The 56,302-nt window shown below is 59.1% G+C and carries 53 protein-coding genes and 2 tRNA genes (1 of these 55 cut by a window edge); 29 read left to right on the top strand and 26 right to left on the bottom strand.

Going from position 1 to position 56,302, the window contains the following annotated elements; translation table 11 throughout:
* The 7 genes from ABLV75_RS09395 to ABLV75_RS09365 form a co-directional block, all read right to left on the bottom strand.
* Positions 1 to 628 carry the 5' portion of a manganese/iron ABC transporter ATP-binding protein gene (locus ABLV75_RS09395; protein ID WP_004104877.1) on the bottom strand. 194 nt of this gene lie to the left of the window's left edge, so 628 of the gene's 822 nt are visible here — the first part of the coding sequence; its start codon is at positions 626 to 628; the stop codon falls past the left edge of the window.
* Positions 625 to 1,542, bottom strand: coding sequence for a metal ABC transporter substrate-binding protein (locus ABLV75_RS09390; RefSeq protein ID WP_004104876.1), 918 nt, complete (start codon positions 1,540 to 1,542; stop codon positions 625 to 627). The genes ABLV75_RS09395 and ABLV75_RS09390 overlap by 4 nt, the downstream gene beginning before the upstream one ends.
* Before the next feature lie 177 nt (positions 1,543 to 1,719).
* Positions 1,720 to 2,682 carry a LacI family DNA-binding transcriptional regulator gene (locus tag ABLV75_RS09385; RefSeq protein WP_004104875.1) on the bottom strand — a complete coding sequence of 321 codons (963 nt, stop codon included), beginning with the start codon at positions 2,680 to 2,682 and terminating at the stop codon, positions 1,720 to 1,722.
* Positions 2,683 to 2,738: 56 nt separating this feature from the next.
* Positions 2,739 to 3,653: an ROK family protein gene (locus ABLV75_RS09380; RefSeq protein ID WP_004104874.1), complete on the bottom strand. Its 915-nt coding sequence runs from the start codon at positions 3,651 to 3,653 to the stop codon at positions 2,739 to 2,741.
* A gap of 245 nt (positions 3,654 to 3,898) precedes the next feature.
* Positions 3,899 to 4,213, bottom strand: coding sequence for a PTS lactose/cellobiose transporter subunit IIA (locus tag ABLV75_RS09375; RefSeq protein WP_004104873.1), 315 nt, complete (start codon positions 4,211 to 4,213; stop codon positions 3,899 to 3,901).
* Positions 4,214 to 4,236: 23 nt separating this feature from the next.
* Entirely contained in the window at positions 4,237 to 5,559 is a 1,323-nt protein-coding gene (locus tag ABLV75_RS09370; RefSeq protein WP_004104872.1) for a PTS cellobiose transporter subunit IIC, read from the bottom strand.
* A 9-nt stretch (positions 5,560 to 5,568) separates the two neighbouring features.
* Positions 5,569 to 5,883 (bottom strand): PTS sugar transporter subunit IIB, encoded by a 315-nt coding sequence (locus ABLV75_RS09365; RefSeq protein WP_004104871.1) that lies wholly within the window; start codon positions 5,881 to 5,883, stop codon positions 5,569 to 5,571.
* Between the two features lie 174 nt (positions 5,884 to 6,057).
* Between ABLV75_RS09365 and ABLV75_RS09360 the strand changes: the two genes are divergently transcribed.
* The 4 genes from ABLV75_RS09360 to ABLV75_RS09345 all read left to right on the top strand — a co-directional run bounded on the left by ABLV75_RS09360 (position 6,058) and on the right by ABLV75_RS09345 (position 12,553).
* Positions 6,058 to 7,329, top strand: a complete 1,272-nt coding sequence (locus ABLV75_RS09360; protein ID WP_016809474.1) for a PTS cellobiose transporter subunit IIC — start codon at positions 6,058 to 6,060, stop codon at positions 7,327 to 7,329.
* A gap of 223 nt (positions 7,330 to 7,552) precedes the next feature.
* Positions 7,553 to 8,890: a carbohydrate porin gene (locus ABLV75_RS09355; protein ID WP_004104869.1), complete on the top strand. Its 1,338-nt coding sequence runs from the start codon at positions 7,553 to 7,555 to the stop codon at positions 8,888 to 8,890.
* A gap of 15 nt (positions 8,891 to 8,905) precedes the next feature.
* Positions 8,906 to 11,098 (top strand): CBM35 domain-containing protein, encoded by a 2,193-nt coding sequence (locus tag ABLV75_RS09350; RefSeq protein WP_187145408.1) that lies wholly within the window; start codon positions 8,906 to 8,908, stop codon positions 11,096 to 11,098.
* Between the two features lie 54 nt (positions 11,099 to 11,152).
* Positions 11,153 to 12,553, top strand: coding sequence for a glycoside hydrolase family 1 protein (locus tag ABLV75_RS09345; RefSeq protein WP_004104867.1), 1,401 nt, complete (start codon positions 11,153 to 11,155; stop codon positions 12,551 to 12,553).
* A 223-nt stretch (positions 12,554 to 12,776) separates the two neighbouring features.
* Here the strand turns inward: ABLV75_RS09345 and ABLV75_RS09340 are convergent, their stop codons facing one another.
* The 7 genes from ABLV75_RS09340 to hypA all read right to left on the bottom strand — a co-directional run bounded on the left by ABLV75_RS09340 (position 12,777) and on the right by hypA (position 19,771).
* The gene (locus ABLV75_RS09340; protein WP_200795608.1) at positions 12,777 to 13,733 is read right to left on the bottom strand and encodes an alpha/beta hydrolase; all 957 of its coding nucleotides are present in this window, start codon (positions 13,731 to 13,733) and stop codon (positions 12,777 to 12,779) included.
* 117 nt (positions 13,734 to 13,850) lie between these two features.
* Entirely contained in the window at positions 13,851 to 15,923 is a 2,073-nt protein-coding gene (flhA, locus tag ABLV75_RS09335) for a formate hydrogenlyase transcriptional activator FlhA (RefSeq protein ID WP_004104864.1), read from the bottom strand.
* A 231-nt stretch (positions 15,924 to 16,154) separates the two neighbouring features.
* Positions 16,155 to 17,165 (bottom strand): hydrogenase expression/formation protein HypE, encoded by a 1,011-nt coding sequence (hypE, locus tag ABLV75_RS09330; RefSeq protein WP_004104863.1) that lies wholly within the window; start codon positions 17,163 to 17,165, stop codon positions 16,155 to 16,157.
* The gene (hypD, locus tag ABLV75_RS09325) at positions 17,162 to 18,283 is read right to left on the bottom strand and encodes a hydrogenase formation protein HypD (protein WP_004104862.1); all 1,122 of its coding nucleotides are present in this window, start codon (positions 18,281 to 18,283) and stop codon (positions 17,162 to 17,164) included. Before hypD ends, hypE begins: the two co-directional genes overlap by 4 nt.
* Positions 18,284 to 18,556, bottom strand: coding sequence for a HypC/HybG/HupF family hydrogenase formation chaperone (locus ABLV75_RS09320; RefSeq protein ID WP_004104861.1), 273 nt, complete (start codon positions 18,554 to 18,556; stop codon positions 18,284 to 18,286).
* Positions 18,547 to 19,419, bottom strand: coding sequence for a hydrogenase nickel incorporation protein HypB (hypB, locus tag ABLV75_RS09315; RefSeq protein WP_004104860.1), 873 nt, complete (start codon positions 19,417 to 19,419; stop codon positions 18,547 to 18,549). Before hypB ends, ABLV75_RS09320 begins: the two co-directional genes overlap by 10 nt.
* Positions 19,420 to 19,426: 7 nt before the next feature.
* Positions 19,427 to 19,771 (bottom strand): hydrogenase maturation nickel metallochaperone HypA, encoded by a 345-nt coding sequence (gene hypA, locus ABLV75_RS09310; protein WP_004104859.1) that lies wholly within the window; start codon positions 19,769 to 19,771, stop codon positions 19,427 to 19,429.
* Between the two features lie 208 nt (positions 19,772 to 19,979).
* Between hypA and hycA the strand changes: the two genes are divergently transcribed.
* From hycA to hycI, 9 genes are all read left to right on the top strand, one after another.
* Positions 19,980 to 20,429, top strand: coding sequence for a formate hydrogenlyase regulator HycA (gene hycA, locus ABLV75_RS09305; RefSeq protein ID WP_004104858.1), 450 nt, complete (start codon positions 19,980 to 19,982; stop codon positions 20,427 to 20,429).
* 82 nt (positions 20,430 to 20,511) lie between these two features.
* Positions 20,512 to 21,120, top strand: coding sequence for a 4Fe-4S dicluster domain-containing protein (locus ABLV75_RS09300; RefSeq protein ID WP_004104856.1), 609 nt, complete (start codon positions 20,512 to 20,514; stop codon positions 21,118 to 21,120).
* Entirely contained in the window at positions 21,117 to 22,943 is a 1,827-nt protein-coding gene (gene hycC, locus ABLV75_RS09295) for a formate hydrogenlyase subunit 3 (protein WP_004104854.1), read from the top strand. The genes ABLV75_RS09300 and hycC overlap by 4 nt, the downstream gene beginning before the upstream one ends.
* Positions 22,944 to 22,945: 2 nt before the next feature.
* Entirely contained in the window at positions 22,946 to 23,869 is a 924-nt protein-coding gene (locus ABLV75_RS09290) for a respiratory chain complex I subunit 1 family protein (RefSeq protein ID WP_004104852.1), read from the top strand.
* 17 nt (positions 23,870 to 23,886) lie between these two features.
* Entirely contained in the window at positions 23,887 to 25,596 is a 1,710-nt protein-coding gene (gene hycE, locus ABLV75_RS09285) for a formate hydrogenlyase subunit HycE (RefSeq protein WP_004104850.1), read from the top strand.
* Positions 25,597 to 25,605: 9 nt separating this feature from the next.
* A complete protein-coding gene (locus ABLV75_RS09280; protein WP_004104848.1) occupies positions 25,606 to 26,148 on the top strand; it encodes a formate hydrogenlyase complex iron-sulfur subunit in 543 nt (180 codons plus the stop codon).
* On the top strand, positions 26,148 to 26,915 hold the full coding sequence (locus ABLV75_RS09275; protein ID WP_004104846.1) for an NADH-quinone oxidoreductase subunit B family protein: 768 nt from the start codon (positions 26,148 to 26,150) through the stop codon (positions 26,913 to 26,915). Before ABLV75_RS09280 ends, ABLV75_RS09275 begins: the two co-directional genes overlap by 1 nt.
* Complete coding sequence (locus tag ABLV75_RS09270; protein WP_004104844.1) at positions 26,912 to 27,322, top strand: formate hydrogenlyase maturation HycH family protein; 411 nt, start codon at positions 26,912 to 26,914, stop codon at positions 27,320 to 27,322. The genes ABLV75_RS09275 and ABLV75_RS09270 overlap by 4 nt, the downstream gene beginning before the upstream one ends.
* Positions 27,315 to 27,800, top strand: a complete 486-nt coding sequence (gene hycI / locus ABLV75_RS09265; RefSeq protein WP_004104842.1) for a hydrogenase maturation peptidase HycI — start codon at positions 27,315 to 27,317, stop codon at positions 27,798 to 27,800. Before ABLV75_RS09270 ends, hycI begins: the two co-directional genes overlap by 8 nt.
* 325 nt (positions 27,801 to 28,125) lie before the next feature.
* On the opposite strand, the gene ABLV75_RS09260 is transcribed toward hycI, so the two are convergent.
* Complete coding sequence (locus tag ABLV75_RS09260; protein WP_004104839.1) at positions 28,126 to 29,550, bottom strand: 6-phospho-beta-glucosidase; 1,425 nt, start codon at positions 29,548 to 29,550, stop codon at positions 28,126 to 28,128.
* A 26-nt stretch (positions 29,551 to 29,576) separates the two neighbouring features.
* The gene (gene ascF / locus ABLV75_RS09255; protein ID WP_004104835.1) at positions 29,577 to 31,019 is read right to left on the bottom strand and encodes a PTS cellobiose/arbutin/salicin transporter subunit IIBC; all 1,443 of its coding nucleotides are present in this window, start codon (positions 31,017 to 31,019) and stop codon (positions 29,577 to 29,579) included.
* A 256-nt stretch (positions 31,020 to 31,275) separates the two neighbouring features.
* On the opposite strand from ascF, the gene ABLV75_RS09250 reads away from it, so the two are divergent.
* From ABLV75_RS09250 to ABLV75_RS09235, 4 genes are all read left to right on the top strand, one after another.
* Positions 31,276 to 32,289 (top strand): LacI family DNA-binding transcriptional regulator, encoded by a 1,014-nt coding sequence (locus ABLV75_RS09250; RefSeq protein WP_004104834.1) that lies wholly within the window; start codon positions 31,276 to 31,278, stop codon positions 32,287 to 32,289.
* A gap of 134 nt (positions 32,290 to 32,423) precedes the next feature.
* A complete protein-coding gene (hydN, locus tag ABLV75_RS09245; protein ID WP_004104833.1) occupies positions 32,424 to 32,951 on the top strand; it encodes an electron transport protein HydN in 528 nt (175 codons plus the stop codon).
* 12 nt (positions 32,952 to 32,963) lie between these two features.
* Positions 32,964 to 35,183 carry a carbamoyltransferase HypF gene (gene hypF / locus ABLV75_RS09240; RefSeq protein WP_004104832.1) on the top strand — a complete coding sequence of 740 codons (2,220 nt, stop codon included), beginning with the start codon at positions 32,964 to 32,966 and terminating at the stop codon, positions 35,181 to 35,183.
* Between the two features lie 11 nt (positions 35,184 to 35,194).
* On the top strand, positions 35,195 to 36,208 hold the full coding sequence (locus tag ABLV75_RS09235) for a HoxN/HupN/NixA family nickel/cobalt transporter (RefSeq protein ID WP_004104831.1): 1,014 nt from the start codon (positions 35,195 to 35,197) through the stop codon (positions 36,206 to 36,208).
* A gap of 230 nt (positions 36,209 to 36,438) precedes the next feature.
* On the opposite strand, the gene norW is transcribed toward ABLV75_RS09235, so the two are convergent.
* Together norW and norV are read right to left on the bottom strand one after the other, a co-directional pair.
* Positions 36,439 to 37,572 (bottom strand): NADH:flavorubredoxin reductase NorW, encoded by a 1,134-nt coding sequence (gene norW / locus ABLV75_RS09230; RefSeq protein WP_348854927.1) that lies wholly within the window; start codon positions 37,570 to 37,572, stop codon positions 36,439 to 36,441.
* The gene (gene norV / locus ABLV75_RS09225; RefSeq protein ID WP_004104829.1) at positions 37,569 to 39,014 is read right to left on the bottom strand and encodes an anaerobic nitric oxide reductase flavorubredoxin; all 1,446 of its coding nucleotides are present in this window, start codon (positions 39,012 to 39,014) and stop codon (positions 37,569 to 37,571) included. Before norV ends, norW begins: the two co-directional genes overlap by 4 nt.
* Positions 39,015 to 39,201: 187 nt before the next feature.
* Between norV and norR the strand changes: the two genes are divergently transcribed.
* Positions 39,202 to 40,746 (top strand): nitric oxide reductase transcriptional regulator NorR, encoded by a 1,545-nt coding sequence (gene norR / locus ABLV75_RS09220; RefSeq protein ID WP_004104828.1) that lies wholly within the window; start codon positions 39,202 to 39,204, stop codon positions 40,744 to 40,746.
* Here the strand turns inward: norR and gutQ are convergent.
* The 7 genes from gutQ to srlA all read right to left on the bottom strand — a co-directional run bounded on the left by gutQ (position 40,709) and on the right by srlA (position 45,713).
* Positions 40,709 to 41,674, bottom strand: coding sequence for an arabinose-5-phosphate isomerase GutQ (gene gutQ, locus ABLV75_RS09215; RefSeq protein ID WP_004104827.1), 966 nt, complete (start codon positions 41,672 to 41,674; stop codon positions 40,709 to 40,711). The two genes, norR and gutQ, sit on opposite strands and share 38 nt — an antisense overlap.
* Positions 41,667 to 42,440: a DNA-binding transcriptional repressor gene (locus ABLV75_RS09210; RefSeq protein WP_004104826.1), complete on the bottom strand. Its 774-nt coding sequence runs from the start codon at positions 42,438 to 42,440 to the stop codon at positions 41,667 to 41,669. The genes gutQ and ABLV75_RS09210 overlap by 8 nt, the downstream gene beginning before the upstream one ends.
* A gap of 68 nt (positions 42,441 to 42,508) precedes the next feature.
* Positions 42,509 to 42,868 (bottom strand): transcriptional regulator GutM, encoded by a 360-nt coding sequence (gutM, locus tag ABLV75_RS09205; RefSeq protein WP_004104825.1) that lies wholly within the window; start codon positions 42,866 to 42,868, stop codon positions 42,509 to 42,511.
* 134 nt (positions 42,869 to 43,002) lie between these two features.
* Positions 43,003 to 43,782 carry a sorbitol-6-phosphate dehydrogenase gene (srlD, locus tag ABLV75_RS09200; protein ID WP_004104822.1) on the bottom strand — a complete coding sequence of 260 codons (780 nt, stop codon included), beginning with the start codon at positions 43,780 to 43,782 and terminating at the stop codon, positions 43,003 to 43,005.
* A gap of 17 nt (positions 43,783 to 43,799) precedes the next feature.
* The gene (srlB, locus tag ABLV75_RS09195) at positions 43,800 to 44,162 is read right to left on the bottom strand and encodes a PTS glucitol/sorbitol transporter subunit IIA (protein WP_004104820.1); all 363 of its coding nucleotides are present in this window, start codon (positions 44,160 to 44,162) and stop codon (positions 43,800 to 43,802) included.
* A gap of 13 nt (positions 44,163 to 44,175) precedes the next feature.
* The gene (locus ABLV75_RS09190) at positions 44,176 to 45,153 is read right to left on the bottom strand and encodes a PTS glucitol/sorbitol transporter subunit IIB (RefSeq protein ID WP_004104819.1); all 978 of its coding nucleotides are present in this window, start codon (positions 45,151 to 45,153) and stop codon (positions 44,176 to 44,178) included.
* Positions 45,150 to 45,713 carry a PTS glucitol/sorbitol transporter subunit IIC gene (gene srlA, locus ABLV75_RS09185; RefSeq protein WP_004104818.1) on the bottom strand — a complete coding sequence of 188 codons (564 nt, stop codon included), beginning with the start codon at positions 45,711 to 45,713 and terminating at the stop codon, positions 45,150 to 45,152. The genes ABLV75_RS09190 and srlA overlap by 4 nt, the downstream gene beginning before the upstream one ends.
* Before the next feature lie 262 nt (positions 45,714 to 45,975).
* On the opposite strand from srlA, the gene mltB reads away from it, so the two are divergent.
* The 4 genes from mltB (at position 45,976) to ABLV75_RS09165 (ending at position 49,713) form a co-directional block, all read left to right on the top strand.
* Entirely contained in the window at positions 45,976 to 47,052 is a 1,077-nt protein-coding gene (gene mltB / locus ABLV75_RS09180; protein ID WP_004104816.1) for a lytic murein transglycosylase B, read from the top strand.
* A gap of 203 nt (positions 47,053 to 47,255) precedes the next feature.
* Positions 47,256 to 47,966 (top strand): ATP-binding cassette domain-containing protein, encoded by a 711-nt coding sequence (locus tag ABLV75_RS09175; protein ID WP_017145509.1) that lies wholly within the window; start codon positions 47,256 to 47,258, stop codon positions 47,964 to 47,966.
* Positions 47,963 to 48,826 (top strand): metal ABC transporter permease, encoded by an 864-nt coding sequence (locus ABLV75_RS09170; RefSeq protein WP_004104814.1) that lies wholly within the window; start codon positions 47,963 to 47,965, stop codon positions 48,824 to 48,826. Before ABLV75_RS09175 ends, ABLV75_RS09170 begins: the two co-directional genes overlap by 4 nt.
* Positions 48,827 to 48,831: 5 nt before the next feature.
* Positions 48,832 to 49,713, top strand: a complete 882-nt coding sequence (locus ABLV75_RS09165) for a metal ABC transporter substrate-binding protein (RefSeq protein ID WP_004104813.1) — start codon at positions 48,832 to 48,834, stop codon at positions 49,711 to 49,713.
* Between the two features lie 28 nt (positions 49,714 to 49,741).
* On the opposite strand, the gene ABLV75_RS09160 is transcribed toward ABLV75_RS09165, so the two are convergent.
* Positions 49,742 to 49,975, bottom strand: coding sequence for a hypothetical protein (locus ABLV75_RS09160; protein WP_004104812.1), 234 nt, complete (start codon positions 49,973 to 49,975; stop codon positions 49,742 to 49,744).
* A 203-nt stretch (positions 49,976 to 50,178) separates the two neighbouring features.
* Between ABLV75_RS09160 and pncC the strand changes: the two genes are divergently transcribed.
* The 7 genes from pncC (at position 50,179) to ABLV75_RS09125 (ending at position 56,065) form a co-directional block, all read left to right on the top strand.
* A complete protein-coding gene (gene pncC / locus ABLV75_RS09155) occupies positions 50,179 to 50,676 on the top strand; it encodes a nicotinamide-nucleotide amidase (RefSeq protein ID WP_016809455.1) in 498 nt (165 codons plus the stop codon).
* A gap of 80 nt (positions 50,677 to 50,756) precedes the next feature.
* On the top strand, positions 50,757 to 51,815 hold the full coding sequence (gene recA, locus ABLV75_RS09150; protein ID WP_004104808.1) for a recombinase RecA: 1,059 nt from the start codon (positions 50,757 to 50,759) through the stop codon (positions 51,813 to 51,815).
* Positions 51,816 to 51,885: 70 nt separating this feature from the next.
* Entirely contained in the window at positions 51,886 to 52,386 is a 501-nt protein-coding gene (gene recX / locus ABLV75_RS09145) for a recombination regulator RecX (protein ID WP_004104807.1), read from the top strand.
* Between the two features lie 130 nt (positions 52,387 to 52,516).
* Entirely contained in the window at positions 52,517 to 55,144 is a 2,628-nt protein-coding gene (gene alaS, locus ABLV75_RS09140) for an alanine--tRNA ligase (protein ID WP_004104805.1), read from the top strand.
* Between the two features lie 238 nt (positions 55,145 to 55,382).
* Positions 55,383 to 55,568 (top strand): carbon storage regulator CsrA, encoded by a 186-nt coding sequence (gene csrA, locus ABLV75_RS09135; protein WP_000906486.1) that lies wholly within the window; start codon positions 55,383 to 55,385, stop codon positions 55,566 to 55,568.
* Between the two features lie 323 nt (positions 55,569 to 55,891).
* Positions 55,892 to 55,984 (top strand) — tRNA-Ser (locus tag ABLV75_RS09130).
* Positions 55,985 to 55,988: 4 nt separating this feature from the next.
* Positions 55,989 to 56,065, top strand: a tRNA-Arg gene (locus ABLV75_RS09125).
* Positions 56,066 to 56,302 lie beyond the last annotated feature (237 nt).

The following is a 56,302-nucleotide window of genomic DNA, read 5'->3' as shown; positions in this document are numbered from 1 at the left end:
AGAATTCGCTTACCGAACCGAGGTTGTGAGTGGAAACCAGCATGGTGCAGCCTTCGTCGCGCAATTCCCGCAGCAGCTCGATGATGCGCGCTTCGGTCTGCACGTCGACGCCGGTGAAGGGTTCGTCCAGCAGGATGACTTTTCCCTGCTGAGCGATAGCGCGGGCCAGAAAGACGCGTTTTTTCTGGCCGCCGGAGAGTTCGCCGATCTGACGATGGCGGTACTCGCTCATGCCGACCCGCGCCAGGGCGGCGTCGACAATCTCATGGTCACGCGGTTTGGCCCGCCGTAGCCAGCCCATATGGCCGTAGCGCCCCATCATTACCACATCCTCCACCAGTACCGGGAAGGACCAGTCCACCTCTTCCGCCTGCGGAACGTAGGCGACGAGATTCTGCCGCAGAGCGCGATTAACCGGCTGACCGAGAATCGCAATATCGCCCTTTCCGACGCGCACAAAGCCCATCAGCGCTTTAAACAGCGTCGATTTTCCCGAGCCGTTCACGCCGACCAGCGCGGCGATAGAGCTGCGCGGGACGCAGAACGAGGCATCGCGCAGCGCGGTGTGGCCGTTGCGGTAGGTGACGCTGACGTTGTTGACCGCGAGGCCCGGCTGCTCATGGCTCATGCCTGTTTCCTTAGTCCGTCGTTGATGCCCTGGACGATGGTTTGGGTCGTAACGCGCAGCAGGTCGAGGTAGGTCGGCACCGGGCCATCGGCGGTACTCAGGGAGTCGACGTACAGGACGCCGCCATAGTGGGCGTCGGCTTCCCGGGCCACCTGACGCGCCGGTTTATCGGAAATGGTGCTTTCGCTAAAAATGGTCGGGATCCGCTCTTTCTTCATGGTGTCGATGGTTTTGCGCACCTGCTGCGGGGTACCCTGCTGGTCGGCGTTGATCGGCCACAGATAGCGCTCCTGCAGGCCGTTATCGCGGGCCAGGTAAGAAAACGCGCCCTCGCTGGTCACCAGCCAGCGCTTATCCTGCGGCAGCTTCGCCAGTTCCGCCTTCAGCGGCGCCATGGTCTGACGGATCTTCTCTTTGTAGGCTTCGGCGTTGTGGCGATAGGCGTTGGCGTTTGCAGGATCGTATTTCACCAGCGCGTCGCGAATATTATCGACATAGATCAGCGCGTTGTCCGCCGACATCCACGCGTGCGGGTTGGGTTTGCCGTTATACGGCCCTTCGCTGATGCCCATCGGCTGAATGCCGTTACTGACCACCACTTCCGGTACCCCGTTCAAGTGCTGATAGAAGCGCGCAAACCACAGTTCAAGATTCAGGCCGTTGGCGAGGATGAGCTGCGCGCCCTGCGCGCGTTTGATATCCCCGGGGGTCGGCTGATATTCATGGATCTCGGCCCCCGGTTTGGTGATGGAGCTGACGTCGGCGGCGTCGCCCGCGACGTTTTGCGCCATGTCGGCGATCACCGTGAAGGTGGTAATCACTTTAAATTTCTCTTTGGCCTGGACGGGGGCGACGGCCAGCAGCGCCAGAGTCGCGGCAAACATCAGATGCTTCAAAGGTGGCAGGTGCAGCATAAGGTCCCTCACAACGTTGCGGTTAATTAATCAGCATTTATAGCCATTGCTATGTTATATAGCATAAGCTATTTATAAATGAAAATAATTCTTATTTAGATATGAGGCGAATGATTAGCGTGGAAACCAGCGGTGCGTGCGGAAAAGGCCCGGCCAAAGGGAGGTCGGGCGCTAAAATCAGGAGAGATCGGCCACCGACTGGCGGGGGATCAGGCGGCCCGCCAGCGTGCGCCCTTCGGGAGAGAAGGCGGGGCGCTCGTCAATCAGGTTGCGGATACGCTGCAGGCAGTTCTCCATCAGCTGCTCCAGCGGCCAGGAGATACAGGTCAGCGGCGGATTCAGCAGCGAGGCGAGGGGAGAATCCTCCAGGCTCAGCAGCGAAACCTCCTGCGGTACGGCGATGTTGAATTCGCGCAGCAGGCGCATCGCTTCGGCGGCGTAGCGGTCGCGTTTCACGATAATCACCGAGTATTTGCTGAAGCTGTTGATCAGCGTCAGCAGCGCCTGTTCAACGTTGTCGTTGGCCGCCAGCATCAGCTGCCGGTTAAAAGGGATGGAGTAGTTTTGCAGGACGTTGCGATAGCCTTCGAGCATCTGGCGGCTGGCGTCATCGCTGTCGCTATCAATAAGCAGAGCGATATTGCGATGGCCTTTGCCGATCACGTAGCGGCAGGCGCTTTCGGTAGCAAAAGCGTAGTCATAGCCCTGATTATTGACCCCGGCAATGCTGAAACGGTCAAAAGAGATCACGTTGCGCGGCGCATCCGCCGGGACGGCGCCGAGTACCACTACCGCCACGCACTGACGCTGTAGATCATCGACGACCGCCGCCTGTTCCGCCGCATCCGTGACGTACTGAACAATCAGGTTCTTATTCAGCCCCTTCAGCGCTAATGAAAGCATCGGCAGCAGGCGCGCGCCGCTGCTTTCATCGTTTGCCGGGATCACCAGCCCCACGTGATTGGATGTTTGACTGGCGAGGTTTTGCGCGGCAAAGCTCGGGCGGTAGTTAAGTTCTTCTACCGCGCGCAGCACCGCTTCCCGGCTCTCTTCGCGCACGCCCCGGGTGCCGGTCAGCACGCGGGATACCGTCGCTCGGGAGACATTCGCTAATCTTGAAACATCATCAATGGTTGGCATGGCTTTTTCTGTCTGAATATTTTCGCCTAGCTTAGCATACCTGCTGAAAAAAGTGTCTACCGGCGGGGGCCTTCAGCAGCGGCCAGAACCGGCAGCCAGGCCGCGCCGCGCACGCCGCTGGCGTCGCCGAAGCGCGCCTTTTTGATCTGCGTTCGGCAGCTGTCGGAAAAGAGATACGGGACGATGGCCGACGGCAGCTGCTCGTAGATTTGCCCGACGTTGGAGAGCCCGCCGCCCAACACAATCACCTGCGGATCGAGGATATTGATTACCGAGGCCAGGCTGCGGGCGAAAGCGTCAATAAAATGCCGCCAGTGGGCCAGCGCCTGCGGTTCGCCGTTTTGCGCGGCGGCGATAATCGCTTCCGCAGGCGCCTGTTCGCCGTAGCGGCGGGCAAAGCCGGTGCCGGAAATAAAGCTTTCGATGCAGTTCTCTTTGCCACAGTAGCAGGGCTGCGCCGGACCGTCGCGCTCGGGGCAATAGCCCGGCAGAGGATTGTGTCCCCACTCGCCAACGATGGCGTTAGGCCCGCTGAGTAGCCGTTGGTTCACCGCGATGCCGCCGCCGCAGCCGGTACCGATAATAACGCCGAATACGGTCGTTGCCCCCGCGCCCGCGCCGTCCACCGCTTCAGAGAGGGTGAAGCAGTCGGCATCGTTCGCCATCCATACCGGTTGACCAAGTTCCCGCATCAGGTCATGACGCAGGTCGTGGCCGTTGAGCACCAGACAGTTACAGTTTTTAATCAGGCCGCTTTGCGGGTCGATAGCCCCCGGCAGGCCGATGCCGATAGTAAACGGCCGTTCGCTCCAGTCGCTGACGGTCGCAATCAGCCCGAGCAGCTGCTGCATAAACGCCTGATAGCTCTCTTTATGCGTCGGACGGCGCTGGCGATAGAAGCATTCGCCCGCCGCGTTGAGCAGGACGGCTTCCATTTTGGTGCCGCCAATGTCTAAACCCAGATGTAGCATAGTTATCCTTAATCGTGGTCGACGGTTTCCCGGGCCGCGACGTTATCCGCGATGCCAGCCGGTTTTCTCCGGGAGGGCGCTACGCGTGCAGTCCGGGTAGCCCGGCTAAGCGCAGCGCGAGCCGGGAAGTCAGCCAGGTGACATGAGCATTTACCGTTTTCCCGGGTTGCGGCGTCAACGCCTTACCCGGGCTACGTCATCCGCGATGCAGGCCGGTTTTCTTCTCTCCCCTGGAGAGGTGAGCCCTACGCGTGCAGCGGCCGCGAGCGGTAAATGGCGATCAGTTCGCCGATCAGCTCTTTCGCCAGAATCGAGGTCATCAGATGATCCTGAGCGTGAACCATCACCAGGGTCATTTTGGTTTTACCCTCGCCTTCGTCGGCTTCAATCAGCTGGGTCTGTACCCGATGCGCTTCGCGGGCAAAATGCGCCGCTTCTTTCATTTTTTCGTCGGCGGCGGCGAAGTCCCCCGCTTTAGCGCAGCTCAGCGCTTCGTAGCACAGGCTGCGCGACTGCCCGGCGTTGATGATAATACCCATCACCTGTTCTTCTAATTCCATGACAAACCTCTGAATAGTATGAATTATGCGGACTGCGGCGCGCCTTCAGCCTGGGCGGCGGCGTTAGCGTGCTCCTGCTCCAGCAGCTGTTTTTCGTAGGCTTTGAGGAACGGCAGATACATCACCATCGCCGTCGCCATACAAATCAGGCACATGATCACCGGGCTAAAGCTCCAGTTTGCCGCCCAGGAGGCGCCGATAGGGGCCGGCGTCGTCCACGGCGTCATCGACACCACGCGGCTGACCAGGTCCAGCTTCAGCGCAAAGTAGGCCAGGGTCGCGTTGACCATCGGCACCAGCACGAACGGCAGGAAGAACAGCGGGTTCATGATGATCGGCGCGCCGAACAGAATCGGTTCGTTGATGTTAAATACGCCCGGCACCACGCCCATCCGGCCAATCGTCCGCAGATGCACGGCCTTGCTGCGCAGCAGCATCAGCGCCAGCGGCAGGGTGGAGCCGACGCCGCCGATCAGCAGATAGTGATCCCAGAAGCCCTGGACATAGATATGTGGAATCGCGGTGCCTGCGGCCATCGCCGCCTGGTTGATCGACAGATTCGCCATCCAGAACGGATTCATAATCCCGGTGACGATCAGCGCCCCGTGAATGCCGGCAAACCACAGCACCTGGCACACCAGTACCGACAGCAGGATCGCCGGTAGGGTATCGGAAGCCGCCACCAGCGGTTTCACCAGCGACATGATCGCTTCCGGAATGATCATGCCCAGTTGCGCTTCGATAAACAGGTTCAGCGGATGCAGCGTCAGCACGATCGCCAGCACCGGGATCAGGATCTCGAACGAGCGCGCCACGCCCGCCGGAACTTCAGGCGGTAGACGGATCGTAATGTTGTGGCGTTTGAGAAAGGCGTACAGCTCGGTAGAGTAAATCGCCACCAGAATTGCGGTAAAGATCCCCTGGCCGGAGAAGTAGGCGGTAGAGATCTGGCCATCTTTCAGCGGCGCGGCCACCAGCAGAAACGACATCAGCGACAGCATCCCGGCGGTCAGCGAGTCCAGGTTATGGTGCTTCGCCAGGCTGGCGGCGATCCCGACGGCGATAAACAGCGTCATCACCCCCATGCTGAAGTTAAACGGCAGCATCAGCGCATCGCGATGATCGAGCGAAAATTGCAGCCAGGCGCGGGCAAAGCCCCACGTCGTATCCGGGGAGAACGGCGGGAAGATAAACACCAGCAAAAACGAGCCAACGATCATAAAGGGCAGGGCGGTAATGAAACCGTCGCGGATGGAGGTGACGTATTTTTGCTGGCCGATCGCCCCCGCCATAGGCGTGATCTTCTGTTCAATCACGGCGATCAGCTTCGCGTACAGAGAGCTCATGATCTTTCCTTAGTTTTTGTTATCGATAAGGGAAAGCGCGAAATCCAGCACGGCGCCACCTTTCTGCATGCCGTAATCCATCATGTTGATGGGTTCCACGCGGATCCCGTATTTATCAGCCTGTTTTTGCAGATCTTTCTGCATGTATTTCACCTGCGGCCCCAGCAGGACCACCTGGTAATGGCCGACCTGTTGATCGAACTCCGCGACGCCAAAGGCGTTGATCTCTACGGGCAACCCGCGCTGCTCGGCCTCGGCGATCATTTTTTTCACCAGCAGGCTGGTGGACATGCCCGCGGAACAGCACAACATTATCTTTTTCATATATCGCTCCTGATGAGTGGGATGCGCCGACTATAGTCACAACGGATATAAAACGGAAAGCGCTTTCCGTTTGTGGATTTATTTATTGTGACCACGATCACCTATGACGGGCTTTTACTTTACACAGGAGTGCGCGATCATCCTGGCGACTACTCTCTTCTGAAAGGCAGGATTATGAACATTCAGTTAATGAATGTTGCCGTCGATATCATCGAGCAGCGGCTGGCGCCGCTGGCCAACGTTCTGACGCGCAATAACCACATTACGGCGATGCGCGACAGCTTTGCGCTGGCGATGCCGTTTGTGATCGTCGGAAGCTTGCTGGTGCCGATTTTGTTTCCGCCCGTTTCCATCGACGGCGCATCGGCTTTTGGCCAGTTCTATTTCCAGCTGCGGCCTATTCTGCTGCCGACTTTTGAACTGACTATCGGGCTGGTGGCGCTGATTGTGGCCTTCGGCGCCAGCGCCAGTCTTGCCAAGCAGTACCGGCTACCGGAGCGGCTCTGCGGGCTGACCGGCTGCCTGGCGTTTTTGCTGTTTATCGGCTTTCGCGACAACGGCGCGACCAATATTTTTCTTGGCGGAATGGGGATTTTTACCGCGCTGATATCGAGTACTTACTCCATTGAAATTGTACGCTTTTTCTATAAGAAAGGCTGGTGCATCCGCCTGCCGGAAGAGGTACCGGTGATGACCCGTAACGGCTTTCAGCTACTGATTCCGCTGCTGGTGGTGATGCTCTCTATTAGCGTCATTAACGCGCTGCTGTTGCAAAGCACCGGGCGCATTTTACCGGAGCTGATTAGCGAAGCGGTACGGCCGCTGGTGGTGGCCTCCGATACCCTAACCGCGGTTTTAATATCGTTATTTATCTGCAACCTGCTTTGGTTTGTCGGTATTCACGGCGCGCTAATTATCACCGGGATTATGAACCCGTTCTGGATGACCTATCTGTTTGAAAACCAACAGGCGCTGGCCGCCGGTTCCGCCACGTTACCGCATATTTACCTGCAGGGATTCTGGGATTTCTACCTGCTAATCGGCGGTATCGGCTCGACGCTGCCGCTGGTTTTTATGGCGATGCGCAGCCGTTCCCGGCAGTTGAAAAGCGTCGGGAAAATTGGCCTGCTTCCCTCGCTGTTTAACATTAATGAGCCGATATTGTTCGGCTTTCCGATTATCATGAACCCGGTTTTTCTGCTGCCGTTTATTTTTGTGCCGCTGATAAATGCCTGTATCGCCTGGTATTTAACCCATTTGGGGATTCTCGACCGGGCGGTGGCGATGCTGCCGTGGTCGATGCCGGCGCCGCTCGGCGCGGCGTGGTCAGCCAACGGTAGCTGGAAAAACTTATGCATGTGCCTGTTCGCTATTTTTAACGCCTGGATGCTCTATCGCCCGTTCTTTAAGGTCTACGAACGCCAGCTTGCCGACGCTGAACGCTAAGCTTTTCGCCTGTCTGCCCCAGCCCGCCCTGCGCGGGCTTTTTTATTTCTGCCAGAATATGTGAACTCCATCACGAATATTTGCCTGCTATCGTTAAATTTGTGAACTCATCCGGCAATTACGGAAAGCGCTTTCCGTTTGTGGATGTACATTTCCTTTTTTGATCCGTAAATTTCCTCCCGTTCTCAGGCAGTGTTAATAAAAAAATAACCAAGGATAAAAAATGATCAGGCTAAATCATTCAATACCTCTGTCTTTACTTGCCCTTGCGGTGATGAGCGACTGCGCCAGCGCCGATCCGAAGTACGATTTTATGCTGCATGGCTATATCCGTTCAGGGATCCTTGCCAACGCCGACGGCAATCGCGCTGACTCCGTTGGCCTGATGCCGGACGGCAAGTGGCGTCTGGGCAACGAAGAAGATACCAAGATCGAACTGATCCCAACGGTGACGTTAACCTCGGACAGCGGCGTGGTGGCAAAAGTCCAGGCCAACATCACCCATCAGTCAAAATGTACCTCTGACTGGAACTGTCAGGACGACGACGGGCATGATGTGCAGTTCCGCGAAGGTTTTGCCGAACTGTCCAACCTCGACTTTGCCCCGGAGATGACCTTCTGGGCCGGTAAGCGCTACAGCAGCTCCAACACCTCCAGCCATCAGTTTGACTGGGAGTACATTCAGTACAACGGCACCGGCGGCGGCTTCGACAATATGGATCTTGGCTTCGCGCGCTTCGATGCCGGGGTTTACGCCTTCTCGCCGACGGACGAAACCAAAGCCTACCCGGTCGACAAAGGCGATCAGGGCTATCCGGATGATTACTCGCTCAACCTGTGGCTGAAAAAGATCGGCGGCACCGGCTTCGATCTTGAGCTGATTGGCCACCACATGAACCGCAACGAGAAGCACCCGACCTCGGCGGAAAAAGGCTACGGCGTGACCGGCGTTTACAACTTTGACGGCTTTTACGGCCTGACCGGCGGCTACTCTCGCGTGGTCTTCCAGTACGGACGCGGCCTGGCGGCGGGAGACTCGCTGGGTAAAAACGGCTGGGGCTGGGCAAACCTCGACGATACCCAATCCTGGCGCGTGGTGCTGGATAACATGGCCTCGCTCGGCGACTGGGAAATCTCCACGTTCGCCTACTATCAGAAAGACAAAAACTACCGCTGGTGGACGGAAGACGCCGAAGGCTGGGGGCGCACCAGCTGGGTGGCGGGGATTCGCCCGTATCAGCAGATCACCAAAAACTTCGCCATGCAGTACGAGCTGGGCTACGAATATCTCGACGATAAAAACTACAAAGGCGTGGACGGCAAGGGCAAAGGCGGCCTGACTAAAGTGACCATCGCGCCGACCCTGACCTTTGATTCCGGCTTCTGGACGCGCCCGCAGTTGCGCTTCTTCGTCACTTACGCGAAGTGGGATAAGGGGGTGTCCGACGCGCTGGACGGCAACTACGACTGGAGCACCAATACCCTTTCCGCCGGTAGCTACTCGCGCAGCGGCGATACCGACACGCTGAACTTCGGCGTGCAGGCCGAAGTCTGGTTCTGAGGAGAGATAACGATGATTAAGCCGGTGAAAAAACTGATGCTCGTCGCGCTGCTTTCGGCGCTGGGAAGCGCAGGCGCGATGGCCGCGGAGCAGTCGCACTTTGAACACTTTATTACCCGCGACGGCGCGACGTTAAAAGATGGCGACAAGGTGTTCCGCTTTGCGGGCATTCATGCGCCGGAGCTGCATCGTATTGAAGACGACGCGCGCGGCACCTGTAAAGCCGACTCGCGCGGCTGGGGGCAATACTTCCGCTGGCCGACGGCGGAGGAACAGGAAAACTGGATTAAAGCGCTGGTGCAAACCGGCGCCAGGGCGCAGCGGGTATACGTGCTCTCGGTGCAGCAGACGTTTGACGAGGCCTGCGGTCGCGAAACCCATATTCTGGCTCCGGAAACCGCCGACGACATGCCGCGTCTGAACGAAAAGGCGATGCGGGTGTACGACAACATGATCGCCGAGGCGGACAAACAGGGTCTGCGCCTGATTCTGCCGTTTATCGATCACTGGTGGTGGTGGGGCGGTCGCGAGCAGCTGGCGGCGTTCTACCACGAAAAGCCGGAGGATTTTTACCGTACCGATAGTAAAACCTTCAAGGCCTATCTGGACGTGATTCGTCAGGTTATCACCCGTACCAACAGCGTGACCGGGCGCCCTTACTATGACGAAAAAGCGATTATGGCCTGGGAGACCGGCAACGAGCTGGAAGACACCAACGCGGCGTTCCTTCAGCAGACCGCCGCATGGATCAAAAAGTGGGCGCCGCATCAGCTGGTGGTGGATGGCACCTATAAGAAAATTAATGCGTTTGCGCTTAACGATCCCCATGTCGATATCGTCAGCAACCACTACTACACCAATGCCGATAACAACCATCCCGATCAGGTGAAAAAAGACCTGACGGCGGCCGCGGGTAAGAAAGTTTATATGGTGGGCGAATTTGGCCTGCTGGATGCGCAGCAGCTTAACGCCATTATGCAGTCGATCGTCCATAGCGAAGTCAACGGCGCGCAGGCGGCGGGCGGTTTAATCTGGGGCTTCCGCGGTCATCGTCACGATGGCGGTTTCTACTGGCATAAAGAGTCCACCGGCCACTACAGCTACCATTTGCCGGGCTTTCCGGTCGACGGTAAAGCCAATCAGGAGATGGAGGTGGTCGACCTGGTGCGGACCGCCGCGGCGCAGATGAACGGGCAGGAGAAAGCGCCGCCGCTGCCGAAGCCGGATGCGCCGACGCTGCGGGCGACGGACTCACCGTTTGCGATCAACTGGCTGGGGGCGGCGGTAGGGCGCGCTTATGATGTCGAGCGCGCCGATTCGGCATCCGGACCGTGGAAGGTCGTGGGGCGCGATATTTCGGACGGAGTTAACGAGTGGAACCCGCAGACGATGGATCTGTTCCGCGATGACTATCGCAGTCTGCAACTGGGGAATACGTACTATTACCGCGTCATTGCTAAAAACGAGAGCGGCAGTTCATCGCCTTCGAACGTGATTAGCGTGAAGCACACCCAGGCGAATCAGGCGCCGGAAGTCACGCTGGTGGAAACGCTCACCACCAGCCAGGACCAGGGCGTGCAGCTCAGCGCGAGCTGGCGCGATGACGGGCTGCCGGATCGCAACGTTAAGGTGAGCTGGAGCAACGGCGGCAACGCGCAGGCCCATATCTGCGCGACGGATAAAGCCGAAACCCGCGCCTGGTTTAGCGCCCCCGGTGAATACGCGCTGACCTTTAGCGCCGATGATGCTCTGCTCAAAAGCAGTAAAACCGTAAAGGTCACGGTGACAGAAGCCGTCGGGAAAGCGCCCGCTGATTACTGCCGTTTTAGCGGCGGGGTTGTGAACGTGACCGATGGCAAGATCGAGGCGGCGAAAAGCGAGAAAGACGCGCTGACGATTGACGAAGACGGCTTCCTCGGGCCGTTCGCCAACGATGGCGATAAGGTGAGCTGGCAGGTTGCCGCGCCGTGGGCCGGCAAGTATCAGCTGCAGGTGACGTTCAGCGGCAAATGGGGCGGCAAGAAAAACTCGTTTATCGTCAACGGCGGCGCGCCAATCGCGGTTGAATTCCCGCAAACCGATGAACAGGGCCAGCAGCTGCGGGTGCCGGTGGAGCTGAAGGCCGGCGATAACCGCATCGACTTCGGTAAATTCGCCGGCGACTGGGGCTACATGTTTATCAAATCGATTGAAGTGGTTGCAGAGTAGTGCTTATTGGCTGCGCCCGTTGGGCGCGGCCTTTTTTAACTTACAGGAGGCGTTATGACCCGGTATCAGTTTCCGGAAGGTTTTTTTTGGGGCGCGGCGGCATCCGGTCCGCAGACGGAAGGGATAAGCAATAAGCCGCATCGTTCTATTTGGGATAGCTGGTTTGCCGAACAGCCGGAACGTTTTTATCAGCAGATTGGGCCGCAAACGGTTTGCGACACTTACCATCAGTATCCCCAGGACGTGGCGTTGATGAAGCGGACCGGGTTCAACTCTTTTCGCACCTCGATTCAGTGGTCGCGGCTGATTGACGACTTCGAAACCGGCGCGCCCAATGCGGACGCGGTGCGTTTTTATCATGCCTACCTGGATGAGATGATTGAAAACGGCATCGAGCCGATGATCAACCTCTATCACTTTGACATGCCGGAAGCGCTGCAAAAGCAGTACGGCGGCTTTGAGTCGGCGCACGTGACCGATCTTTTCGCGCGTTTTGCCCGTACCGCTTTTGAGCTGTTTGGGCACAAAGTGAAATACTGGATCACCTTCAACGAGCCGATTGTGCCGGTTGAGGGCGGCTATCTGTATGACTTCCACTATCCCTGCAAGAAAGACGGCAGTCTGGCGGCGCAGGTGGCGTTTAACATTATGCTGGCCCACGCCAAAGCGGTGCGCGAGTTTCGCGCGCTGGCGCTGGAAAGCGAGATTGGCGTGGTGCTGAATCTGACGCCGTCCTATACCCGCAACGACAGCGCGGAAGACCAAAAAGCGGCGTGGTATGCGGATCTGTTCTTCAACCGCAGCTTCCTCGACCCGCTGGTGAAACATCAGTTCCCGAAAGCGCTGTGCGAAATTCTGGCCGCGCACGACTGTTTGCCGGAGGTGACAAAAGCCGACGTTGAGCTGATTACCGGATCGCGCGTCGATTTTCTCGGCGTTAACTATTACGTTCCGCGGCGGGTGAAAGCGCGCGAAAGCGACTATACGCTGGACTATTTCACCCCGGAGTTCTATTTCGAAAACTATGTGAATCCGCAAGGGCGCTTTAATCCTTATCGCGATAATAATGAGATTCTGCCGCAGGCGATTTATGACATTGCCGCCAATATTCGCGATAACTACGGCAATATAAAGTGGTTCCTCGCGGAAATTGGTATCGCGATGGATATCGAGTCGGAAGGCGAGCCGGGCGAGGACGGGGTGATTGACGATTCGTTCCGCATCGGCCTGATGGAAGAGCATCTGGTGCAGCTGCATCGCGCCATTGCCGACGGCGCGAACTGCTTTGGCGTGCATCAGTGGACCTTTATCGATAACTGGTCGTGGATTAACTCGTTCAAGCGCCGCTACGGCTTCTGGCGGCTCGACCTGCAAACCGGAGAGCGGCTGATAAAGCGCAACGCGCTGTGGTTTGCCGAACTGGCGACCAGCAACGGCTTCAGTTCTGATAAATAGCCCGGCAAAATCCCCCCGGAGGCGGCGCTTGACGCGCCTGTCCGGGCTACCAAACCGCACGAACTTGTAGCCCGGACAGATGCGCAGCATCGCCTCCGGGAAGTCATCCCCACCGGGGCTTCAGATGCCCTCCCCGGTGGCGGCTGACGCCTTACCGGGGCTACGAGGCCCCCACCGTCTGTGGACAGGTAGCCCGGCTAAGGCGTCAGCCGCGAGCCGGGGATTATCGGCGCGATTTGTTCATTTCCGCCAGCGAAGCTATCCAGTTCATCGCCAGCTGCGGCCATTCGGCGGCGGGCAGGCCCCGGGTCCCGCGAATACCAAATCCGTGTTTCCCCTCGGCGAACAGATGCAGCTCGGTCGGCACCTGCTGCGCGCGCAGGGCGTTAAACATCACCAGCGCGTTATCCACCGGCACGGAAGGATCGTCTACCGCGTGGAAAATAAAGGTTGGCGGCGTCTGCGGCGTGACGTTCTGCTCCGGTGAATAGCGATGCTGCCGCTCCGCCGTCGGCGTTTCGCCAATCAATGCCTTGCGCGATCCGGGATGGGCAATCGCCGGATCCATCGAAATCACCGGATAGCCGAGCACCGCGAAGTCCGGCCGCGCGCTCTGCCGATCAACCGCGTCCACGGCGACGTAAGCCGGTTCGCTATACCGGGTCTCCAGGCTGGCCGCCACGTGCCCCCCGGCGGAAAAGCCCATAATGCCGATTTTATGCGGGTCGATATGCCACTCGGCGGCCCGCGCCCGCAGGGTACGCAGCGCGCGCTGCGCATCGGCCAACGGTGCCTCGCTGCCTTCCGCGTGACCGTCCGCCGGCATCCGGTAGGTCATGACAAACAGGGTATAGCCACGGGCGTTAAATACCGGCGCGAGATCGCTGCCCTCTTTATCCAATACCACTCGCAGGTAAGAGCCGCCCGGCGTCACCAGCAGCGCAATACCGTTGGGCTTCTCCGGTGCGTAAACGGTAATTGTCGGAGCACGAATCCCGGTGACCGCGCGATCGGGCAGCGAGGGATCTTTGCTGCGCTCTACCAGCGATTCGCTCGCCGGGCTGTTTTTCGCGCCGGGGGCTTCACCGCCGGGCCAGACAGAAAAGGTGGGGAGAGAGGAAAATGCCGCCGGAGAAGCCAAAAGCAAAGCGATGGCGGCGGCCAGAGGTAAACGCGTCATAAGCATCTCCATTAAGGAAAAAGCTTATTTATCATTCATCAGGAACGGGTAAAGCGAGTTGTCTCACAGAACGCTGTTTCATTAAAAATAAAATGAAACAGCGTTTTAAGGTTATGCCTACTGCAGCTGGTCTTTATTAATACCCAACCGTTTCATGCGCGAAAGCAGCGTCGTGCGCTTTAATCCCAGACGCTGGGCCGCGCCCTTCGGCCCGGCGACCACCCCGTTACTCTCTTTCAGCACCCGGACAATGAGCTGGTATTCGTCTTCGCCCTCTTCGGGCAGCACTTCTGCCGGCAGCGGCTCAGTCTCGAGGCTCATTTCCGGCAGTGAAAGCTGCAGCACGCTGCCGCGGGTCAGCAGCACCGCGCGTTCAATGACGTTCTCCAGTTCGCGCACGTTACCCGGCCACTCCATGCGGCTAAGCAGGCGCAGCGTCTCCGCCGGAATGCTGTCGATATTGCGTCCGAGACGGCGGGCGATTTTAAAGGTGAAGGCCTTCACCAGCAGAGGAATATCCTCCGGCCGTTCGCGCAGGGGCGGCAGATGGATCGGGAAGACGTTCAGCCGGTAGTAGAGATCGCTGCGAAACTCGCGATCGGCGACCATCTGTTTAAGATCGCGGTTGGTGGCGGCGATCAGGCGCACGTCGGTGTGAATCAGCTTATTGCTGCCGAGACGCTCGAACTCCTGCTCCTGCAACACGCGCAGCAGTTTCGGCTGTAGTTCAATCGGCATATCGCCCACTTCATCGAGAAACAGCGAGCTTTTGTCCGCCAGTTCGAAACGGCCGATACGCTGGGCGCTGGCGCCGGTGAAAGCGCCGCGCTCGTGGCCAAACAGGTCGCTTTCCAGCAGCCCGGCTGGCATCGCCGCGCAGTTCATTTTGACCATCCGGCGGCTATTGCGGCCGCTCAGGTTATGAATAGCGCGGGCAATCAGCTCCTTACCGGTGCCGGTTTCGCCTAGGATCAGCACCGTACTGTCGCTCTGCGCCACCATCTCCACCTGCTTGAGCACGCTGTTCATGGCCTCGCTGCGGCCAATGATTTCGCCAAACTCGCTCTCAACGTTGTTGAGCTGTTCGGTCAGGGCGAGGTTCTCATCGACCAGCCGCTCTTTCAGCCGCTGAATCTCGCGGTAGGCGAGGGCGTTGTCGATGGCGATCGAGACGCGCTCGGCAATTTGCCGCAGCAGCTTGAGGTTGGTGGTGGTGAAGACTTTTTCATCGCACTGCGCCAGCTTCAGCACCCCAAGCAAAGTATTACCGGACATCAACGGCAGCAGGCACAGGGTCTGGATTTTGTTATCCCACATCTCGAAAAGCATTTTTTCGTACGGCGCCAGCGGGTCGTGCTCGTGGAGATTGAGCAGCAGCATCTCTTTGCTTTTGAATACCCGCTCGGTCAGGGTACCGGCTTCGTCCACTTCGCTCTGGTCATGTACCGGATGGCTGGCGTCGAGGTAGTGGGTGGAGTAGATATTGAGCTTACCTTTGCGGTTGCTGCGCAGTACCACGCTGATGGCGTCGATGCGGAAGTAGCGGTGGATCTCTTTGGCCACTTCGCTGACCAGCTCATCGATATCCAGCCGCGAGAGCACCGCGTTGGTGATCGCCACCAGGATGCGGAAGTTATCGCGTTCCCGGCACAGCAGGTCGTAATCGACGTTGTTGCTGACCCGGCTTTGGATCTGTTCGGTGACCACGGCAACGATTTGCGTAAAGGTGTGCAGCCGCTGGTACTCTTTTTCAGTCCACGGCCGGTTGTCGTCGCGAATAAATTCGCAGCCGCCGAAGATACGCCCTTCCGCCGCCAGCGGCAGCAGGCAGTAATAGCCAAAGTTGGGGTAGAGTCCGCTTACGGCGAGCTGCGGCCAGGTTTCGGCAAAGGTGGCGCTATCGCAATGCAGCGCATCCGGACGCGATAGCAGGCGTCGAACCGGGCCGTTGGCGAGGACGGTTTCATCTTCGTAGCTCACCGGCTGCCCCGCGTCGTCGCAGGCGTGCCGGATAGCGCGATGATTGCCGGAATGCCACAGAATAATCGCCGCCCGGTCGGCGAGCGCGGACTGCTGCACCAGGCCGGTCAGCGTCTCGCTCAGCGCGGCCAGGTCCGGCTGCTGTAATAAAATGCGGGTGATATCAAACAGACCCTGCTGCCCAAGATCGCCCATCGGTGTATACGACATTGCTTAAGTCCAAAAGCGCCGCAAAGCGGCGCAGAAGAAAGTGATGACACAAATAATAGTCTGTTAATAAAGCGGTTGTGACCGCCATTAACCCATCCGTGGGTGCCCGCTGGTTTGGGCTGGATAATCATGCAGGCTTTTCCCGGCTCGCGCTGCGCTTAGCCGGGCTACAGGTGTGCGCAGTGTTGTAGCCCGGATAAGGCGTTAGCCGCAATCCGGGGGCCCGCACCGTTAACAAATTCTCGGCAGCGGCTCGGCGTGAGGAAGATCCAGCGTGCGTTTGACGCCGTACAGACCGACAGAGCGCACGCCCGCGCGCGGCACAACGTCGCCGATTATCGCCGCATCGCGGCCTAATGGATGAGACCGTAAATGCGCAAGTACGCTTTCCGCCGCCTCGCGGGCAACGGCGATCAACAGCTTACCCTCGTTGGCGAAATTAAGCGCGTCCAGCCCCAGCAGCTCGCAAACGCCGCGTACGGTATCGTTAACCGGCAGCTTTTGTTCATGCAGCTCTATTCCGTAGCCGCTGGCGGCGGCGAATTCATGGGCCACCGCGTTAACGCCGCCGCGGGTGGCATCGCGCAGGGCTTTCACGCCAGCTACGTCGCGCAGCGTCTGAATCAAGGGCGTCAGCACCGCGCAGTCGCTGGACAGCGCGCCGTCCAGCCCCATCTGTTCGCGCAGGTTGAGGATCGTTGCCCCGTGATCGCCAAGCGTGCCGCTGACCAGCAGCACGTCTCCCGCGCTAATCTGCTGCGCCCCCCAGCGAATATCGGTAGGGATGACGCCGATCCCGGCGGTATTGATAAACAGCTTATCCGCCGCCCCGCGCGGCACCACTTTGGTATCGCCGGTCACAATGGCGATACCGGCTTCCCGCGCGGTCTGCGCCATGCTGCTCACCACCGCTTCGAGGGTGGCCATCTCCAGTCCCTCTTCGAGAATAAACCCGCAGGAGAGATAGCGCGGCAGCGCGCCGCTCACCGCCACATCGTTCGCCGTGCCGCAGACCGCCAGCTTGCCGATATTACCGCCGGGGAAAAACAGCGGATCGATAACGTAGCTGTCGGTGGAGAAGGCGAGCCTGTCGCCCTGCGCGCTAAGCTGAGCGAGATCGAGACGCGCCTGATCTTCCTGCTCCGCCAGCCAGGGGTTGGCGAAAGCCTGCATAAACAGGTCGCCGATCAGCTGCTGCATCGCCTGACCGCCGCTACCATGGGCTAACTGAACGCTTTTCATGCTTCGATTTCCTGACTGCGATATTGATACCAGGCGGCGCAGGCGCCTTCCGATGAGACCATCAGCGCGCCGAATGCGCTCTGCGGGTTGCAGGTATTGCCGAATAGCGGGCACTGGTGCGGTTTACAGCGGCCGGTCAGCACCTCGCCGCAGCGGGCGCGCGGGTCGTCGCAGACCCGCTGCGGCGCCGGGCGGAAATGCGCTTCTGCGTCGAAACGCTGATACGCGGCCGTCAGGTGCACGCCGGAGTCGTTAATCACCCCCAGACCGCGCCACTCGCTATCGCCGCTGAGGCAAAACACGTCGGCGATGGCCGACTGCGCCAGCGGGTTGCCCTCATCGGGCACCACCCGGCGATACTGGTTCTCCACTTCGCTGTGCTGCGCTATTGTCTGCTCAACCAGCATCATCGCGCCTTGCAGTAGATCAAGCGGTTCGAATCCGGCCACCACTAATGGACGGTGATAGTCGCTGGCGATAAACCCGTAAGCATCGGTGCCAATCACCATGCTGACGTGACCGGGGGCGAGAAAAGCGTCGATACCGTTATCCGGCTGGTCGAGCAGGCTGCGCAGGGTCGGCAGCAGGGTGATGTGCTGGCAGAAAAAGTAAAAGTTCCCGACGCCGCGCTCCCGGGCCTGACGCAGGGTCAGGGCGGTGGCGGGCATCGTCGTTTCAAAGCCGAGACCGAAGAATACCACTTCTCGCTCGGGGTGCTGCTGCGCCAGCTTCAGGGCGTCCATCGGCGAATAGACGATGCGGACGTCGGCGCCGCGCGATTTTGCCTGCAGCAGCGAGCCGTTTTTTCCCGGTACGCGCATGGCGTCGCCAAAGGTGCAGAAAATCACCCCCGGACGGCTGGCGATATCGATACAGGCGTCGATACGCCCCATCGGCAGCACGCACACCGGGCAGCCGGGGCCGTGGATAAATTCAATATTTTCCGGCAGCAGCTGATCGAGGCCAAATTTAAAAATAGCGTGGGTATGGCCGCCGCACACTTCCATTATGCGCAGCGGACGTTCGGCGGTATGCGGCAGCAGGCGCGCGCGCAGCCGGAGATGTTCCACCAGCTGCATCACCTGTTCCGGAGCGCGGTATTCATCAACAAAACGCATTTACCGCTCCTCGCCGTACAGCAGCGCGCCGACGTCCGGCTCGACTTCAAACATATTTTGCAGCGCCTCGAGGGTGTCGCGGGCTTCGGCTTCGTTAATCACGCTCATGGCAAAACCCACGTGGACCAGCACCCACTGGCCGAGACGCGGCTGACCGCGATCGTCAACCGCGCCCACCAGGGTCAGGTCGACTTCGCGTTGAATGCCGCACACTTCGACCTTCGCCAGATTGCCGTCAATAGCGCAGATTTGTCCGGGTATGCCTATGCACATTGCTGCGCCTCCAGCCAGCGAAGCCACTGGTCCATGCCTTCGCCGCTGGTGGCGGAAAGCAGAATAATGTCAATATCCGGGTTCACCTCGCGGGCGCAGGCCAGACACTTCTCTACGTCAAAGTTGAGATACGGCAGCAGGTCGACCTTGTTAAGCAGCATCAGACTGGCGGCGGCGAACATATGCGGATACTTCAGCGGTTTGTCTTCGCCTTCGGTTACCGACAGCACCGCCACTTTATGACGTTCGCCGAGGTCGAAACTTGCCGGACACACCAGGTTGCCGACGTTTTCGATAAACAGAATGCCGTGGTCCGCCAGCGGCAGGCGTGGCGCGGCGTCGGCGATCATCTGCGCGTCGAGATGGCAGCCTTTGCCGGTGTTGACCTGAATCGCCGGAGTGCCGGTGGCGCGGATGCGCGCGGCGTCGTTCACCGTTTGCTGATCGCCTTCAATGACCGCGCAGGCGGTTTTCTCTTTCAGCCGCAGCAGGGTTTCTGTCAGCAGGGTGGTTTTGCCGGAGCCGGGGCTGGAGACCAGGTTCAGCACCAGCTGGCTCCTGGCGGCGAAACGCGCGCGGTTGCGGGCGGCCAGACGGTTGTTTTTATCCAGGACGTCGATTTCCACTTCCAGCATCCGCCGCTGGCTCTGGCCCGGCGCATGGGTACCCGCTTCGCCATGACCGTAGTGCAGGTCGCCAGTCTCCGAGCGGGTGGGGGAAAAGTTATCGGTTTTCACGCCGGTAATGGTCATCATCTGGCGCGGGGCGGGCGCGAAGGGGGCGCTGCGAAACGCCGAATGCGGGTTATGCTCGTCGCCTTCTATATAAAGGTTGCCTTCACCGCAGCCGCAGGTTGTACACATAATCTTATTACTCCACTTCTAGTCGCTGAATCTGTAAGCCGTCATCCGCCACAATTTGCAGCCGGTCGCTCTGACACTGCGGGCAGCGGCGCACGTGCTGTGAGATGAGATGCACGTACTGCTGGCAGGATTCACACCAGCATTCAGCCTGTTGTTCGGCGATATGCAGCTCACAGCCTTCCGCCAGCGTGCCGCGGCACACCAGCTCAAAGCAGAAGGTCAGCGCGCTGGCTTCCACGCAGGAAAATGCCCCCACTTTCAGCCACACGCCGGTGACCCGACGCGCGCCGGCCTGCTGCGCCTGCTGTTCGATAATTTCCAGCGCCCGCTGGCTAAGGGTGATTTCGTGCATGGTGCCTCCGTATCGCGATGGCCCATTAATGCAATAACGATGCCAGGTCATAAGTAATGTCATAAAAATGTCGATGACACCGCTCAGACATCGTCATCGACATGTCTTTCTTATAGGGTAAATTTATTAAAATCGTTAAAAATCAATTAATTAACTTTTGGCATGAAAAATGCTTAACCGGTGCATCTCATACAACGGGGGATCCGGGATGACTATTTGGGAATTAAGTGAAAAGGCGGACTACATCGCCGATCGTCACCGCCAGCATCAGGAGCAGTGGCATACCTACTGCAACTCGCTGGTACAGGGGATAACCCTGTCGAAAGCGCGTTTGCATCATGCGATGAGCTGCGCGCCGGATAAAGAGCTGTGCTTCGTATTGTTTGGTCATTTTCAGGTTTACGTGGCGCTGGCGGAGGGCTTTAACAGCCACACCATCGAGTATTACGTAGAGAGTAAAGACGGCGGCGACAGACGGCTGATTGCCCAGGCCACGCTGGGCTCAGACGGCACCATTGATGGCCGGATCAGCAACCGCGATCGCGAGCAGGTTCTGGAGCACTATCTGGCGACTATCGCCAGCGTTTATGACCGTCTCTACGAGGCTATCGAACAAGACCAGCCGGTGGATTTAAACCACCTGACGCTGGCCCGTTAATCGTCAGGTGTCGACAAGTGTCGAAGCTGACACCTGCGCAACCTGTTTTCGTCAAAAATGACTTTCACCTGAGGATGACCCGGTGAACCGTTTTGTAATTGCTGACTCCACCGTCTGTATCGGCTGTCGCACCTGCGAAGCCGCCTGCGCTGAGACTCACCGCCAGCAGGGCCTGCAAGCCATGCCCCGGCTACGGCTGATGCGCAATGAAAAAGAATCCGCGCCGCAGATGTGCCACCACTGTGAAGATGCGCCCTGCGCCGCCGTCTGCCCGGTTAACGCCATTAATCGCGTCGATGGCGCGGTGCAGCTCAATGAGAGCCTGTGCGTAAGCTGCAAGCTGTGCGGCATCGCCTGTCCGTTCGGCGCCATTGAGTTTTCCGGCAGCCGCCCGCTGGATATTCCGGCTAACGCCAATACGCCGCTGGCTCCCGCCGCGCCGCCGGCCCCGGCGCGCGTCAGCTCGCTGCTCGACTGGGTGCCGGGCGTACGCGCTATCGCCGTCAAATGCGACCTGTGCCACTTCGATGAGGAAGGCCCGGCGTGCGTGCGCACCTGCCCGACCAAAGCGCTGCTGCTGGTGGATATCCGCGATATCGCCCAGGCCAGCAAGCGTAAGCGGCAGCTGACTTTTAATACCGACCTCGGCGATCTGTCGCTGTTCCAGGCGCAACAAGGGGACGTGAAATGAGTGTGATTTCCTTAGTGAATCAGGCGGTGGCCTGGTACGCCGCCAGCGCGGTGCTGGCGTTTTTGTTCGCTCTGCGCAAACCGCTGAGCGGGGCGATCGCCGGGATTGGCGGCGCGGTCGCCAGCGCGATGCTGGTGCTGGCGGGCGGAACGGCGCTGCTGATGCCGGATCGCGTCAGCGCCGGCATGCTGCAAATGCTGCACCTGCCCCTGCGCGTTGGCGGCGTCAATGCGCTGTGGCTGCTGGCAATCGGCCTGTCGGCGCTGCCGATTTCGCTGTTCAATATCGCCTGGCATCGTCATCCGCAGGTTAAAGCCAACGGTCTGCTGGTGAATCTCCTGCTGGCCGCCGCCGTCTGCGCCGTGGTGGTGACGAACTTCGGCGCGCTGGTGGTGATGGCGGAAATTATGGCCCTTTGCGCCGCGTTTCTTACCGGCTGCGCGCAGTCCGGCAAGCTGTGGTTTGCGCTGGGACGCCTCGGTACGCTGCTGATGGCGTGGAGCTGCTGGCTGGTCTGGTCGACCTACGGCACCCTTGAGCTGGGGCAGATTACCCAGCTGGTGGTGGCGGCGCCGCAAAACGCGCTGCTGTGGCTGCCGGGCCTGATCGGCTTTGCGCTGCTGGCCGGGGTCATTCCGCTGCACGGCTGGGCGCCGCAGGCCCACGCTGGCGCCAGCGCTCCGGCTGCCGCGCTGTTTTCTACGGTAGTGATGAAGGTCGGTCTGTACGGCATCCTGACGGTCTCGCTGGCCGGCAGCGTTCCGCCGCTGTGGTGGGGAGTGATGCTGCTGGTGCTGGGGATGATCACCGCCTTCGTCGGCGGGCTGTACGCCCTGATGGAGCACAATATTCAGCGCCTGCTGGCGTACCACACCCTGGAAAACATCGGCATTATCCTGCTCGGCCTCGGGGCATTTGTCACCGGCGTGGCGACCCATAACCCAACCCTGATGGTGCTGGGCTTTATCGGCGGCATGTATCACCTGATCAACCATAGCCTGTTTAAAACTACCCTGTTCCTCGGCGCGGGAGCGGTATGGTTCCGCACCGGCCATCGCGATATCGAAAAGCTTGGCGGGATCGGCAAGAAAATGCCGCTGATTTCCCTTTCGATGCTGGTGGGTCTGATGGCGATGGCCGCGCTGCCGCCGCTGAACGGCTTCGCCGGAGAGTGGGTTATCTATCAGTCCTTCTTTAAGTTGAGCACCGGCGACGCGTTTGTTGGCCGCCTGCTTGGGCCGCTGCTGGCGGTGGGCCTGGCGATCACCGGCGCGCTGGCGGTGATGTGTATGGCGAAAGTCTACGGCGTCACCTTCCTCGGCGCGCCGCGAAGCAAAGAGGCGGAAAACGCCACCTGCGCGCCGGGGCTGATGACCTTTAGCGTGGTGCTGGCCGCCGTCTGCTGCGTGATTGGCGGGGTTGCCGCGCCGTGGCTGCTGCCGCTGGTGAGCGGGGCGTTTCCGGTGCAGGCGGAGGTCTCCAGCGTGGTGTCTCAGCCGCTGATCGCCATTCTGCTGATTGCCTGCCCGCTGCTGCCGCTGCTGCTGATGATCTTCTTTAAGGGCGATCGCCTGCCGGCGCGCTCGCGCGGCGCGGCCTGGGTCTGCGGCTATGACCATGAAAAATCCATGGTGGTGACCGCCCACGGTTTCGCCATGCCGGTGAAAGAGGCTTTTGCGCCAATTCTCAAGCTGCGCCACTGGCTGAACCCGGTGCGCCTGGTACCCGGCTGGCAGAACGCTTCCGCGCCCGCGCTGTTTCGCGGCGTGGCGCTGGTGGAGCTGGCGGTACTGGTGGTGATTGTGATTTCCCGAGGAGCCTGAGAATGAGCGTATTAATTGCATTGTTGCAGGCGCTGGTGCTGTTCGCCGTCGCGCCGCTGTTGTCCGGGGTGACCCGCGTCGCCCGCGCGCGTCTGCATAATCGCCGCGGCCCGGGCGTACTGCAGGAGTACCGGGATATCCTGAAACTGCTGGGGCGCCAGAGCGTTGGCCCGGATGCCTCCGGCTGGGTCTTCCGCCTGACGCCGTACGTGATGGTCGGCGTGATGCTGACCATCGCTACCGCGCTGCCGGTGGTGACCGTTGATTCGCCGATGGCGGGGCTGGGCGACCTGATTACCCTGATCTACCTGTTCGCCATCGCCCGTTTCTTCTTCGCTATCTCCGGCCTCGATACCGGCAGCCCGTTTACCGCTATCGGGGCGAGCCGTGAAGCGATGCTCGGCGTGCTGGTGGAGCCTATCCTGCTGCTCGGCCTGTGGGTCGCGGCTCAGGTCGCCGGATCCACCCATATCAGCAGTATCACCGACACCATTTATCACTGGCCTGTCGCCCGCACTCTTCCGCTGATTCTGGCGCTGTGCGCCTGCGCCTTCGCCACCTTTATCGAAATGGGCAAGCTGCCGTTCGACCTGGCGGAAGCGGAGCAGGAGCTTCAGGAAGGCCCGCTCTCGGAATACAGCGGTAGCGGCTTCGGCGTGCTGAAGTGGGGCATCAGCCTCAAGCAGCTGGTGGTCCTGCAAATGTTCGTCGGCGTATTTATCCCGTGGGGACAGATGACCAGCTTTAGCGTCGGCGGTCTGCTGCTGGCGCTGGTAGTTGCCGTCGTCAAGCTGGTGCTTGGCGTGCTGGTGATTGCGCTGTTCGAAAACAGCATGGCGCGTCTGCGCTTTTGCGCCACCTCCCGCGTCACCTGGGCCGGGTTTGGTTTTGCCTTTTTAGCCTTCGTCTCCTTGCTGGTGGCGTGATTTAAGAGAGTTTGAGCATGTCTGAAGAAAAAATCGGTCAACACTATCTCGCCGCGCTGCATCAGGCCTTTCCGGGCGTGGTGCTGGATGAAGCCTGGCAGACCAAAGACCAGTTGACGGTCACGGTAAAGGTCAACTATCTGCCGGAAGTGGTCGAGTTCCTGTACTACAAGCAGGGCGGCTGGCTGTCTGTGCTGTTTGGCAACGACGAACGCAAGCTCAACGGCCACTATGCCGTCTACTACGTGCTGTCGATGGAGCAGGGCACGAAATGCTGGATCACCGTGCGCGTGGAAGTGGACGCCAATAAACCGGAATATCCGTCGGTGACGCCACGCGTGCCGGCGGCGGTGTGGGGCGAGCGCGAAGTGCGCGATATGTATGGTCTGGTGCCGGTGGGGCTGCCGGACGAGCGCCGGCTGGTGCTGCCGGACGACTGGCCGGATGAACTCTATCCGCTGCGAAAAGACAGCATGGACTACCGTCAACGCCCGGCGCCGACCACCGATGCCGAAACCTACGAGTTTATCAACGAGCTGGGCAGCAAGAAAAACAACGTGGTGCCGATTGGCCCGCTGCACGTCACCTCCGACGAACCGGGCCACTTCCGCCTGTTCGTTGACGGCGAGAATATTATCGACGCCGACTACCGCCTGTTCTACGTTCATCGCGGGATGGAAAAGCTGGCGGAAACCCGGATGGGCTACAACGAAGTCACCTTCCTGTCGGACCGCGTGTGCGGTATCTGCGGTTTCGCCCACAGCACCGCCTACACCACTTCGGTAGAGAACGCGATGGGCATCGTAGTGCCGGAGCGCGCGCAGATGATCCGCGCCATTCTGCTGGAGGTGGAGCGCCTGCACTCGCACCTGCTGAACCTCGGCCTCGCCTGCCACTTTACCGGCTTCGACTCCGGGTTTATGCAGTTCTTCCGCGTGCGCGAAACCTCGATGAAGATGGCGGAAATTCTTACCGGGGCGCGTAAAACCTACGGTCTGAACCTGATTGGCGGCATTCGTCGCGATCTGCTGAAAGAGGACATGATCCAGACCCGCCAGCTGGCGCAGCAGATGCGTCGCGACGTGCAGGAGCTGGTGGATATGCTGCTCAGCACGCCGAATATGGAGCAGCGTACCGTGGGCATTGGTCGTCTCGACCCGCAAATCGCCCGCGACTTCAGCAACGTTGGCCCGATGGTGCGCGCCAGCGGGCACGCCCGCGATACCCGCGCCGATCACCCGTTTGTCGGCTACAGCCTGCTGCCGATGGAAGTGCACAGCGAACAGGGATGCGACGTCATCTCGCGTCTGAAGGTGCGCATCAACGAGGTCTACACCGCGTTGAACATGATCGACTTTGGCCTCGATAACCTGCCGGGCGGCCCGCTGATGGTGGAGGGCTTCACCTATATTCCGCACCGCTTCGCGCTCGGCTTCTCAGAAGCGCCGCGCGGGGATGATATCCACTGGAGTATGACCGGCGATAACCAGAAGCTGTACCGCTGGCGCTGCCGGGCGGCGACCTACGCCAACTGGCCGACTCTGCGCTATATGCTGCGCGGCAATACCGTCTCCGACGCGCCGCTGATCATCGGCAGCCTTGACCCGTGCTACTCCTGTACCGATCGCATGACGGTGGTCGACGTGCGCAAGAAGAAGAGCAAAGTGGTGCCGTACAAAGAGCTGGAGCGCTACAGCATCGAGCGTAAGAACTCGCCGCTGAAATAAGGAATCGCCATGTTTACCTTTATTAAAAAAGTCATCAAAACCGGCACCGCGACGCACTCATACCCGCTGGAGCCGATGCCGGTGGATAAAAATTTCCGCGGCAAACCGGAGCATAATCCGCAGCAGTGTATCGGCTGCGCCGCCTGCGTTAACGCCTGTCCGTCGAACGCCCTGACGGTAGAAACCGATCTCGCCACCAACCAGCTGGCGTGGCAGTTCAACCTCGGGCGCTGCATTTTCTGCGGACGCTGCGAAGAGGTCTGCCCGACGGCGGCGATTAAGCTCTCTCAGGAGTACGAGCTGGCGGTATGGAAGAAAGAGGATTTTCTCCAGCAATCGCGTTTTGCCATTTGCCACTGCCGGGTGTGTGAACGCCCATTCGCCGTACAGAAAGAGATCGACTATGCCATCGCGCTGCTCAAACACAACGGCGATAGCCGCGCCGAGCTGCATCGCGAAAGCTTCGAGACCTGCCCGGAGTGCAAACGCCAGAAGTGCCTGGTGCCGTCCGACCGTATTGAACTGACTCGCCATATGAGAGAGGCCAGCTGATGAGCAACTTATTAGGCCCGCGCGATGACAACGGCATTCCGGTGCCGATGACGGTGGATGAGTCCATCGCCAGCATGAAGGCATCGCTGCTGAAGAAAATTAAGCGTTCCGCCTACGTTTATCGGGTGGACTGCGGCGGCTGCAACGGCTGCGAGATCGAGATTTTCGCCACCCTGTCGCCGCTGTTCGACGCCGAGCGCTTTGGGATCAAAGTGGTGCCGTCGCCGCGTCACGCCGATATTCTGCTGTTTACCGGGGCGGTGACCCGGGCGATGCGTTCTCCCGCGCTGCGCGCGTGGCAGTCCGCGCCGGATCCGAAAATCTGCATCTCCTATGGCGCCTGCGGCAACAGCGGCGGCATCTTCCACGACCTTTATTGCGTGTGGGGCGGAACCGATAAAATCGTGCCGGTGGATGTCTATATTCCCGGCTGCCCGCCCACCCCGGCCGCGACGCTGTACGGCTTCGCGATGGCGCTGGGCCTGCTGGAACAGAAAATCCACGCCCGCGTGCCGGGCGAGCAGGACGAGCAGCCGACCGAACTCCTGCACCCGGATATGGTACAGCCGCTGCGGGTGCGCATCGATCGCGAAGCGCGCCGGCTGGCGGGCTATCGCTACGGCCGGCAGATTGCCGACGACTATATGCGCCTGCTGGGGCAGGGCGATAGCCAGGTGATGCGCTGGCTGGAGGCGGAAAAAGATCCGCGTCTGACCGAGATCGTCACCCATCTGAACCAGGTCGTAGAAGGAGCGCGTATCCGATGAGCGAGACGGTGGTGTTCAGTCAGCTGAGCCGTAAATTTATTGATGAGAACGACGCGACGCCTGACCAGGCGCAGCAGGTGGTCTATTACAGCCTGGCGATTGGCCACCACCTCGGCGTCATCGACTGCCTCGAGGCGGCGCTGAGCTGCCCGTGGCAGGCGTATCTGGCGTGGATTGCGACCCTCGAAGAGGGCAGCACCGCGCGGCGTAAAATGGAAGGCGTGCCGAAGTACGGCGAGATTGTTATCGACAGCAATCATGTGACGATGCTGGCTAACGCTTTTGATAAAGCGCTGGCGCGACAGACGCCCGAGCAGCAGGCGTGGAGCAAAACTATGCTCAGTATGCTGCATGATATTCACCAGGAAAGCGCCATCTATCTGATGGTGAGGAGACTCCGTGACTGACGTTTTACTCTGTGTCGGCAATAGCATGATGGGCGACGACGGCGCAGGCCCGCTGCTGGCGGAGATGTGCGCGGCTAATCCCGTCGGTGATTGGGTGGTGATTGACGGCGGCAGCGCGCCGGAAAACGATATCGTCGCCATTCGCGAGCTGCGCCCCGAGCGCCTGCTGATCGTCGATGCCACCGATATGGGTCTGAACCCCGGCGAGATCCGCATCGTCGATCCGGACGATATCGCCGAGATGTTTATGATGACTACCCACAATATGCCGCTCAACTATCTGATCGATCAGCTAAAAGAGGATATCGGCGAGGTGATTTTTTTGGGTATTCAGCCGGATATCGTCGGCTTTTATTACCCGATGACCCAGCCGATTAAGGACGCGGTCGAAGCGGTGTACGCGCGGCTTGATGGGTGGCAGGGGCAGGGGGGTTTTGCGGCACTTGAAGCCGCAGAGGAGCCGGCGTTCCCCGGCTAAGCGCAGCGCAAGCCGGGAGTTTGGTCAGGGGGAGCAGGTTTACTTTTTCCCGGGTCGCGGCGTAAACGCCTTACCCGGGCTACGACGACTTTTGTCACTCTGGCGTTTGCCATTCCCGGAGGCGATGCAGCGCATCTGTCCGGGCTACGACGACTTTTGTCACCCTGGCGTTTGCCAGTCCCGGAGGCGATGCTGCGCATCTCTCCGGGCTACCGGTCCGCGGGCGTTGATGAACCTGTAGCCCGGCTAAGCGCAGCGCGAGCCGGGAAAATTTCCTTGTTGCAGGTGTTTGTCAGGCTGAGTATCCCTCAGCCTGCGGGGCGCACTACGCTAAATCTTCCCCGTTGCTGGCAATCACCTTCTTATACCACCAGAACGACTTTTTGCGCTTTCGCGCCAGCGTGCCGCGGCCGGCATCGTCGCGGTCAACGTAGACAAAGCCGTAGCGCTTGCTCATCTCACCGGTGGAGGCGGATACCAGGTCGATACAGCCCCAGCTGGTGTAGCCTATCACCGGAATGCCGTCCTCGATGGCGTCACCCATCGCTTTAATATGCTCGCGCAGATAGCTGATGCGATAGTCGTCGTTAATCTCGCCGTTAGCCTCCACCTCATCGCGCGCGCCGAGGCCATTTTCCACAAGGAACAGCGGTTTCTGGTAGCGGTCATACATCATATTCATGGTGATGCGCAGGCCGAGCGGGTCGATGCCCCAGCCCCATTCGCTGGCCTTGATGTGCGGGTTTTTCAGTGATTTAACGATATTGGCGGCGCTGGTGTTGCCGGCATTCATCTCCGCCGATGCGCAGCGCGAAGCGTAGTAGCTGAAGGAGACGAAATCGACGGTATGGCGCAGGATCTCATCATCGCCGGACTCTTTGGCGATAGTCACGCCTTTCTCGCGGAATACCCGCGCCGCCCACACCGGATACGCGCCGCGCGCCTGGACATCGATAAAGAACAGGTTCTCGCGATCTTTTTCCAGCGCCATCCACACGTCTTCCGGTTTACAGGAGTAAGGGTAGAAATTGCCGCCCGCCAGCATACAGCCGACCTGATTTTGCGGATTCACCTCGTGGGCGATTTTGGTCGCTAAGGCGCTGGCGACCAGTTCATGATGGGCGGCCTGGTATTTCACCTGCTCCTGATTTTCCCCCTCTTCAAACACCAGACCGGCGCCGGAGAACGGGCTATGCAGCATAATGTTGATTTCATTGAAGGTAAGCCAGTATTTCACCAAACCATCAAAGGCTTCAAAGCAGGTGCGGGCGTAGCGGGTGAAGAACTCCACCATTTTTCGATTGCGCCAGGAGCCGTATTCGGTAACCAGGTGCATCGGCACGTCGAAATGGCACAGCGTCACCAGCGGCTCGATGCGGTGCTTTTTGCACTCCTCGAACAGCGAGCGATAAAAGGCGATCCCCTCCGGGTTCGGTTCCAGCTCATCGCCCTCAGGAAAGAGGCGGCTCCAGGCGATAGAGGTGCGGAAGACGCTAAAGCCCATCTCGGCCATCAGGGCGATATCTTCTTTATAACGATGATAAAAATCGATCGCCTCGTGGCTCGGGTAGAACTCATCGTCGCGTAGCGCGAAGCGTTTCTCCTGCCCCAGCTTGACCGCGAGGCGGTGAGCCCCGTGAGGAATCATATCGACGGTAGTCAGCCCTTTGCCGCCCTCCAGATATGCCCCTTCGGACTGGTTGGCGGCCAGCGCGCCGCCCCATAAAAATCCCTGTGGAAAAGTCGCCATGCGTTACCTCGTTAACAAAATGGTGTTCAGGCGTGAGAAGCCTGGGTGCCGGCCTGACGCTGTCTGGCGTCGGCGGCGGCTTCTTCTTGCGGAATATCTTCAAAGCCGAGCATCAGCGTCAGGACAAACGACAGCACCACCGCCAGCGCCATGACGCCAAACACCCAGACGATGGTCATCGGATTGGCCGGGTCGAAAAACTGGACGCTGGTGAACAGGCCCGGCGCCGCCATCGAGTGGCTGGCGAGCCCGGCAATGCCGGCCACCGCGCCGCAGATAAAGCCGCTAATCAGGCTGGCGATCAGCGGTCGCTTCAGCCGCACCGCCACGCCGTACAGCGCCGGTTCGGAAATCCCCGCCAGAATCGCAGAAGCCGCGGCCGCCAGCGCCGTCTGGCGCAGCTCCGGGTTTTTGGTTTTCCACGCCACCGCCAGCGACGAGCCGCCCAGCGACAGATTAGCGCCGATTTCCGACGGCATCACCATGCCCTCTTTGCCGGTTTCGGCGATGGTCTGAATGATCGTTGGGGTAAAGACCCGGTGCATCCCGGTCATTACCAGCAGCGGCCACAGGGCGCCCATGATCGCCACCGACAGCCAGCCGAGATAGCTGTGGATCGTATAGACCAGCGCGGAAATGGCGCTACCGATCCAGATGCCGAGCGGGCCGATCAGCAGAATCGACAGCGGAGCGGCGATCAGTACGATCAGCATCGGTTTAAGGAAGTTTTTTGTCACCGCCGGGGTGATACGGTCGACCCAGCGTTCGATATAAGAGAGGCACCAGGTCATCACCAGCGCCGGGATCACGGTATAGGTGTATTTCACCGCCGTCACCGGAATAAAGGCAAACTCCACGTGCTCGCCCTGGGCGGCTTTGGCCATCAGTTCGATAAAGCTCGGGTGCACCAGCACCCCGGCAATGGCAATCGCCAGCGACATATTGGTTTTGAACTTCACCGCTGCGGAAGCGGCGACCATCAGCGGCAGGAAGAAGAACGCGCCGTCGCCGATCACCGTCAGAATAGTCAGCGTTGGCGCGCCTTTGGGCAGCGCGCCGGTCATCTCGAGGATCATTGCCAGCAGCTTAACCATCGATCCACCGATAATCGCCGGGATCAGCGGCGACATGGTGCCGATCAGCGCGTCGAGGATCCCGGCGCCGATGCGTTTCAGGGTAATAGGCGGTTTCCCCTGCGGTTCGGCCGGGCGCAGATCCCCCGGCAGCAGCGCGACCACTTCGCGATACGCCTGGGAGACGGTATTGCCCACGATCACCTGGCACTGGTTATCGCTACGCACCACGCCGAGCACGCCTTTCAGCCCTTTGAGGGTGGCGCTGTCGACCCGCTCGTTGTCTTTGACCACGAAACGCAGGCGGGTCATGCAGTGGGTGACGGCGGCAACGTTATCTGCGCCACCGATTGCCGCGATAATCTGCTGCGCCAGAGCTGCATAATTTTTAGACATCGGATTTTATCCTGTTTATCAATGGGGTACTGGCTTATCACCGCGCCGGAAAGCGGAGCGGCATCATGCATACATAGGAAACCGGTTCCACAAAATCATGATTAGTTTCATGAATGCATACAAGAAATAAAAAAATAAGATCTCGATTTTGTGATTTCGATCGCTGTGTGCGCATCCGCGCGGGCGACGCGCAAATGCTGAAAAAGCGCAGCGCGTGCAGTACACTGCGGGCAACATTGGCAACAGGAATAACCACATGGCAACGATGCTGGAGGTAGCGAAGCGCGCGGGGGTGTCAAAGGCCACCGTTTCGCGGGTGCTGTCGGGGAACGGCTATGTCAGCCAGGAGACCAAAGATCGCGTCTTCCAGGCGGTGGCCGAAAGCGGCTACCGGCCGAATCTGCTGGCGCGCAACCTGGCGACGAAAAAGACGCAGACCCTCGGGCTGGTGGTGACCAACACCCTTTATCACGGCGTCTATTTCAGCGAACTGCTCTACCACGTCGCGCGGATGACCGAAGACAAAGGGCGGCAGCTGATCCTCGCCGACGGCAAGCACAGCGCGGAGGAGGAGCGCGAGGCGATTGAGTATCTGCTCGATCTGCGCTGCGATGCGATAATTATCTATCCGCGCTTTCTCAGCGTTGATGAGATGGATGAGATTATCGAAAATCATGAGCGGCCCATCATGGTGCTCAACCGCCGCCTGCGCCGCAACGCCAGCCACTGCGTCTGGTCCGATCAAAAAGCTTCGGCGATGATGGCGGTGGAAAAGCTTATCGCGCTGGGCCATCGGGAAATCGCGTTTATTACCGGTTCGCTGGATTCGCCAACCGGCGTTGAGCGTCTCTCGGGCTATAAAGACGCGCTGGCCCGCCACGGCATTGCCCTGAATAACGATCTGATCGTCGAAGGCCGCTGGACGCCGGAAACCGGCGCGGCGGGGGTTGAAACGCTGCGCCAGCGCCGCGTCGGCTACAGCGCGCTGGTGGCGAGCAACGACGACATGGCGGTTGGCGCGATGAAACAGCTGCATCAGATCGGCGTCAAGGTTCCGGAGCAGGTCTCGGTCGTGGGGTTTGACGATATCGCGCTGGCGCCGTATATGGTTCCGGCGCTCTCCAGCGTCAAAGTTCCGGTGACGGAGATGATCAAAGAGAGCATCAACCGGCTGATCTTTATGCTCGACGGCGGCGATTTTAAATTTCAGCAACTCTTCCCCGGCGAGCTGATTGAACGCGACTCGGTGGTCCCCGGCCCGCATGCCTGACGTCGTCAGCTGTCATCGTCACAACTGACGATGACAGTATCTTCCGTATTTATCTTGTTTAATATCAATTAGATAAAAGTTGGAACGTATTATGCATACTCCGGCGCGTAACCTTTTTACTGCTGGAGAAATGGATGAACCGTTTCATTATCGCCGACGCAAGCAAATGCATCGGCTGCCGCACCTGTGAAGTGGCCTGCGTGGTCTCTCATCAGGAAAATCAGGACTGCGCCGCGCTGACGCCAAAAAGCTTTTTACCGCGTATTCACGTGATCAAAGGCGTTAACGTGTCGACGGCCACCGCCTGTCGTCAGTGCGAAGACGCGCCGTGCGCCAACGTCTGTCCGAACGGCGCGATCAGCCGCGACCAGGGCTTCGTCCACGTGATGCAGGAGCGCTGTATTGGCTGTAAAACCTGCGTGGTGGCCTGTCCGTACGGCGCCATGGAAGTGGTGGTGCGCCCGGTTATCCGCCACAGCGGCGCGGGGCTGAACGTGATGGCGGAAAAAGCCGAAGCCAACAAATGCGACCTTTGCCACCACCGTGAGGAAGGCCCGGCCTGTATGGATGCCTGTCCGACCCACGCGCTGATTTGCGTCGACCGCAACAAGCTCGAACAAATGAATATCGAAAAACGCCGCCGCACCGCGCTGGCCTGGTAGGCCGGTCGCGCAATGAACGGGGTGCAGATCCGCATTCGCGGTAAAGTGCAGGGGGTGGGATTCCGCCCCTTCGTCTGGCAGCTGGCGCAGCAGCTGGGGCTGCGCGGCGACGTGTACAACGACGGCGACGGCGTGCTGGTGCGCCTTGTCGGCGGTGATGCGCCATTTCTCGCCGCGTTAACCCGGCGCTGCCCGCCCCTGGCGCGTATCGACAGCGCGGCAGCGGCGCCTTTTGTCTGGGACGCCGCGCCGCCAGGCTTTACCATTCGCCAAAGCGGGGCCGGAAGCATGCGCACGCAGATTGTGCCCGATGCCGCTACCTGCCCGGCATGCCTGGCGGAAATGAACAACCCGCAGGAGCGCCGCTACCGCTATCCGTTTATCAACTGCACCCACTGCGGGCCGCGCTTTACCATTATTCGCGCCATGCCCTACGACCGTCCACTGACCTCTATGTCGCCGTTTCCACTCTGCACCTCCTGTGCGGCGGAGTATGGCGACCCCGCCGATCGCCGTTTCCACGCGCAGCCGGTAGCCTGCGCCGAGTGCGGGCCACGGCTGGAGTGGCGCGGGCCGCAGGCGCATTCATTTGGCGAGGCGGCTCTTGAAGCGGCGACGGCTCGCCTGATGGCGGGCGATATAGTGGCGGTGAAAGGGCTGGGTGGTTTCCATCTGTTGTGCGATGCCGGAAATCCTGAGGCCGTCGCGAGGCTACGGACGCGTAAGCATCGGCCGGCGAAACCGCTGGCGGTGATGCTGGCGACAACGGCGGGGCTCGATGAACCGGCGGTGACGCTGCTCACGTCCCCCGCCGCACCGATCGTGCTGCTGGATAAAACGCAGGTGGCCGGGCTGTGCGACCAGATTGCGCCAGGGCTTGCGGAAGTAGGGGGGATGCTGCCGTCTAATCCACTGCAGCATTTACTTGCGCAGGCGCTGGCGCGCCCATTAGTGATGACCTCCGGCAACCTTAGCGGTCGCCCGCCGGCGTTAACCAACGCAGAGGCGCTGGCGGATTTAGCCGGGATTGCCGACGGTTTTCTGCTGCATAACCGCGAGATTGTGCAGAGGATGGATGATTCCGTAGTGCGGCAAAGCGGCGAGATGCTGCGTCGCGCCCGCGGCTACGTGCCGGACGCGCTGGCGCTGCCGCCGGGGTTTCACGATGCGCCGCCCCTGCTGGCCCTCGGCGCGGATATGAAAAATACGTTCTGCCTGCTGCGCGGCGACGAAGCGGTGCTCAGCCAGCATTTTGGCGATCTCGACGAGGAGGGCGTTGAGGCGCAGTGGCGGCAGGCGCTGCGCCTGATGCAGGAGATCTACGCTTTTACGCCGCAGCGGGTGGTTGCCGACGCCCATCCCGGCTACCGCGCTTCGCGGTGGGCGGCGTCGCTTATGCTGCCGGTGGAGCGGGTATTGCATCATCATGCCCACGCTGCCGCGTGCCTGGCCGAGCATCGCTGGCCGCTGGAGGGCGGCGACGTGATTGCCCTGACGCTCGACGGCATCGGGATGGGGGAGAATGGCGAACTGTGGGGCGGCGAGTGCCTGCGGGTCAACTATCGCGAGTGTGAGCATCTCGGCGGTCTGCCGTCGGTGGCGCTGCCCGGCGGCGACCTCGCGGCGCGTCAGCCGTGGCGCAATCTGCTCGCCCACTGCCTGGCGTTTGTCCCTGAATGGCAGAATTATGCCGACACCGCCGCGCTGCGCCAGCAAAACTGGCCGCTGCTGGCGCGAGCAATCGAGCGTGGTATTAATGCGCCGCAGGCATCGTCGTGCGGTCGTCTGTTTGACGCCGTTGCCTGCGCGCTGGGCTGCGCGCCGCTAGCCCTGAGCTATGAGGGGGAGGCGGCATGCCGTCTGGAAGCGCTGGCGGCGACCTGCGAAGGCGTGGATCATCCGGTGACCCTGCCGTGGCGCGAAGGTAAACTGGACCTGGCGACGTTCTGGCGGCAATGGCTGAGCTGGCAGGCGGGCCCGGCGCAAAAAGCCTGGGCCTTTCATGATGCGCTGGCCCGCGGGCTGGCGGCGATGATGCGCGATTGCGCGAGCGCGCGCAATATTCGCACGCTGGCCTTCGGCGGCGGAGTGCTGCACAACCGGCAGCTGACGGCGCGATTGACCTTTTATCTGGCCGATTTTACTCTGCTCTTTCCGCAGCAGCTGCCCGCCGGCGATGGCGCCATTGCCCTCGGTCAGGCGATCGTCGCTGCGGCCCGCCTGCAGGCTTAAAGGATACCCATATGATAGTGACGATTTTGCGTCAGCAGCCGCGCGCAGCGGCGCTGGTGCTGGCATTAATTGCCGCCAATTTGCTGGCCTGGGGCTGGGCGTTTGCGGCGTTCGGCGGCAGCGGCGCGCTGATGGCCGCCAGCCTGCTGGCCTGGGGATATGGTCTGCGCCACGCGGTGGACGCCGACCATATCGCGGCGATCGACAACGTGACCCGCAAAATGATGCAGCAGGGGAAGCGGCCTTTTGCCGTTGGCGCGTGGTTTTCTCTGGGACACTCGTCGATTGTGGTGCTGGCTTCGGCGGCGATTGCCGCGACCGCCACCGCGTTTGGCCAGCAGATGAGCTGGTTTCACGAGACCGGCAGCGTTATCGGCACCGCCGTATCGGCGCTATTCCTGCTGGTGATGGCTCTTATCAACCTGGTCATTTTGCGCAGCGTCTGGCGCAGCTTTCAGGCGTGGAAGCAGGGCGAAAAGGTGAGCGATGAGATTATGACCGGCGGCGGTATGATGAGCTGGCTGTTCGCGAAAACATTCCGCCTGATTAGCCGCAGCTGGCAGATGTATCTGGTGGGTTTTCTGTTTGGCCTCGGCTTTGATACGGCGACGGAGGTCGGCGTGCTGGGGATCTCCGCCGCCAGCGCGTCGAGCGGGGTATCGATTTGGTCGATTATGGTTTTTCCGGCGCTGTTCGCCAGCGGAATGGCGCTGGTGGATACGCTTGATAACGTGCTGATGGTCGGCGCCTACGGCTGGGCGTTCAGCAAGCCGCAGCGCAAGCTCTATTACAATATGACTATTACCGGCACCTCGGTGGTGGTGGCGCTATTTATCGGCGGCCTGGAGGCGCTGGGGCTGTTGATGGATAAGTTCTCTCTGAGCGGCGGCGTCTGGCGCTGGGTCGGCGCATTGAACGACCATCTCGGCGACGCCGGTTTTGCAGTGGTCGGGCTGTTCGTGGCCTGCTGGGTGCTGTCGGTGCTCAACTACCGCTGGCGCGGGTACGATAACCTGGCGCGGTAGGTTGGGCTTTCCCCGGCTTGCGCTGCGCCTAGCCGGGCTACAGGTTAACAGCCGTCTGCTGGCGGTAGCCCGGACAGATGCGCAAGCATCGCCTCCGGGAAATTATACCACTCTGCGCGCTGCTCCCGGGGACGGCGCAAGGCGCCTGCCCGGGCTACTGCCGTCTGAGATCCGGTAGCCCGGGTAAGGCGTTTACGCCGCGCCTCGGGAATAACCTCATTTCATCAAGGTTAACTCACCAGCTGCCTGAGCAGGGCAAAAGCATCTTTCATGCGATCTTCGCTAACCACAAACGCGCGCAGCCGGTTTTCGGCGTCAACGCCTTTCGCGACCAGGCCATCTTTGGCGGCAACGATATTCCACGTCAGATCCTCACGCCGGGTATCGCCCGCCAGATGCAGCGGTAAATCCGGCGTTTTGACCTTCACCAGCATTGGCGGCAGCTTGAGCTCGCCCAGCTGGGCCAACAGGTTTTTACCCAGACACATGGCGCTTAGCAGAATCGGCTGCAGAAAAGGCAGGACCATGCCGTTGATTTCCGCGCAATCGCCAAGGGCGTAAATCGCCGGATGGCTGGTTTGCAGCTGGCTGTTCACTACCACGCCACGGTGCGTCTTCAACCCCGCATGCCGCGCCAGCGCCGTTTCCGGGCGCAAACCGGCGGCCGCCACTACCGCATCCACCATCACCGTACGCTGGCGGTCGAGGGTGACGCGAATCCCGTCAGTGCTCTGCTCCAGGCTTTCCAGCTGGGTCTTCAGCATCAGATGCACGCCCATGTCGGTCAGACGATGCTGCAGTCGACTGCTGGCTTCCGGCGGCATCAGCGCCGACAGCACGCTGGCGGAGTTATCCACGACCGTCACCGCTTTGCCGGCGCGGCAGAAATCCATCGCCAGCTCGCAGCCAATCAGACCGCCGCCAACGATCAGCACCCTTTTTGCATCGCGCAGTTGGCTTTGCGCCGCGCCGTATTCTCGCTGGCTATTCAGTGTCAGCATCAGCTCGCGGCCCGGCACCGGCGGGATAAACGGCGTCGCGCCGGTGGCCAGTACCAGTTTGTCATAGCGCCACTCGCGGTCCTGGCTCTTCACCCGCTGATTATCAGCGTCGATATCGCTGACCCAGGTATGCGGAAACAGGCGCAGATTGTACTGCCCGGCAAACTCACCCGCCGTTTGCAGGGTCAGGTCGTCGGCGTTCTGGCCGCGGCTGACCACATGGCTGAGATCCGGCTTGTTGTATTCATCCATACTGTCGGCGGCAATCAGGGTCAGCGGGATGTTCGGGTCCTGCTTGCGGATATTTTTCACCAGCTGACGGGCCGCGAAGCCCGAGCCGATGATGACGATGCCATCACTCATTTTGCCTCCGATGCCAGAACATCAAACACATCTTTACCCAGTGAACACTCAGGACAGAGGAAGTTATCCGGCACATCGCTCCACGGTGTACCCGGCTGGACGTCCTGGTTCGGCTCGCCTTGTTCCGGGTCGTAAATCCACTGGCAAACGCTGCACTGCATTTTCGGGCCGAGATCGGCAGTGGCTGCTGCTGCGCAGGACGTTGCTTCTGGCGCAGCTTTGGCCTCACTGGTGACCGGCAGCGGGGAGAGTGCCCACTGGCGGGCGATTTCGCGACCGTGTTCACGGCACAGCTCCAGCGCGTCGAGATCCGGACGCCATTTGGCCTTCAGGCTCAGGGACATTTCAAAGCCCGCATCCTGTAAACGCGTGGACAAGCGATCAACCGCGCCGCCGCTCCAGCCGTGGGAGCCGAAGGCGCTGGCGTGCTTATTGCGAAAACGCAGGCCGGTCATCTCCTCCACCAGCCCGGCGATTTTCGGCATCATCACGTTATTCATGGTTGAGGTGCCGACCAGCACGCCTTTCGAGCGGAACACGTTGGTCAGAATGTCGTTTTTATCGCTGCGGGCGACGTTGAAGATTTTCACCGCCACGCGCGGATCCACGTCGGTAATGCCCTGAGCGATCGCATCGGCCATCATGCGGGTATTGTTGGACATGGTATCGTAGAAAATCGTGATGCGGTCTTCCTGATAATCCGCCGCCCACTCGAGATATTTTTCGACGATTTGCGTCGGATTATCGCGCCAGACCACGCCGTGGGAGGTGGCAATCATATCTACCGGCAGGTTAAAGCCGAGGATTTCGGTAATTTTCGGCGTCACCAGACGGCTGAACGGGGTCAGAATGTTGGCGTAGTAGCGCTGGCACTGCTCATAAAGCTCAACCTGGTCAACTTCATCATTAAACAGATGTTCATCGCAGTAGTGCTGGCCGAAGGCGTCGTTGCTGAACAGCACCGCGTCGCCGGTCATGTAGGTCATCATGCTATCCGGCCAGTGCAGCATCGGGGTTTCGACGAAAATCAGCTGCTTGCCGTTGCCGATATCCAGGCTGTCGCCGGTTTTCACCACGTTGAAATTCCACTCCGGGTGATGATGGTGTCCGGTGATGGAGTCGATGGCGTTGGCGGTGCAGTAAATCGGCGTGTCCGGAATTTGCGTCATCAGTTCGGTGAGCGCGCCGGCATGGTCCTCTTCCGCGTGGTTGATAATGATGTAATCGATATCGGCGAGGTCGATTTCGCCGCGCAGATTTTGCACGAATTCACGGCTGAATTTATGATCGACGGTATCGATCAGCACATTTTTTTCTTCCCGGATAAGATAGCTGTTGTAGCTGCTGCCGCGCAGCGTTTTGTATTCCGTCCCGTGGAAGTCACGCACTTCCCAGTCGCGTTGGCCAACCCAATGAATGTTATTTTTAACCAGAATAGACATAGCAACCTCAGTTAATTCAGCATTGTTCAAATAGGATGTTTTGCTTATATCAAGTTGCGTGCCAACTTTTTAATTTATTGAATTTAATGGTTTTTATATTTTTATTAAAATTCATTGATGTCAAAATGACAATGGTTAAAATAGTCGATATGACTATGTTAAATGTCAAAATGACTATGAGGCGAACATGAGTTTCTCCGTCGAGGCCCTGGCGAAAATCGCCATTGATTTACAAAGCGATCTCGGCCATGCCGACCGTTTCTCGCGTTTGATTACCACCCTGCGGCAGATACTCGGCTGCGATGCCTCGGCGCTGCTGCGCTATGAGGCGCACCAGTTTGTGCCGCTGGCGATTGATGGCCTGGCCCAGGACGTGCTTGGCCGGCGCTTTGCCCTTGAAGGCCACCCGCGGCTGGAGGCGATTGCCCGGGCGGGGGACGTGGTGCGGTTCCCGGCGGACAGCGATTTGCCGGACCCTTACGATGGGCTGATCCCCGGTCAGGAGAGCCTGAAGGTGCACGCCTGCGTCGGCCTGCCGCTGTTTGCCGGACAAACCCTGATCGGCGCGCTCACCCTCGACGGGATGGATGCGGACCGTTTTGACAGCTTTAGCGACGAGGAGCTGCGCCTGATAGCCGCTCTGGTCGCCGGAGCGCTCAATAACGCGCTGCTGATCGCCAGGCTGGAGAATCAAAACGTGCTGCCGGAACAGGCTATCGCGTATCCGGTATCCGAACGTCAGGAGATCATTGGCCTGTCGGCGCCGATGCTGCAGTTGAAGAAGGAGATCGACATCGTCGCGGCCTCTGACTTAAACGTGCTGATTAGCGGCGAGACCGGCACCGGCAAAGAGCTGGTGGCGAAAGCGGTGCATCAGGGGTCGCCGAGGGCGGCCAATCCGCTGGTCTATCTCAACTGCGCGGCCCTGCCGGAGAGCGTGGCGGAGAGCGAACTGTTTGGCCACGTCAAAGGGGCATTTACCGGGGCGATCAGCAACCGCAGCGGTAAGTTTGAAATGGCAGATAACGGAACGCTATTTCTCGATGAAATTGGCGAGCTTTCGCTGGCGCTCCAGGCCAAGCTGCTACGGGTACTGCAGTATGGCGATATTCAGCGCGTCGGCGACGACCGCAGCCTGCGGGTCGATGTGCGGGTGCTGGCGGCCACTAACCGCGATCTGCGTCAGGAGGTCGTGGAGGGGCGTTTTCGCGCCGATTTGTATCATCGGCTGAGCGTGTTTCCGCTGTCGGTTCCGGCGCTGCGCGAGCGGGACAATGACGTGGTGCTGCTGGCCGGTTATTTTTGCGAACAGTGCCGTGTGCGCATGGGGCTGGCGCAGGTGATTTTAAGCGAGGCGACGCGCGGCAGGCTGCTTGCGTGGGCATGGCCGGGCAACGTGCGCGAGCTGGAGCACGCTATTCATCGGGCGGTGGTGCTGGCGCGGGCGACGCAGGCGGGTAATGAAGTGGTGCTGGAGCCGCAGCATTTCCAGTTTGCCGAGGAAACGCCGGCCTTGCCGACCGTTACCCCGCAGCCGTCGGTGGGAGCGGTAAGCCTGCGCGAGGCGACAGAGGCGTTTCAGCGCGAAGCGATCGCCAGAGCGCTGGCGGATAACCGTCGAAACTGGGCCGCAGCCGCCCGCGCGCTGGAGCTCGACGTCGCCAACCTGCACCGGCTGGCGAAACGTCTGGGGCTTAAAGGATCCCGGCCTGATAAAAGTTCTGCAGGTTAATCGCGCCGACCAGCTGGCCGTTTTCATCCACTACCGGAGCGGCGCTGATTTTGTGCTTCATCAGGCGCTCCTTGGCTTCTATCGCGCGGCTTTCCGCTTGCAGAGTGACGCCGTTGCGGGTCATTGCCTGGCTGACGATATCCTGTAAGCTGCCGCCGCCCACCAGCCAGCGGCGCAGGTCGCCATCGGTAAAGACGCCCTGCACGTGATTGCGTTCATCGCAAACCGCCACCAGCCCCAGGCCGGTGCGGCTGAGTTCGAGCATCGCGTCCATGACGCTGGTGTCGTTAGCGACGCGCGGCACGTCGCCATCGCGGCGCATCAGATGATGGACTTTGTTCAGCAGCCGCGCGCCCAGCGCGCCCGCCGGGTGCGAACGGGCGAAATCTTCTTCGTTAAAGCCGCGGGCCTGCATGACCGCCATGGCCAGCGCGTCGCCGAGCATCAGGGTATTGACGGTGCTGGAGGTGGGCGCGAGGTGCATCGGGCAGGCTTCGCGCTCTACGGCGATATCGAGCACCGCTTTGGCCGCCAGCGCCAGCGGTGAAGTGGATTTACCGGTCATCGCCAGCAGCGGAATGGATTTTTCTTCCAGGCGCGGAACGATAAGATCCAGCTCTTTGGCGCTGCCGGAGTAAGAGATAAACAGCATCACGTCGCGGCTGTCGAGCATTCCGAGGTCGCCGTGCAGGGCTTCCGCCGGGTGAACAAAAAATGCCGGGGTGCCGGTGCTGGCGAAGGTGGCGGCCAGCTTTTTACCAATATGACCCGATTTACCGATACCGGAGACGACCAGTTTGCCCTCGCAGTGGATGATGGTTTCCGCCGCGCGGATGAAGTCGTCGCCCAGGCGTTCAGGCAGGCGGCTCGCCTCCTGAAGCTCCAGCATCAGGGTCTGGCGTCCGGCTTCTAACAGAAAGTTACTCATGATGTTCTCCAGTAATAATGACTTCGATGCCTTTGTCTTCCAGCGCCCGCTTAAATTCCGGGCTGATATCGGCATCGGTAATCAGTTTGTCCACGCTCTCCAGGCCGCAGACGATATTGGGACTTTTGCGGCCAAACTTCGACGAGTCGGCCATCAGGATAACTTCGCGGGCGGCATTGCACATCGCTTTGCTGACCGTATAAACCTCATTAAAGGTGGTGACGCCGGCGATTAAATCAATGCCGTCGGTGCCCATAAACAGTCGATCGAAGCTGAAGTGTTCGAAGGCGTTTTCCGCCAACTGGCCGTGAAAGGAGGCCGATTTTTTGCGAAACGTGCCGCCCGGCATCAGGATGGTTTGTTCGTTATCCAGTTCAGAGAGGGCGTTGACGATATGCAGGCTGTTGGTCATCACGGTAATGTTATTGAAGCGGCTGAGCATCGGTACCATTTGCAGCACCGTACTGCCGGCGTCAAGAATGATCGAGTCGCCATCGTGAATGAAGCTGACGGCGGCTTCGGCAATCCGCTCTTTTTTATGGGTGTTAATCAGCGTTTTGTGGTCGATGGGCGGATCGGCCTCGTCTTTATTTAACACCACGCCGCCGTAAGTACGGATAACGGTACCGGCATTCTCAAGGATCACCAGATCCTTACGGATGGTGGTACCGGTGGTGTCGAAGTGTTGCGCCAGCTCTTCGACCGAGCATTTGCCCTGCGATTGCAGGTGCTCGAGAATGGCTGCCTGGCGCTGACGTGGTTTCATAAGCGTTGTATCCTGCGTTTAAAGTTTCGAAATGATAATTTCGCAAGATATTAACGTTCACAACGAAATTATCCATGTTTCGGATTAAGCGCTAATGATAGTGCATTCTGACAAAGCGGATCATTGGGAAAGATCACATCAGGCTGCAATTCCTTAAGATGTTTACCGGTCAGGACGGGGATTTTTTGCGGCCTGCCGAAGACGGTGAGGCCTTTCATTAGCAGCGTATCGCAAATGCGGTCGTTTTCGTCGACGGCGATGGCGACGACGGCGCGCGGCTTGAACCGCCCCGAGGAACGGCCGACGCCGACGCGTCCCTGCTGGCACAGCCGATCGAACGCGCGATTGAACTGCCTGATTTGCCAGCCGCCAAAGGCGAGCTGGGTTATCCAGGCGATGGCGGCGACGGTGATAAGTGCGGTAACCATAAAGTCTCCTTAAGGCGTGTGCGATATTTCCCCGGAGGCGGCGCGTTGCGCCTGTCCGGGCTACCAGACAGCCGCATAATCGGTAGCCCGGACAGATGCGCAGCATCGCCTCCGGGGAAACAGTGCGCAACGTTTTAAAACATCACCTGCCCGCCGGTGACGTTGATGGACTGCCCGGTACAGTATGAAGCCTGCGGGCTGGCGTAAAACATCAGCACGTTAAGTACGTCCTGGTAATCGCAGCCGCGCTTTAGCGGGACTTTATCGATGTAATACTGCTCGACCTGCTCTTCGGGGATCCCCAGCTTGGTGGCGTACTGCGGCAGCAGAGACTGGAACATCGGCGACTTCAGCAGGTTGCCCAGCATCAGAGAATGCACGGTAATCCCATACTCCGCGAGGTCCAGCGCCAGCGACTGCGTCAGCCCCACGCCGCCGAACTTCGCCGCGCTATAGCCGGAGTTATGCTTGCTGCCCACTTTGCCGGATTTAGAGTTGATCTGGATGATGCGACCTTTAATGCCGTCGCGGATCATCAGGCGGGAAAACTCGCGGGCGCAGAGGAAGTAGCCCACCAGATTCACCTGCAGCGAACGGTCGAAATCCCCCAGCGCGAAGTCGCTGATAAACGCCGCTTTAGCGATCCCGGCGCTATAGACCAGCAGATCGACGCGGGAAAATATTTCATCCACTCCGCGAGCAAGGGCGACCACGCTGGCTTCGCTGGTGGCGTCCGCGCCGAAGCCCCACGCCGTGCCTTCACCATACTCCGCGTTGATGGCCTGGGCGACGCGGGTCGCTTTATCGCTCTGAATATCGACTACCGCCACGCGATAGCCTTCTGCGGCAAGCCCGCGGCACAAAAACTCTCCTAAGGTTTGTCCCCCACCGATGACAACAGCAACCTGATTCATAATTTTCTCCTTACAACTTAAGCAACAAATTTCAGTACGCAGCCGGTGGTGATGCCTTCCGGCACCGGGCCAGCCACGTGTACGGTCCCGGGGAATTCCGCTTCGCGGTGACCATCAAAGCGCAGCGTGATATGGCCCAGCTCGCACAGGTTCTGCTCGGCGACATCGCCGACGGCGGTGACTGGGTAGCGCAGCTCGCCAAGCTGTAGCTCCGCGCCCGGCACCAGCTTGCCGGACAACTCGCCGTGATTGTGAATAAAGCAGTACTCTTCGATATCGGCCGGGGCGCCTTCGCGGAAGGTGATCAGCATCTGCTCCTCCAGCGCCATCGTCGCGCTGGCGCCGATATGGGTAATGGTGGTCTGGTAAATCACGGTCATCTTCAGGCACCTCTTATTGATAAATAAATCCGGAAACGAACCAGGCGATCAGCACCGTTGGCGCTCCGGTCAGGAAGCGGCTCACCAGAACCGACGGTACGCCAACGCGCACCGTATCCTGGCGAGCTTCCGCCAGCGACAGGCCAACCGGGATAAAGTCGCAGGCGGCCTGGGCGTTGATGGCGAACAGCGCGGGCAGGGCGAGATGCGGCGGTATATTGCCGAGGCCAATCTGCACGCCAATCAGCACGCCGATAACCTGGGCGATGACCGCGCCGGGGCCGAGAAACGGCGACAGCAGCGGGAAAGAGCAGATCAGCGCCAGGGTGACGAGGCCCAGCGGATGGCTGGCGAGCGGCGCCAGGCCATGGGCTACCCAATCGCCGATGCCGGAGGCCATGATGATGCCGATCAGCGCCGCGACGAAGGCCATAAACGGCAGAATGGTTTTCAACACCGTATCGATGGTGTCGCGCCCGGCCTGGAACAGCACCGCCACGACGGAACCCATCCCCATGCCGACTTTGGCCAGCAGGCCGTCGCTCTGCTCGGTGATTTTCTTGCTGGTGTCATAGTCGCGGACCGCCGGCTGGGCTGGCGCGGCCTGCGGGGCCGGGGAGGGGCCATCTTCCAGGACGAAAATGTTCTCTTCTTTGACGCCGGAAACGTAAATATCTTCGACGATATACTGCGCCAGCGGACCCGATTTGCCGGTCGCGTGAATATTAATGGTCGGGATGCGGCGCTTCGGGTAGATACCGCAGCGCAGGGTGCCGCCGCAGTCGATAATCGCCACGCCGATTTCCGCTTCCGGCGGCTCACCCTCTTTGAAACCATCGACCGCCTGCCAGCCGGTGAGGCGGGCAATTTTATCGACGATCGCCGGACGGGTGCCCGCGGTGATATAGACAATTTTTTTACCGGCAACGGCGTCCAGTTCGAGCGGTCCGCCCCAGCCGCCGGTGCCTTTTTCAATGCGAATACGGGTCATGATGTCGCTCCTGACAGGTGGACTTTCTGCTCAAGCTGGATGGCCATTTTTTTCTCAAAAATCGACGTGGTCAGATCGGTTACCCAGCCGCGGAAGAAGTTCGTCACCAGACCCACCAGCAAATAGCTCACCGCCAGCGGCCCTAACGGCAGGCCGAGGGTGGTCAGCCCGTTGGCGATCCCCAGATAGACGAACAGTTCGCCGGGGTTGATATGCGGAAACAGGCCGTTCATTGAGTGGCAGCTGTAGGAGGCCGCCGCGTAGTAGCTCGGTTTGTATTTCTCGGGCATAAAGCGCCCAAGGCTCAGGGTCATCGGGTTACAGAAAACGAAGGTGCCGATGCAGGGCAGCAGCAGGTAGCGCGAGATCGGATTACCGGCGCAGCGCTGCGCCAGCTTTTCGATCCGCTGCTGACCGATAAAGTTGATAAGCGCATTCATGATCACCAGCAGGCTGATCAGCAAAGGCAGGATCCCGGTGACCATTCCGGTGAATACCTCGCCTCCCTTCTGAAACAGGCCGATAAACCACTCGGCGCCGTGGGTAACGACTTCAATCATTGTTCTCTCCTTCAGCGTGTTATTTTTCTTGCTAACTGGCGGCTAATTTTAATCATTTTAAAAGGTTTAAAAGTGTTAAACTGATCGCAAAATGAAAGATAAATATTTTATTTTGAAAGTTTATAGCTGAAGTGAAAGAAAGATCCGGCGAGGCATAAGCAAAAACGGCAAGAAAAAAGAATTTACATCGTCGCCGCTTCCTTGTGAGCGGGCGCATGCTTTACCATAATTATCCCTTGCCGATTTGTTGAATGGATGTCCCATGTTGAAGCGTCGTTATCTGGCTTTACTCCCTCTTTGCGTTCTTCTCGCTGCCTGCAGCAGCAAACCTCAAACCCCCGCGGAAAAGGAAATGGCGGGCGGCACGGGCGGTTTTTTACTTGAGCCGCAGCATAACGTGATGCAGATGAGCGGTGATTTCGCGAATAACCCGGCGGCGGAGCAGTTCATCGACAAGATGGTGAGCAAGCACGGCTTTGACCGACAGCAGCTGCATGAGATCCTCTCGCAGGCTAAACGTCTGGACTATGTTCTGCGTCTGATGGACCGCCAGGCGCCGACCGGGCTGCCGCCGTCAGGGCCAAACGGCGCCTGGCTGCGCTATAAAAAACAGTTTATTACCCCGGATAACGTGCAGAACGGCGTGGCGTTCTGGAACCAGTATCAGGATGCGCTCAACCGCGCGTACCAGGTTTACGGCGTGCCGCCGGAAATTATCGTCGGGATTATTGGCGTTGAGACCCGCTGGGGCAGAGTGATGGGTAAGACCCGTATCCTCGATGCGCTGGCGACGCTGTCGTTTAACTATCCGCGCCGCGCCGAATACTTCTCCGGCGAGCTGGAAACGTTCCTGCTGATGGCGCGCAGCGAACAGGATGACCCGCTCGATCTGAAAGGCTCCTTCGCCGGGGCAATGGGCTATGGTCAGTTTATGCCCTCTTCTTATAAGCAGTATGCCGTGGACTTTAACGGCGACGGGCATATCAATCTGTGGGATCCGGTCGATGCCATCGGCAGCGTGGCGAATTACTTCAAGCAGCACGGTTGGGTGAGCGGCGATCTGGTCGCGGTACAGGCGCTGGGCCAGGCGCCAGGCCTGAACAATGGGTTTAAAACTAAATACAGCGTCTCGCAGCTGGCGGCGGCAGGATTAACCCCGACCCAGCCGCTGGGTAACCATCAGCAGGCGAGCCTGCTGCGTCTGGATGTCGGTACCGGCTATCAGTACTGGTACGGCCTGCCGAACTTCTACACTATCACCCGCTATAACCACAGCACCCATTACGCGATGGCCGTCTGGCAGCTGGGCCTGGCGGTTTCTCAGGCCCGGATGCAGTAATCCCGCCTTCTGCGCTCCTCTCCGTCTGGAGAGGAGTCTGTAACATTTTGCAGCATTTCCTTTTGTTGACGCCAATTTACAATCTACGCTTCTTTTAATATTGTTATGTTATAACGTTTTATTGGGGCGTAAACATTGACTTCCTTATTGATGACTTCAGGCATCGCCCGGCTGACGATGGCCTGCGTAGTGCTGGCCGCGCTGTGGCTGGCAACCTGGTGGGCGGTATCCCTGCCATGATTAAGCTCGACCACCTGGTGGCTGGCTATGAAGGGCTGGCGATCACACCGTCCCTTAGCGGCACGATTGCAACGGGGAGTATGACGGCGATTGTCGGCCTTAATGGCTGTGGGAAGTCGACGCTGCTCAAGACGCTGGCCGGCTTTATTCCACCGGTTAGCGGCCGTCTGAACTGGTGCGGTGAACGACCCGTTATCGGCTGGCTGGCGCAGCGTCATGCCCTGGAGTCGCAGTTTCCGTTGACGGTGCAGGATGTGGTCAGCCAGGGGGCCTGGCCCCGGGTATCGCTGTTGCGCGGGCTTAGGGGAGAGGGGCGTCAGCGTATCGTCGCATCCTTAGAGCGGGTGGGACTGTTAACGATGGCGAAAACGCCGATTGAGGCGCTCTCCGGCGGCCAGTTTCAGCGCATGCTCTTCGCAAGGGTCATGGTGCAACGCGCGCCGCTGGTAATGCTTGACGAACCGTTTACCGGCATCGACGAAGCTACCTGTCGTGAGCTGATGGCGCTGATCCTCGAAATGCACCAGCAGGGACAGACGATTCTGGCGGTGCTGCACGATAACCAACGGGTCGCCGACTATTTCCCGGAAACGCTGCTGCTAACGTCGCAGCACGCCCGCTGGGGCTGTACGCCTGATGTACTGCCCGCCTTTCACTCCGCGAGGCTGGCATGATCTGGCACACCTTTATTCAACCCTTTATCGAGTTTGGCTTTATGCGCCGCGCGCTGGTGGTGTGCCTGGCGCTCTCCCTGAGCACTACGATGCTCGGCGTTTTCTTACTTTTACGTCGCATGAGCCTGATGGGCGATGCGCTCTCGCATGCGATTTTGCCCGGCGTGGCGGCGGGCTACCTGCTTAACGGGATGTCGCTGCTGGCGATGACCGTCGGTGGTTTTATTGCCGGCATTGCGGTGGCGCTGGTGGCGGGATGGGTCAGCCGACGCACGCCTTTAAAAGAGGATGCCAGCTTCGCCGGGTTTTATCTCGGCTCCCTGGCGCTGGGCGTTACGCTGGTCTCGCTGCGCGGTTCTAACGTCGACCTGCTGCATCTGCTGTTTGGCTCGATTCTGGCGGTAGACCGCGATTCGGCGCTGTTTGTCTCCGCCGTTGCCAGCCTGACCCTGATTTGCATCGCGTTGTTTTATCGCGGCCTGGTCAGTGAAGCCTTCGATAGCGTCTGGCTTCAGGTGAACTCGCGAAGATTGCCGGCGCTGCTCCACGGCCTGTTTCTCGCCCTGCTGGTGCTCAACCTGGTGGCCGGGTTTCAGGTTCTCGGCACGCTGATGGCGGTAGGCGTCATGATGCTGCCTGCCGTCGCGGCGCGCTGCTGGGCGCGAACGCTGCCGGGCATTCTGCTGCTGGCGGCGTCGATCGGCAGTTTTTGCGCGTGGATGGGGCTGAGCCTGTCGTGGGCGGCGAATTTGCCTGCCGGACCCGCGATCGTGCTGACCGCCAGCGGCATCTTTTTTGTATCGGTATTTTTTGGCACGCGCAGCCGGCTGGTTGTCGGCTGGCGTAAATTAATGGGGTAAGGAAAATGAAGCAACGTACCGGGATATGGCTGGCGCTGGCGCTGGGGCTCGCATCGCACGGGGTGATGGCGAAAACGCTGAATGTCGTGAGTAGTTTTTCCGTTTTAGGCGATATGGTGCAGCAGATTGGCGGCGAACACGTGCATGTCAACACGCTGGTGGGGCCGGATGGCGATCCGCATACCTTTGAGCCTTCGCCGAAAGATAGCGCGCTGCTGAGTAAAGCGGATGTCGTGGTGGTCAACGGTCTGGGGCTGGAAGGCTGGCTGGACCGCTTAATTAAGGCATCCGGTTTCAAAGGTGAGCTGGTGGTAGCTTCCCGCGGAGTCAAAACTCACACGCTTGAAGAAGATGGCGCAACGGTAACCGATCCGCATGCGTGGAACAGCGCCGCCAACGGCGCCCTGTATGCGCAGAATATCCTTAACGGCCTGGTAAAAGCGGACCCGGATGATAAGGCTGCGCTGGAGATTTCCGGTCAGCGCTATATCAGCCAGCTCAACGATATCGATCGCTGGGCAAAAAGCCAGTTCAGCGCCATTGCGCTGGAGAAACGCAAAGTGCTCACCAGCCATGACGCTTTCGGCTATTTTGGCCGCGCCTATGGTGTGACCTTCCTCGCGCCGCAGGGATTATCGTCGGAGAGTGAAGCCAGCGCGGCGCAGGTAGCGGCTTTAATTCAACAAATTAAAGCCGACGGCGTGCATACCTGGTTTATGGAAAACCAGCTCGACCCAAGGCTGGTCAAGCAGATCGCCAGCGCAACGGGCGCGCAGCCGGGCGGTGAACTCTATCCTGAAGCGCTCTCTAAACCCGGCGGCGTGGCTGACAGTTATGTGAAAATGCTGCGTCACAACGTCGAGCTGATTGCGGCCAGTATGCAATAGTTTCTGCCGGCCCGCAGGGGGCCGGTTTTTATCCGGGCTGCCCGGTAAGTATCTGCTTGATTCTTTTGCTTAAAGTAAATCCATAGATCACGCAGCCGACGCCCAATAAGAGCTGCACGCCTTCACACAGGGGATTGAAGGAGCGGGTGAAAATATGCAGAAGCGCGGTGAACAGTGAAAATAAGCCGCATAAGAACAGGCAAAGGCGCACCTGACGGATTTTTTGCAGGCTCTGCTCTGCGGTAAAGGGGGCTTTGGCCATTCCAGATAACCTCGAATTTAACTCTTCCTTTAATGTGCGGTGAATTGTGACACCGGTGACATCAGGCTGCTATCCGAAAGTGCTGCGAGAGCGTGGGCGATGATTTTCGCAAGCCTCCTCGTAAATTCGCCACCCCGTCCCCATATCTTCGCTGGAAGTGCTATCTTTGATGGCCTGTTTATAGAGCTTACGTGGGGCGACGAATGACAGATTCGGAATTAATGCAGCTGAGCGAGCAGGTGGGGCAGGCGCTGAAAGCGCGCGGCGCGACGGTGACCACGGCGGAGTCCTGCACCGGCGGCTGGGTCGCCAAAACCCTGACCGATATTGCCGGCAGCTCGGCGTGGTTTGAGCGCGGTTTTGTGACTTACAGTAATGAAGCCAAGTCGCAGATGATTGGCGTCAGCGAAGCGACGCTGCTTGACCATGGCGCGGTGAGCGAACCGGTGGTCGTGGAGATGGCGATTGGCGCCCTGCGCGCGGCTCGCGCGGACTACGCGATTTCGGTCAGCGGCATTGCCGGGCCGGATGGCGGCAGCGCGGAAAAGCCGGTGGGCACCGTCTGGTTTGGCGTGGCGAGCGCCAGCGGACAGGGCGTAACCCAGCGCGAATGCTTTGCCGGAGACCGGGAGGCGGTGCGCCGCCAGGCCACGGCCTATGCGCTAAATCTCCTCTGGCAACAATTTCTACAAAATACTTGATACTGTATGACTATACAGTATAATTGCTTCAACAGAACAGAATTGACTACCCGGTTACACCCGGCATGAGAGGAGTAATAATGGCTATCGACGAAAACAAACAGAAAGCGTTGGCGGCAGCACTGGGCCAGATCGAAAAACAATTCGGTAAAGGCTCCATCATGCGCCTGGGTGAAGACCGCTCCATGGATGTGGAAACAATCTCCACCGGCTCGCTTTCCCTGGATATCGCCCTGGGCGCAGGCGGCCTGCCGATGGGCCGTATCGTCGAGATTTACGGGCCTGAATCTTCCGGTAAAACCACGCTGACGCTGCAGGTTATCGCCGCCGCGCAGCGTGAAGGTAAAACCTGTGCGTTTATCGATGCGGAACACGCGCTGGATCCGGTTTATGCTCGCAAGCTGGGCGTCGATATCGACAACCTGCTGTGCTCCCAGCCGGACACCGGCGAGCAGGCTCTGGAAATCTGTGACGCGCTGGCGCGTTCCGGTGCGGTAGACGTTATCGTCGTCGACTCCGTTGCGGCGCTGACGCCGAAAGCGGAAATCGAAGGTGAAATCGGCGACTCTCACATGGGCCTCGCGGCGCGTATGATGAGCCAGGCGATGCGTAAACTGGCGGGTAACCTGAAGCAGTCCAACACGCTGCTGATCTTTATCAACCAGATTCGTATGAAAATTGGCGTCATGTTCGGTAACCCGGAAACCACTACCGGTGGTAACGCGCTGAAATTCTACGCCTCCGTGCGTCTGGATATCCGCCGTATCGGTGCGGTGAAAGAGGGTGACAACGTTGTCGGCAGCGAAACCCGCGTTAAAGTGGTGAAAAACAAAATTGCCGCGCCGTTTAAACAGGCCGAATTCCAGATTCTCTACGGCGAAGGTATCAACTTCTTCGGTGAGCTGGTCGATCTCGGCGTGAAAGAGAAGCTGATTGAGAAAGCGGGCGCCTGGTACAGCTACAACGGCGATAAAATTGGTCAGGGTAAAGCGAACGCGATCTCCTGGCTGAAAGAGAACCCGGCTGCAGCAAAAGAGATCGAGAAGAAAGTTCGTGAACTGCTGCTGAGCAATCAGGACTCCACGCCGGACTTCGCGGTTGATGGCAACAGCGAAGCAGAAACCGAACAAGATTTCTGATATCGTCTGAACAGACTAACAAGGGGCCGCTTATGCGGCCCTTTTGCTTTTTTGATTAGCGAGGTTGCCCGTGACTGAAACTTCATCCCGCCGCTCTGACTATGCCCGTCTGCTGGATCGCGCGATTCGCATTCTGGCAATGCGCGACCATAGCGAACAGGAGCTCAGGCGCAAACTGGCTGCGCCGGTGATGAGCAAGAACGGCCCTGAAGCGCTAAACGTAACGCCGGAAGAGGTCGATAACGTTGTCGAATGGTGTATTGAGAACCGCTATCTGGACGACGATCGCTTTGTCAGCCAGTTTATTGCCAGCCGCAGCCGCAAGGGATACGGCCCGGCGCGCGTCCGCCAGGAGCTAAAGCAGAAGGGGATTTCCCGCGAGACGATAGAGTCAGCCATGCGTGACTGCGAAATCGACTGGGCACAGCTTGCTAAAGAGCAGGCGCAGAGAAAATATGGCGAACCCTTGCCCACCGTATTTGCAGAAAAAGTCAAAATTCAGCGCTTTTTGCTCTACCGCGGCTATCTGATGGAAGATATCCAGGAAATCTGGCGAAATTTTGCAGATTGACCCATCCGGGATTTTACTTCCCCGTAAAGAAAACTTATCTTATTCCCACTTTATTTTCGTGAGTAGCCTGCCGGTCGATACTGGGTAGTGGCTGCCAGCGACATTTCGTTAGCTTGATTTCAGGATAATTATGAGCAAGAGCACCGCTGAGATCCGTCAGGCGTTTCTCGACTTTTTCCATAGTAAAGGACATCAGGTAGTTGCGAGCAGCTCCCTGGTGCCGCATAACGACCCGACCCTGCTGTTTACCAACGCCGGGATGAACCAGTTCAAGGATGTTTTCCTTGGTCTCGACAAACGTAATTATTCGCGCGCAACCACCGCGCAGCGTTGCGTTCGTGCGGGTGGTAAGCACAACGATCTGGAAAACGTCGGTTACACCGCGCGTCACCACACCTTCTTTGAAATGCTGGGTAACTTCAGCTTCGGCGACTACTTCAAACAGGACGCTATCAAATACGCATGGGAACTGCTGACCGGTGAGAACTGGTTCGCCCTGCCGAAAGAAAAACTGTGGGTGACCGTCTACGAAACCGATGACGAGGCGTTCGACATCTGGGCAAATGAAGTTGGCGTACCGCGCGAGCGTATTATTCGCATCGGCGACAATAAAGGCGCGCCTTTTGCTTCCGATAACTTCTGGCAGATGGGCGACACCGGGCCGTGCGGTCCATGCACCGAAATCTTCTTCGACCATGGCGACCATATCTGGGGCGGCCCTCCGGGAACGCCGGAAGAAGACGGCGATCGCTATATTGAGATCTGGAATATCGTCTTTATGCAGTTCAACCGTCAGGCTGACGGGACAATGGAGCCGCTGCCTAAGCCGTCCGTGGATACCGGTATGGGCCTCGAACGTATTGCCGCCGTACTGCAGCACGTTAACTCCAACTACGATATCGATCTGTTCCGCGATCTGATTAAGAGCGTGGCTGACGTCACCGGCGCGACCGATCTCTCTAACAAGTCCCTGCGCGTTATCGCTGACCACATTCGTTCCTGCGCTTTCCTGATTGCTGATGGCGTTATCCCGTCGAATGAAAACCGCGGCTACGTGCTGCGCCGCATCATTCGTCGCGCAATCCGTCATGGCAACATGCTGGGTGCGAAGGAGACCTTCTTCTGGAAACTGGTCGCCCCGCTGATTGACGTGATGGGCTCCGCCGGCGAAGAGCTGAAACAGCAGCAGGCTCAGGTTGAGCAGGTGCTGAAAACCGAAGAAGAGCAGTTTGCCCGTACTCTCGAGCGCGGATTGGCGCTGCTGGATGAAGAGCTGGCTAAACTACAGGGCGACACGCTGGACGGCGAAACCGCTTTCCGCCTGTACGATACTTACGGTTTCCCGGTTGACCTGACCGCCGACGTTTGCCGCGAACGCAACATCAAGGTTGACGAAGCCGGCTTTGAAGCCGCAATGGAAGAGCAGCGCCGTCGCGCGCGCGAATCCAGCGGTTTTGGCGCGGACTACAACGCGATGATCCGCGTTGACGGCGCCTCTGAGTTTAAAGGCTATGACAGCCTGGAACTGAACGGCAAAGTGACTGCCCTGTTTATCGATGGTAAAGCGGTAAATGCGGTGAACGCCGGTCAGGAAGCCGTAGTGATCCTCGACCAGACGCCGTTCTACGCTGAATCCGGCGGCCAGGTGGGGGATAAAGGCGAGCTGAAGGGCGCCGGTTTCTCCTTCCTGGTCAGCGATACACAGAAATACGGTCAGGCAATTGGTCATATTGGTAAACTGAATGGCGGTTCGCTGAAGGTCGGCGACGCCGTACAGGCAGATGTGGATCAGGCTCGCCGCCAGCGTATCCGTCTGAACCACTCCGCGACGCACCTGATGCACGCGGCGCTGCGTCAGGTTCTCGGTACGCACGTTGCGCAGAAAGGCTCCCTGGTCAACGACAAAGCGCTGCGCTTCGACTTCTCGCATTTTGAGGCGATGAAGCCGGAAGAGATCCGCGCGGTTGAAGATCTGGTGAACGCGCAAATCCGTCGCAACCTGCCAATCGAAACCAATATCATGGATATTGACGCTGCTCGTGAATCAGGCGCAATGGCGCTGTTTGGCGAGAAGTATGACGATCGCGTTCGCGTGCTGCGAATGGGCGATTTTTCCACCGAGCTGTGCGGCGGAACTCACGCCTCGCGTACCGGTGATATCGGCCTGTTCCGCATCACTTCTGAGTCTGGCACCGCCGCAGGCGTGCGCCGTATCGAAGCGGTCACCGGCGAAGGCGCGATGGCGCTGCTGCATGCGCAAAGCGATCTGCTGGGCGATATTGCGCAGCTGCTGAAAGGGGATACCCACAGCCTCGGCGAGAAGGTACGCGCCGCGCTGGAGCGTAGCCGTCAGCTGGAAAAAGAGCTGCAGCAGCTGAAAGAGCAGGCTGCCGCGCAGGAGAGCGCAAACCTCTCCAGCAAAGCCGAAGAGATTAACGGCGTTAAGCTGCTGGTCAGCGAGCTGGCCGGCGTTGAGCCGAAAATGCTGCGTACTATGGTTGACGATCTGAAAAATCAGCTGGGTTCAACGGTTGTTGTGTTAGCTACGGTCGCAGAAGGTAAGGTTTCTCTGATTGCGGGTGTGTCTAAGGATGTGACAGACCGCGTGAAAGCAGGGGAACTGGTTGGTATGGTCGCCCAGCAGGTGGGCGGTAAAGGGGGCGGTCGTCCGGATATGGCGCAGGCCGGCGGTACCGATGCGTCTGCTCTCCCTGCTGCGTTGGCCAGTGTGAAAGGCTGGGTAAGCGCAAAACTGTAATAACTATAATCGCATAGATGCTGTGGTTCTCGGACTACAGCATCTTGCGCGAGAAGCACTGATAACGATAAAGTCGGGTTGAAGTTGTGTATATCGGCTAAACTTAGGTTTAACAGAATGTGATGCCGTGACTGCTTACACCGTAGGGTGTTTGTCATCGCTTACTTTTTGGCGTTATATGATGGATAATGCCGGGATACGAGAGACCCGACTCTTTTAATCTTTCAAGGAGCAAAGAATGCTGATTCTGACTCGTCGAGTTGGTGAGACCCTCATGATTGGAGATGAGGTCACTGTGACAGTTTTAGGGGTGAAGGGTAACCAGGTTCGTATTGGCGTAAATGCCCCTAAAGAAGTCTCTGTGCATCGTGAAGAGATCTACCAGCGTATCCAGGCTGAAAAATCCCAGCAGTCCAGTTACTAAGGTTTTCGCGCCTCGCTGTTTGGTGAGGCGCATCCCTCCCAGGTTCGTTTTTTCCACTTTTCTTCTCCGACAGCCTCTCTTTTTTGTCGTTTACGCGGCTTCCGCTCCCGTTATCTTTTGCGTTAGCAGCAGCAAAATCAGCAATTTCTTGTTGATAAAATACTCTTTTTGACGTTTTCACAGGCTAATTGCGCGGGAAGTGTGCAAACGAAAAAAAGGTCTCGAAAAAAGGTTTGACTTATAAGTACCAGAAAGTAATATGTGCGCCATCGCAGCGACGAAGAGCAGAAACAAGTTCTTCGAAGCACTCGTAAGAGGCGTGTGGTGAGGTGGCCGAGAGGCTGAAGGCGCTCCCCTGCTAAGGGAGTATGCGGTCAAAAGCTGCATCCGGGGTTCGAATCCCCGCCTCACCGCCATTTTGCATCCGTAGCTCAGCTGGATAGAGTACTCGGCTACGAACCGAGCGGTCGGAGGTTCGAATCCTCCCGGATGCACCATATTCTCCATACCCTCAGCAATGAAGGTGTGGATGAGGTGGCGGTATTAGCCGCAAGCACCAGGGGGGATAACGTTGCTTTAGCAACGGCCCGAAGGGCGAGCCGCAAGGCAAGTCATCCTCCCGGATGCACCATCTTACTTGATACAGCTTTAGCAGCAGTATCAAAATCTGCAGTAAAGTAAGTTTCCCGATGCATCCGTAGCTCAGCTGGATAGAGTACTCGGCTACGAACCGA

The organism is Klebsiella sp. CN_Kp066 (assembly GCF_040065135.1).
GTDB classification, from domain to species: domain Bacteria; phylum Pseudomonadota; class Gammaproteobacteria; order Enterobacterales; family Enterobacteriaceae; genus Klebsiella; species Klebsiella oxytoca.
The sequence above is the reverse complement of the archived record's forward strand: the minus strand, read 5'-3'. Positions and strand labels throughout refer to the sequence as shown.

Excerpts from the sequence above, each read along its gene's own strand:
- ABLV75_RS09380 (WP_004104874.1), bottom strand. The coding sequence starts at position 3,653 with ATGCTACATCTGGGTTTAGACATTGGCGGCACCAAAATGGAAGCCGTC.
- ABLV75_RS09260 (WP_004104839.1), bottom strand. The coding sequence starts at position 29,550 with ATGGCGACTTTTCCACAGGGATTTTTATGGGGCGGCGCGCTGGCCGCC.
- ABLV75_RS09190 (WP_004104819.1), bottom strand. The coding sequence starts at position 45,153 with ATGACCCGTATTCGCATTGAAAAAGGCACCGGCGGCTGGGGCGGACCG.
- hypB (WP_004104860.1), bottom strand. The coding sequence starts at position 19,419 with ATGTGTACAACCTGCGGCTGCGGTGAAGGCAACCTTTATATAGAAGGC.
- alaS (WP_004104805.1), top strand. The coding sequence starts at position 52,517 with ATGAGCAAGAGCACCGCTGAGATCCGTCAGGCGTTTCTCGACTTTTTC.
- ABLV75_RS09360 (WP_016809474.1), top strand. The coding sequence starts at position 6,058 with ATGAACATTCAGTTAATGAATGTTGCCGTCGATATCATCGAGCAGCGG.
- hypE (WP_004104863.1), bottom strand. The coding sequence starts at position 17,165 with ATGAAAAGCGTTCAGTTAGCCCATGGTAGCGGCGGTCAGGCGATGCAG.
- gutQ (WP_004104827.1), bottom strand. The coding sequence starts at position 41,674 with ATGAGTAACTTTCTGTTAGAAGCCGGACGCCAGACCCTGATGCTGGAG.
- ABLV75_RS09345 (WP_004104867.1), top strand. The coding sequence starts at position 11,153 with ATGACCCGGTATCAGTTTCCGGAAGGTTTTTTTTGGGGCGCGGCGGCA.
- ABLV75_RS09390 (WP_004104876.1), bottom strand. The coding sequence starts at position 1,542 with ATGCTGCACCTGCCACCTTTGAAGCATCTGATGTTTGCCGCGACTCTG.
- csrA (WP_000906486.1), top strand. The coding sequence starts at position 55,383 with ATGCTGATTCTGACTCGTCGAGTTGGTGAGACCCTCATGATTGGAGAT.
- ABLV75_RS09160 (WP_004104812.1), bottom strand. The coding sequence starts at position 49,975 with ATGGCCAAAGCCCCCTTTACCGCAGAGCAGAGCCTGCAAAAAATCCGT.
- ABLV75_RS09375 (WP_004104873.1), bottom strand. The coding sequence starts at position 4,213 with ATGGAATTAGAAGAACAGGTGATGGGTATTATCATCAACGCCGGGCAG.
- ascF (WP_004104835.1), bottom strand. The coding sequence starts at position 31,019 with ATGTCTAAAAATTATGCAGCTCTGGCGCAGCAGATTATCGCGGCAATC.
- ABLV75_RS09250 (WP_004104834.1), top strand. The coding sequence starts at position 31,276 with ATGGCAACGATGCTGGAGGTAGCGAAGCGCGCGGGGGTGTCAAAGGCC.
- mltB (WP_004104816.1), top strand. The coding sequence starts at position 45,976 with ATGTTGAAGCGTCGTTATCTGGCTTTACTCCCTCTTTGCGTTCTTCTC.
- norW (WP_348854927.1), bottom strand. The coding sequence starts at position 37,572 with ATGAGTGATGGCATCGTCATCATCGGCTCGGGCTTCGCGGCCCGTCAG.
- srlB (WP_004104820.1), bottom strand. The coding sequence starts at position 44,162 with ATGACCGTGATTTACCAGACCACCATTACCCATATCGGCGCCAGCGCG.
- hycA (WP_004104858.1), top strand. The coding sequence starts at position 19,980 with ATGACTATTTGGGAATTAAGTGAAAAGGCGGACTACATCGCCGATCGT.
- ABLV75_RS09340 (WP_200795608.1), bottom strand. The coding sequence starts at position 13,733 with ATGACGCGTTTACCTCTGGCCGCCGCCATCGCTTTGCTTTTGGCTTCT.
- ABLV75_RS09170 (WP_004104814.1), top strand. The coding sequence starts at position 47,963 with ATGATCTGGCACACCTTTATTCAACCCTTTATCGAGTTTGGCTTTATG.
- hydN (WP_004104833.1), top strand. The coding sequence starts at position 32,424 with ATGAACCGTTTCATTATCGCCGACGCAAGCAAATGCATCGGCTGCCGC.
- recA (WP_004104808.1), top strand. The coding sequence starts at position 50,757 with ATGGCTATCGACGAAAACAAACAGAAAGCGTTGGCGGCAGCACTGGGC.
- hycE (WP_004104850.1), top strand. The coding sequence starts at position 23,887 with ATGTCTGAAGAAAAAATCGGTCAACACTATCTCGCCGCGCTGCATCAG.
- ABLV75_RS09290 (WP_004104852.1), top strand. The coding sequence starts at position 22,946 with ATGAGCGTATTAATTGCATTGTTGCAGGCGCTGGTGCTGTTCGCCGTC.
- norR (WP_004104828.1), top strand. The coding sequence starts at position 39,202 with ATGAGTTTCTCCGTCGAGGCCCTGGCGAAAATCGCCATTGATTTACAA.
- srlD (WP_004104822.1), bottom strand. The coding sequence starts at position 43,782 with ATGAATCAGGTTGCTGTTGTCATCGGTGGGGGACAAACCTTAGGAGAG.
- ABLV75_RS09275 (WP_004104846.1), top strand. The coding sequence starts at position 26,148 with ATGAGCAACTTATTAGGCCCGCGCGATGACAACGGCATTCCGGTGCCG.
- srlA (WP_004104818.1), bottom strand. The coding sequence starts at position 45,713 with ATGATTGAAGTCGTTACCCACGGCGCCGAGTGGTTTATCGGCCTGTTT.
- ABLV75_RS09165 (WP_004104813.1), top strand. The coding sequence starts at position 48,832 with ATGAAGCAACGTACCGGGATATGGCTGGCGCTGGCGCTGGGGCTCGCA.
- ABLV75_RS09320 (WP_004104861.1), bottom strand. The coding sequence starts at position 18,556 with ATGTGCATAGGCATACCCGGACAAATCTGCGCTATTGACGGCAATCTG.
- ABLV75_RS09210 (WP_004104826.1), bottom strand. The coding sequence starts at position 42,440 with ATGAAACCACGTCAGCGCCAGGCAGCCATTCTCGAGCACCTGCAATCG.
- pncC (WP_016809455.1), top strand. The coding sequence starts at position 50,179 with ATGACAGATTCGGAATTAATGCAGCTGAGCGAGCAGGTGGGGCAGGCG.
- ABLV75_RS09385 (WP_004104875.1), bottom strand. The coding sequence starts at position 2,682 with ATGCCAACCATTGATGATGTTTCAAGATTAGCGAATGTCTCCCGAGCG.
- hypD (WP_004104862.1), bottom strand. The coding sequence starts at position 18,283 with ATGCGTTTTGTTGATGAATACCGCGCTCCGGAACAGGTGATGCAGCTG.
- hypA (WP_004104859.1), bottom strand. The coding sequence starts at position 19,771 with ATGCACGAAATCACCCTTAGCCAGCGGGCGCTGGAAATTATCGAACAG.
- ABLV75_RS09280 (WP_004104848.1), top strand. The coding sequence starts at position 25,606 with ATGTTTACCTTTATTAAAAAAGTCATCAAAACCGGCACCGCGACGCAC.
- ABLV75_RS09365 (WP_004104871.1), bottom strand. The coding sequence starts at position 5,883 with ATGAAAAAGATAATGTTGTGCTGTTCCGCGGGCATGTCCACCAGCCTG.
- ABLV75_RS09355 (WP_004104869.1), top strand. The coding sequence starts at position 7,553 with ATGATCAGGCTAAATCATTCAATACCTCTGTCTTTACTTGCCCTTGCG.
- hycC (WP_004104854.1), top strand. The coding sequence starts at position 21,117 with ATGAGTGTGATTTCCTTAGTGAATCAGGCGGTGGCCTGGTACGCCGCC.
- flhA (WP_004104864.1), bottom strand. The coding sequence starts at position 15,923 with ATGTCGTATACACCGATGGGCGATCTTGGGCAGCAGGGTCTGTTTGAT.
- hypF (WP_004104832.1), top strand. The coding sequence starts at position 32,964 with ATGAACGGGGTGCAGATCCGCATTCGCGGTAAAGTGCAGGGGGTGGGA.
- gutM (WP_004104825.1), bottom strand. The coding sequence starts at position 42,868 with ATGGTTACCGCACTTATCACCGTCGCCGCCATCGCCTGGATAACCCAG.
- ABLV75_RS09370 (WP_004104872.1), bottom strand. The coding sequence starts at position 5,559 with ATGAGCTCTCTGTACGCGAAGCTGATCGCCGTGATTGAACAGAAGATC.
- norV (WP_004104829.1), bottom strand. The coding sequence starts at position 39,014 with ATGTCTATTCTGGTTAAAAATAACATTCATTGGGTTGGCCAACGCGAC.
- ABLV75_RS09235 (WP_004104831.1), top strand. The coding sequence starts at position 35,195 with ATGATAGTGACGATTTTGCGTCAGCAGCCGCGCGCAGCGGCGCTGGTG.
- ABLV75_RS09270 (WP_004104844.1), top strand. The coding sequence starts at position 26,912 with ATGAGCGAGACGGTGGTGTTCAGTCAGCTGAGCCGTAAATTTATTGAT.